The sequence below is a fragment of the Ruegeria sp. HKCCD7296 genome (assembly GCF_013110775.1).
GTDB lineage: Bacteria > Pseudomonadota > Alphaproteobacteria > Rhodobacterales > Rhodobacteraceae > Ruegeria.
The window spans coordinates 1-45,509 of sequence record NZ_WVRF01000024.1 but is presented as its reverse complement, the minus strand read 5'-3'; the positions used below and the strand labels follow the sequence as shown (position 1 = coordinate 45,509).

Genomic DNA, 45,509 nt, shown 5'->3' with positions numbered 1-45,509 from the left:
CGCGAAGGCGGCCGCACCGTCGGCGCCGGCGTTGTGTCGAAAATCATCGAGTAATTCGCGTCAGCGAATGATCAGACGGAAAGGGCGTCCTTCGGGCGCCCTTTTTCTTTTTCGGAAACGTCCACCGGGATGCTAAGCTCTTTCGTATTGAAATATTGCAATTCGAAAGAGGTCATAAGATGTACGTATCGGCACGTTCGCTCTGTCTTGTTGCGGCAATTGCTTTTTCATCTAGTCCGGCGTGGTCCCAACAAATCGCGGATCGCATTTACCTAGGCGGTCCAATCGTCACGATGCATGACGATGACCCCTCTGCCGAGGCGGTCGCGGTCAAAGACGGGCGCATTCTGGCTGTTGGATCGCTGTCTGACCTGTCTGTGCATCAAGGTGATGGAACGGAAACATTCGATTTGAACGGACGGGCGATGCTGCCGGGCTTCGTGGACAGCCACGGACATGTTGTCATGGGAGGATTGCAGGCGCTGTCAGCCAACCTTCTCGCGCCACCCGATGGCGAGGTCGTTGATATCGCAAGTCTGCAATCCACGCTGACTGACTGGGCCGAGGAGAATGCGCAGGCCGTTGAACAGGTCAAAATGATCATTGGCTTTGGCTACGACAATGCTCAACTGCAGGAATTGCGCCACCCTACACGGCAAGAACTGGACGTGGTGTCCGAAGACTTGCCTATCATCATCATTCATCAGTCCGGGCATCTGGGTGTCGCAAATTCCAAAGCTCTGGAGTTGGCAGGCATCACCGCCGCTTCTGAGGCACCACCCGGTGGTGTAATTCAGCGTGATGAAGCAGGAGAGCCAAACGGTGTTCTGGAAGAATACGCCTTCTTTTCGGTTCTCGTACCCATGTTGGGAAATCTGGGTGAGGACGGCTTGGCTGCCTTCGCCCGAGCTGGAACCGAACTTTGGGCAAAGTTTGGATATACGACCGGACAAGAAGGCCGTTCTTCTGGCGAAATTGTAGAAGTTCTTAGGAAAGTTGCGGCCGAAGACGGACTTCCAATCGACGTTGTAGCGTTTCCGGATGTTCTAGAGGCCAGGGAATTTATCGGTGCCAATACCTCAGAGGACTATGAAGACCGGGTTCGGGTCGGGGGCTGCAAGCTTACGATTGACGGCTCGCCTCAGGGTTTTACTGCGTTGCGGGATCGACCCTATTTTGATCCGGTTGGAAATTATGCTGCCGGGTATGCGGGATATGCAGCCATTACAATGGAGCAACTCCAAGATGCCGTGAACTGGTGTTACGAAAACGGCTTTCAGATTTTGGTGCATTCTAATGGTGAAGGGGCCTCTGACATGCTGATTGCCGCATTGGAAGAAGCGCAGATGAAGTATGGTGACCCCGGCAACCGTCCGGTTCTGGTGCACGGTCAGTTCTTACGAGAAGACCAGGTTGCCAGCTTCAAGCGCCTTGGCGTGTTCCCGTCCCTTTTCCCGATGCACACATTCTACTGGGGGGACTGGCACCGGGATCACACCGTCGGGCCGGTCAATGCCGACAACATCTCACCCACCGGGTGGCTGCGCGAACGGGACATGATGTTTGGTACGCATCATGATGCCCCGGTGGCCTTTCCAGACAGCATGCGGGTCCTTGCGGCAACGGTCACGCGTCGCACACGGTCGGGCGACATTTTGGGCCCGCATCAGAGGGTGGATGTCATGACCGCCCTGAAGGCCATGACGATTTGGCCCGCATGGCAACACTTTGAGGAAGATGAGAAGGGTTCGATCGAAGTGGGGAAGGTCGCCGACTTTGTGATCTTGTCCGACGATCCAACATCCGTCGACCCCGAGACGTTGGCCGAACTGGAGGTGCTTGTGACTGTCAAAGGGGATGAAGTTGTCTATGAAGCCCAAGAGGGTGTCAAAGAAGGCAATCTGCAGTTTTCACCTTTTTCGAATGACCCGGTGATTGCGCATGTTTTCTTGCATGCGATCTATCAGGGAATGAAGGTAGAAGAGCCGTGGCTTGTACGGAATTAGGCTAGGGGTTTAGATTTCGGTTGCTTGAAGCCCTGAAATAGTCATGCCTGACCAAAACGCGTCGTTCAGCGTTGAGCTGATCGCACCGATCGCAACGGAAATAGGCCTGCGCTTCGCGACCCGCGGAGGCGACCGCACCGTCGGCGCTTGCGTTGTCTCGAAAATCATCGAGTAAGGCGCGCTTGCCGCAACTCGGTTGAACTAAAGAAGGCCGTCCCATATCGGGGCGGCCTTTTCTTGCAACAGCTTATAAATCAGGCTTTTGCGTTCAGTCCGTGGACACTGGGACAGCCTTGGGGAAAGTCCACGTTCCATCAAGGATTTCGGGACCAGGTTGGTACAGGCGCACTGCATAGTTCCACCCATCTGTCAACGGGATGCAGTTTACGCGTCCGTCACCGCATCCGCCAAGATGAACAGTCATGCTGCCGTCATCGTTTTCCGCGCCTGAAACAGAGTTTACATTGTAGACGCCGGTTTCGTTTTCCTCAAAAAAGCCATCCGCGTTGTAGACGCTGATGGACCAAAAGGCGTCCACCGGGACCGCAGCCGGGATATCGATTTTATATTCACCAACAGGGCGATTGGGGTCAATCGACAGATAGAAGGCGGATTCTTCCGGCAATCCCCCCCAGCCAAAAGCAGCGCCCAGAAAGTGGCGGATGGGGTCCACTTCACTTTTGGGACCAAACGTGGCCCGGCTATCAGGAATAAACCGGCTGAGCGATAGCGCAGCTTGCAATACGCCATCAAAACTTTTCTCGTCATAATTAGGCGAGATAAAGGGTTTTGCGGACTTTGCCTCTAAAGTGATTTTGTCTTGCAAAGCAGAAACTTCCGCGATGTCATCGGGATCGCTGGCATCCACTAGAAGCCTCACAATCATCACGACAAAAGGGGTGTCGAACGTGTCAAAATCCAATTCATAGGTTCCAGCGCCCAGAAACACCTTGTTCATATAGTGATCCTGATTGACGATCTGGGCCGAGATGTAGCGGTTCACTCCGTCCGGTAAGGTGAGGGTTGCTCCTTCGGTGATGTCAATGACTGCCATACTGTAAAGGGTGTCCCGATTCATGCGGATCGTGGGTTGTTGGTCAATCGGGGTAGGTTCTCGAATGTGCAAAACTTTGTTGATACCGCCAGATAGTGCCACGTATTTCCCAAACTCGATATCCGTGGCGGCCCGTACAAAATTGTCGACCGTGACAGGAACATTGCGACTGTCAAAGAACTTTCTCAGGTCATTCGATGCGCCTTGTGCGGCAGAATCGTCAAAAGGCATTGTCAGTGCAGCGCCAAGGAGCACAGCAGTTGCAACATGCTTAAGCATCGTGATTCTCCTTTGGTAAAAATGGGTCGACCACTATCCCACGGGGGTGCCAGTTCAATTTGGTCTATGACTATCCGAGACAGAGTTTAATGATTGCGGCTTTCGTATGCATTGAGGTAAATCAAAGGCTGACCCGCGATGACGAGCAAGCGCCTCACTATCGGGTAGCTGCCTCGAGCAGTGTTGAAATTTCCCCCCTTGCCAAACCCCACCAATCCCACTAATACGCGCGAGTTCTCAATAAGAACATCAAGGCGGGATGATTCCCGCCTTTTGGGTTCGAAGAGGGTTGGCGATGCGCGTCTGTCCTCCTCTCAACCTCAACGCCTGATAAAAGGCTGTTAATATGCAAAGCCAAAACATCCGTATTCGGCTGAAGGCATTTGACTATCGCGTTCTGGATGCCAGCACGCAAGAGATCGTCAACACTGCCAAGCGGACCGGCGCGAACGTGCGCGGCCCGATCCCGCTGCCGAACAAGATTGAGAAGTTCACGGTTCTCCGTGGCCCTCACGTTGACAAGAAATCCCGCGACCAGTTCGAGATCCGCACGCACAAGCGTCTGCTCGACATCGTTGATCCGACCCCCCAGACCGTAGACGCGCTGATGAAGCTCGACCTCGCTGCTGGTGTGGACGTTGAGATCAAGCTGCAGTCGTAAGATCGGAGGGTATAGATTATGCGCTCTGGTATTATCGCAAAAAAAGTTGGCATGACCCGCCTGTTCATGGAAGACGGCAAGCAGATCCCTGTGACCGTTCTTCACCTGGACAACCTGCAGGTCGTTGCACAGCGTACCGCTGACAAAGACGGCTACACCGCCGTTCAGCTGGGCGCCGGTGCTGCCAAGGCAAAACGCACCTCGAAGGCCATGCGCGGCCACTACGCCGCTGCAAAGGTCGAGCCCAAGCGTAAGCTGGCCGAGTTCCGCGTCTCTGAAGATGGCCTGATCGAAGTGGGCGCCGAGATTTCGGCAGAACACTTCCTGGAAGGTCAGAAAGTTGACGTTTCGGGTACCTCGATCGGTAAAGGCTTTGCCGGTGCAATGAAGCGCCACAACTTTGGTGGTCTGCGCGCCTCGCACGGTGTTTCGATCAGCCACCGTTCGCACGGTTCGACCGGTCAGTGTCAGGATCCGGGCAAGGTGTTCAAAGGCAAGAAGATGGCCGGTCACATGGGTGCTGCCCGTGTAACCACCCAGAACCTGGAAGTTGTCAAAACCGACGCCGACCGGAACCTGGTCTTCATCAAAGGCGCCGTTCCCGGACCGAAATCGGGCTGGGTCACCGTCAAGGACGCCGTGAAGAAGAAAGCACCGGAAGGCCTGCCTTTCCCGGCTGCTGTGAAATCGGCTGCAACCGAAGCACCTGCGGAAGAAGCTCCCGCGGAAGGTGGTGAAGCATGAAACTTGATGTAATCAAACTGGACGGCGGCAAAGCCGGCGACATCGAGCTGAACGCCGATCTGTTCGGTCTCGAGCCGCGTTCGGACATCCTGCACCGTGTGGTCCGTTGGCAGCGTAACAACGCGCAGGCCGGCACCCACAAGGTCAAGACCCGCTCGGAAACCAGCTACTCGACCAAGAAGATCTATCGCCAGAAGGGCACCGGTGGCGCACGCCATGGTGACCGCAACGCGCCGATCTTCCGCAAGGGTGGTATCTACAAGGGCCCGACCCCTCGTTCGCACGGCCACGACCTGCCGAAGAAGTTCCGCAAGCTTGGCCTGCGCCACGCTCTGTCGGCAAAAGCCAAAGCAGGTGAACTGGTTGTGATCGAGAACGCCGAAGCCGAAGGCAAGACCGCTGCTCTGGCCAAACAGGTTGCAAACCTGGGCTGGAAACGTGCTCTGGTCATCGACGGCGCGACCGTGAACGAAGGGTTCCTGAAAGCGTCCAAGAACATCGAAGGTCTGGATATCCTGCCGTCGATGGGCGCAAACGTCTATGACATCCTCAAGCGTGACACCCTGGTGCTCACCAAAGCGGCTGTCGAAGCACTGGAGGCTCGTCTGAAATGAGCGCGAAGGCAGAACACTACGACGTGATCCGCAAGCCGATCATCACCGAAAAGTCGACCATGGCGTCCGAAAACGGCGCGGTTGTCTTTGAAGTGGCGATCGACAGCAACAAGCCGCAGATCAAAGAGGCCGTTGAGGCTCTGTTTGGTGTGAAGGTCAAGGCGGTGAACACCACCGTGACCAAAGGCAAGGTCAAGCGTTTCCGCGGCCAGCTGGGCCGTCGGAAAGACGTCAAAAAAGCATATGTGACCCTGGAAGAGGGCAACACAATCGATGTGAGCACCGGTCTTTGATCCGACGCTTACTGCGACTATTTACGGCCTCGGCGGTTCAACCCGCCGGGGCCGATTTCGTTTCGGACCCTGAAATTGAGCGGGCGCAGGTGCTGGAACGGATGCGGGTATTCAGCACCGAACCTTATTTCCAGATTGCTGACGAGCATTTGGGGCTTTTGTCTGTTTTCGATGATTTGAAATATGACCGGGCCGACGTAGACATGATCTCTCCGGCGATGCGTCGTCATGTGGTCGGCAAGCTTGGCCCATTGGGGTTCCGTCAGACCTCTGGTACGGTGCTTGAACACGCCGAGGCGGACATGCGCGTACACATCCCCAAATTCCACGCCTTGGGCGCGTCGCCGTTTGACATTGCGCGCTACACAGACAAGCGCCCGCAGGATTACTGCCTGCTGACCCCCACACAAGTTGCTTGCCAGTTCGTGGACCACTACGAGCTGGACGGTGCCGTGCAGCGGATCGAGTTGCTTGTTAAGAAACACCCGATCAACTTACTAAAACTGGCTGACTATCTGGAAGGGAAACCCAAGCACCGCGCGTTTCGCGAGGTATTAGGATACATCAAGCGTCAGCAGCGGTTGGCTGTGGAATCCGAACCTCTCTGCCGCAGGCGGTCTTTAGGGTAGGGGCCATGAGGTCGCTGAAGTTGTGGAGACACATTCCAGCCAGCTTATGAGGTGCCAGATGGCATTTGTGCTGCTTATGACAGTGCACCGGCTGCTCCTGTTGGGTGACAAACGACGCAGAGCCCGAATTTAGCGCCTTACAGCCGCTTTCGACCTTCTCGAGAGACCATGGGTCATCCGGCGCTGTCTGATCGCACTGTGGGCTTCTGGTTGAAACAGAAAAGGCGCCCTGTGGCGCCTTTGTGTTTTTGCTTCGGGTATCCGCGATTATGAGCAATAAACGTGCTTGTGCGCGATGTCCGCGATATCACAGCGACGGACGCCGATGTCATCCAGCTCGCGGTTGGTCAGGTTTTGCAGTTCGCGGTAAGTGCGCTGATACTCAGCCGCACGGGCGCGCGCGGTTTTCATCCGTTCGATCATGTTTGCAATCCGGGCGCTGAAGCCGAAGCCGGAGTGTGTCAGTGTAGCAGTTGTCATCTTCTTATTCCTTTCTCAAATCAGGGCGTATTCCCTGACGTTTCCTTTTTCGTGTTCCTTCATTGGACAAGCGTGAAATAGGGTTGAGAGGTATCGCTAACAACCGAGTTTTCGGTCTACCGGCTATGCGTTTTCGGTATGTCCAACGTCAATCCTTGCGCAGAACGGATAGGAATAGTTTCATCGTTTCTCATCCTTTTAACACAATGGATCAAAGCGACACGTCAGTTGGTGTTAAAGGCAAGAAAAAAACGCCCCCGACCAAAGTCAGAGGCGTTCTTGGAAATTCTCGAAGGCTTCGCGCTTAGCCGCGTTCTTCGACGATCTCTACCAGATGCGGGATCTTGCGGATCATACCACGAACCGAAGGAGTATCTTCCAGCTCACGGGTTTTGTGCATCTTGTTGAGGCCCAGGCCGATCAGGGTTGCGCGCTGTTCGGCGGGGCGGCGGATCGGTGAACCGACCTGCTTGACGACGATGGTTTTTGCCATGGGTCGCTCTCCTTATGCTTCTGCTTCAGCAGCAGCCGGTGCTTCGTCCCGCTTGGGCAGGATGTCGGCAACTTTTTTACCACGACGCGCGGCAACCGAACGCGGGCTCTGCTCTTTCTGCAGGCCGTTGATGGTGGCGCGGATCATGTTGTACGGGTTCTGCGAGCCCAGCGACTTGGACACAACGTCCTTAACGCCCAGCATTTCGAACACGGCACGCATCGGACCACCGGCGATGATACCAGTACCTTCAGGTGCGGTGCGCATAACCACTTTACCAGCGCCGTGACGGCCTTCGATGTCGTGGTGCAGGGTCCGACCTTCGCGCAGCTGCACGCGGATCATTTGACGCTTGGCTTGTTCGGTCGCCTTACGGATGGCCTCAGGTACTTCTTTCGCTTTACCTTTGCCAAAGCCGACGCGGCCTTTCTGATCGCCGACAACCACCAGAGCGGCGAAGCCAAAGCGCTTACCACCTTTTACGGTTTTCGACACGCGGTTGATTGCGACCAGACGATCTGCAAATTCCGGTGCTTCTTCACGGTCGCGGCCACGGCCCCGACGGTTTTCACGTTCTGCCATTTGGCATCCCTTTTCTCATGTGGCGCTTGTGACGCCGTTTGCTTCAATCCAAGTGAGCCCCGACTGTTGCCGAGGCCCCCGGATCATCGGGGCAGCCGCAAAGCTGCCCGCAAGTCTTAGATCTTCAGACCACCTTCACGCGCAGCGTCGGCAACTGCCTTCACTTTGCCGTGGAACAGGAAGCCACCACGATCGAAATAGGCCTCTTCGACGCCTGCCTTCTTGGCACGCTCGGCGATGGCTGCGCCCACTTTGGTGGCCGCTTCGACGTTGTTCTTGCCAACAACACCCAGATCTTTCTCCAGGGTCGAGGCCGAGGCCAGGGTCACGCCACGAACGTCGTCGATCAGCTGAACGCTGATGTTTTTGTTCGAACGGTGAACCGACAGGCGTACACGGCCGGCGTTGACTTTGCGAAGTTTGTTCCGAACGCGCAGGCGGCGCTTCAGAAACAGGGTTCTTTTGCTGTTTGCCATTGTTTGCGTCCTTACTTCTTCTTGCCTTCCTTGCGGAAGATGAACTCGCCCTTATAGCGGATGCCCTTGCCTTTGTACGGCTCGGGACGGCGCCACTCGCGGATTTTGGCCGCGGTTTCGCCCACCAACTGCTGGTCGATACCTTCCACAACGATTTCGGTCTGCTTCGGCGCGGTGATGGTGACACCTTCCGGAGCAGTGAAATCAACATCGTGGCTGTAGCCCAGGTTCAGTTTCAGGGTGTTGCCCTGCATCTGAGCCCGGTAACCGACACCCTGGATCTCCAGCTCTTTTTTGAAGCCTGTGGTCACACCGGTTACCAGGTTGGCAACCATGGTGCGGCTCATGCCCCACTGCTGGCGGGCACGCTTGGACATGCCACGGGGGTCGATCTTGACCACGTTGTCTTCAACCGACAGCGTTACGTCGTCGGTGGCGGTGAAGCTGCGGGTGCCTTTCGGACCTTTCACTTCGATGGTCTGGCCGGACACAGAGGCGGTAACGCCGCTGGGCAGCTCGACCGGTTTTTTACCAATACGAGACATTGCAGACCTCCTTAGAAGACGGTGCAGAGCACTTCGCCGCCAACATTGTTGGAGCGAGCGTTTGCGTCCGACATCACACCTTTCGGAGTGCTGACAATCGACACGCCCAGACCCTGACGGACCTGCGGGATGTCATTGACGCCCATGTAAACACGACGACCGGGCTTTGAGACCCGCTTCAGTTCGCGAATAACAGGGGTGCCTTCGTAGTACTTCAGGCTGATTTCGATGGCCGGATGACCGTTTTCGCCGGTCGTCTTTTCATAGCCACGGATGTAGCCTTCGTCCGCCAGCACATCCAGAACCCAACCGCGCAGCTTGGAAGCCGGGGTGGAAACGGTGGATTTGCCGCGCAGTTGCGCGTTGCGGATACGGGTGAGCATATCGCCGATAGGATCATTCATATCTATGTCTCCCTTACCAGCTCGATTTCACCATGCCGGGGATCTGACCAGCAGAACCCAGCTCGCGCAGCGCGATACGGCTGACCTTCAGCTTACGGTAGTAAGCGTGGGGACGACCGGTCAGCTGACAACGGTTGTGCAGACGGGTAGCCGAGCTGTTGCGCGGCAGTTTCGCCAGTTTCAGACGCGCCTTGAAGCGCTCTTCCATCGGGCGGCTCTCGTCATTCGCGATTTCTTTCAGCTCGGCACGCTTTGCGGCATATTTGGCCACCAGGCGTTCGCGCTTCTTCTCGCGTTCGATCATTGCTTTTTTAGCCATGTCTCAATCCTCCCGGCGCTTACGCGTTGAATGGCATGTTGAATGCTTTCAACAGGCTCTTCGCTTCAGCGTCGGTTTTCGCTGTGGTGGCAATTACGATATCCAAGCCCCAGACCTCGTCGACCTTGTCGAAGTCGATTTCCGGGAACACGATGTGCTCTTTCATGCCCATGGCAAAGTTGCCACGACCATCGAAAGACGGCTTAACACCGCGGAAGTCACGAACGCGCGGCAGCGCGATGGTGATCAGACGATCCAGGAATTCGTACATCCGGTCGCCGCGCAGGGTCACTTTTGCACCCAGCGGCATGTCTTCACGGACGCGGAAACCCGCGATCGACTTCTTCGCCTTTGTTGCAACGGCCTTTTGACCAGCAATCGCAGTCAGATCCTCGACAGCAGCTTTCGCTTTCTTCGAGTCTTTGACCGCCTCAGCACCACAACCGATGTTCAGAACGATTTTTTCCAGCTTGGGCAGCTGCATGTCGTTCTTATAGCCGAACTCTTCTTTCAGAGCGGCACGGATGGTTTCAACGTACTGAGCTTTCAGACGCGGGGTGTAGGTTGCGTTATCAAGCATCGATCACGTCCCCTGTGGTCTTGGCGAAGCGGACCTTCTTGTCACCTTCCATGCGGAAGCCAACGCGGGTTGCTTTGCCGTTCTTGTCCAGCAGCGCCAGGTTAGACAACTCGATCGGGTTTGCCTGAGGCAGGCGACCACCTTGCGAGGTTTGCGACTGACGGGTGTGGCGGATGGCGATGTTGATGCCATCGACAACAGCTTTACCGGCTTTCGGGTCAACCGAGGAAATGGTTCCCTCTTTGCCCTTATCCTTGCCGGCCAGCACGACGACCTTGTCGCCTTTGCGGAGTTTAGCAGCCATGATTACAGCACCTCCGGAGCCAGCGAGATGATTTTCATGAAGTTCTTGCCACGCAGTTCGCGAACAACGGGGCCAAAGATACGGGTACCTACGGGCTCGTTGTTGTTGTTCAGGATGACGGCGGCGTTGCGATCAAAACGGATCGCGGTGCCGTCTTCGCGACGGACTTCTTTGGCGGTGCGTACGACGACGGCCTTGCGGACGTCACCTTTCTTCACGCGGCCGCGCGGGATGGCTTCCTTCACCGAGACGACAATGATGTCGCCAACGGAGGCGTATTTACGCTTGGAACCACCCAGGACCTTGATGCACTGAACTCGGCGTGCGCCGGAGTTGTCAGCAACATCCAGATTGGTCTGCATCTGGATCATGTGGTTTCTCCCGACCTGTGGGGGCTGGTCTTGTTAAATCCCCCAGGGTTTCGACAAATGAAACATCCCGGAAGCTTATGCTTCCAGAACTTCCCAACGTTTCGTCTTCGATTTCGGCGCGCATTCGATGATGCGTACGGTGTCGCCGACCTTGAAGGCGTTCTTTTCGTCGTGAGCCCGGTATTTCTTGGACTTACGAACGGTTTTTTGCAGCAGCGGGTGCTTGAAGCGGCGTTCGACAGATACGGTTACGGTCTGTTCGTTGGCGTCGCTGGTCACGGTGCCTTGCAGGATACGCTTGGGCATCTGATTACTCCTCGGATGCCGCGGCAGCGGCCTTTTCGTTCAGAATGGTTTTGACGCGGGCAGCATTGCGGCGGGCCGCTTTGATACCAGCTGTATTTTCCAGCTGACCGGTTGCCTGTTGAAAGCGCAAGTTAAAGCTTTCTTTCTTCAGGTTGGCCAGTTCCTCGCGGAGCTGGTCCGGGGTCTTGTCACGCAGTTCTTGGGCGTTCATCGCCTTTTTCCTTTGCTCAAAACACCAGAAGGCCCCCTTGCAGGGTCACCTTGGACCTGGTGGATGAATGATAGACATGCGAATCCCCCGACTCGGCCGGGGGACTTGCAGGATGCCGCCGTATAAGGGTTTAGGGGGTGGGTGGCAAGGGAAAGTTTAGGGCGCACACTCCAACGGTGGATCGAGGCTTACAATACAATTGAAAGTCAGAAGTTTCAGTCTGAAAGGCTGATCGGCAAGCCATTAAAGCCTAGTACGAAGAACAACAGCAATAATTGGGGCCGCAATGTCGTCCACCACAACTCGAGTAAGTGAAAGTCTTCAGCCCGACCCTGTCAACGCTATCTGCTGGAGGGTTTGCATAGACGTGTAAGCTAGCTGTGCACATACGACGGGAAGCACCAGTAATTTGGCTGTCACTGGTTCTAGAAGCGGCACTTGCACATATCTCCGCACAGGTGGGTGCAGTGTTGTCGCAAGTACGTGGGATCGCAGTAACCCAAGCATCTTTAGGTGAAAGCGCCACACAAGTTGCTTGAGCTTGTATTTGCCCCAACAAGCTTGCCGGATCCCAAGAAGAAGCTACTGCATCGCTTGCGAGTTTTTCGAAATCTACTTCCTGAAATGGTCGTTCGTCTGCACTTTGTAAGCGGTCGTTTATCTCTTCAGCTCTGGCCGCTATTTCTTCCGCCCTTCGATGCTCAGCTTCTATAAATGCGACAACGGAGTCCGGGACTCTTGCTTCAAATTCGACCTCGACTGCTCGTGTCAGCGAGTTTCCAACCACACCTGCGAATTCGTCGCTCTCCAAGTATTCATTAACTGGAGTAGTAAGCGCGCTAGGTACAATCTCCGACAAAGCCTGGGGTACCGTAACTGGAAGAAGCTCCTGAACAACAACTTCAACCTTTTCTTCGATAGAAGCTGTCACCTGTCTACCAATCAATGAATTAATGCTAATGGCACCGCCAACCCCGAGCACTGCTGTGACGAGGCCAAGAACCGCAAGCGAACTATTTCGCGCCTTCTCAGACTTCGCATCCGAATAACTCCGCAGTTCAGACTTTATGTCTCCCAGTTCTTGTGAAAGCTCAGCCTTTGTTTTCTGGATTTCCAATGAAACTTTGGGGTCTATTTCCGCCATCTCTCGTTCCCAAATAACTATTTCTCAATGTCGCCATAGTAACAAAGAAATCACCGAACTCAAAAAATGCAGAAAGAGGAACCGATGGCTCACTCCCACTTGTAGTTGAAGCTGACGCTGATCCGTTCGTCCTCGGCCATGTTCATCGGCACCTCGTGGCGCAGCCAGCTTTCCCACAGTAGGACATCCCCCACCTGAGGCTTCATATAAATGAACGGCTGCAATTCCCGCCGACCACCTTTGAGACGCGTCGGCGCTGCCATCATGCGGCCTGAGCGCGGATCTTCCAGCTTCAACGCGCTCGCCCCTTCGGGCATCGCGACATAGGTCGTGCCCGAGATCACGCTGTGCGGGTGCAGGTGGCTGGAGTGCATACCACCTTCGGGCAGGATGTTGATCCAAAGATCCTCAAGCTTCAGCTCCCCTTCACCCAGATCAAACTCCAGATCCTTGGCAAAGGTCGCCACGTGTTGATCCAGCACTTTCACCAGATCGGCAAAAATCGGGAACCGCCAGGGCAGATCGGTCAACGAGGCATAGCTGGTGTAGCCGGGGTAGCCGTTTTCTTCGCACCAATCCTGTCCGGCCTCATCATCTTCCGCGATAACAAGGCAAGAGTTTTCAAGCTCCTCCGAGTCTATTTTGGGATCAAACTCGGACAAAGCTGCGCGATAGAGACGGGTAACGAAAAGTGATTCAATCTGTGCCATGCGTCCTGTCTTAGACCAGTGATGCGGGGAAGGCGATGGCGGAATTGCGAGGCTCTGCCTCGCGCTCCGAGGTATTTTTGGCCAGATGAAAAATGGATTCCTGCTTCATCTGGCTAAAACTACCCCGGGGGAGGCGTGGCTTGCCGCGGCGGGGGCAGCGCCCCCAACATAAAACCCCCGCCGGTGTCCCGACGGGGGGCAATCTTTTTGCGAACTGGGCCTTAGCCCCAATCGCTTACCAGTCTTCGCGAACCACGACGCGGGTCTTGATCGGCAGCTTCATCGCAGCCAGGCGCAGGGCCTCGCGGGCGATGTCGTCATTGACGCCGTCGATCTCGAACATCACGCGACCAGGCTTGACCTTGCAAACCCAGCGGTCCACCGAACCCTTACCTTTACCCATACGAACTTCGATCGGCTTTGCAGTGACCGGAGTGTCGGGGAAGATACGGATCCAGACACGACCCTGACGTTTCATGTGACGGGTCATGGCACGACGTGCAGCTTCGATCTGACGCGCGGTGACGCGTTCAGGCTGCAGAGCTTTCAGACCGTAAGTGCCAAAGTTCAGATCAGAGCCGCCTTTGGCTTCACCCTTGATCCGGCCTTTGTGCATCTTGCGGAATTTTGTACGCTTTGGTTGAAGCATCTCAATTCCCCCTTAGCGACGGCCGCCTGCACCGCGAGGTGCCGGACCATCCTGGAGTTCCTGTGCTTTACGGTCACGTGCCTGCGGATCGTGCTCCATGATCTCACCTTTGAAGATCCAGACCTTGATCCCGATGATCCCGTAAGGGGTCATCGCTTCGGCATGTGCGTAATCGATGTCGGCACGCAGGGTGTGCAGAGGCACGCGGCCTTCGCGGTACCACTCGGTCCGTGCGATTTCGGCACCACCCAGACGACCAGCGACGTTCACCCGGATACCCAGGGCGCCCATGCGCATGGCGTTCTGAACGGCACGTTTCATCGCGCGGCGGAACGAGACACGGCGTTCCAGCTGCTGAGCGATCGACTCGGCAACCAGTTGACCGTCGAGTTCCGGCTTGCGCACTTCGACGATGTTCAGGTGCAGTTCGCTGTCGGTCATCTTGGCCAGCTTCTTGCGCAAAACTTCGATGTCTGCACCCTTCTTGCCGATGATGACACCCGGACGTGCGGTGTGGATCGTGACGCGGCACTTCTTGTGCGGACGTTCGATGATCACACGTGCAACACCGGCCTGCTTGCACTCTTTGTTGATGAACTCACGGATCTTGATGTCTTCCAGCAGAAGATCACCGTAGTCCTTGGTATCAGCGTACCAGCGGCTGTCCCAGGTGCGGTTGACCTGAAGGCGCATGCCGATCGGATTGACTTTATGTCCCATTAGGCTTGCTCCTCAACTTGACGCACCTTGATGGTGATCTCCGAGAACGGCTTCATGATCTTGCCGAAACGGCCACGGGCGCGCGGACGACCGCGCTTCATGACCAGGTTCTTGCCAACCCATGCTTCGGCGACGATCAGTTCGTCAACGTCCAGGTTGTGGTTGTTTTCGGCATTCGCGATTGCGGACTGCAGGCACTTCTTGACGTCCTGCGCGACACGCTTGTTCGAGAAAGTCAGGTCGGTCAGAGCCTTCTCAACTTTCTTGCCGCGGATCATTTGCGCAACCAGGTTCAGTTTCTGCGGGCTGGTGCGAAGCATGCGCGTTTTCGCCATTGCTTCGTTTTCAGCCACGCGGCGGGGGTTCTTTTCCTTGCCCATGACTTACTTCCGCTTCGCTTTTTTGTCTGCGGCGTGGCCATAATAGGTACGGGTCGGCGAGTATTCACCGAACTTCTGACCAATCATGTCTTCCGAGACGTTGACGGGAATGTGCTTCTGGCCGTTGTACACACCAAAGGTCAGACCCACGAACTGGGGCAGAATGGTGGAACGACGCGACCAGATTTTGATGACTTCGTTGCGGCCCGACTCGCGCGCTGCTTCGGCTTTTTTCAGCACGTAAGCATCGACGAAAGGACCCTTCCAAACAGAGCGAGACATAGATTAACGTCCCTTCTTCTTGGCGTGCCGCGAGCGGATGATCAGCTTCTGGGACGCTTTGTTCTTGTTGCGGGTACGCTTACCCTTGGTGTCCTTACCCCACGGTGTAACCGGTGTACGGCCACCCGAGGTACGACCTTCACCACCACCGTGCGGGTGATCGATCGGGTTCATTGCAACACCACGAACCGACGGACGAACGCCTTTGTGGCGCATACGGCCGGCTTTACCGAGGTTTTGGTTGCTGTTGTCGGGGTTGGACACGGCACCAACGGTGGCCATGCATTCCTGACGGACCATGCGCAGCTCGCCCGAGCTCAGACGGATCTGAGCGTAGCCGCCATCGCGACCAACGAACTGAGCGTAAGTACCGGCCGCACGTGCGATCTGACCACCTTTGCCAGGCTTCATCTCAATGTTGTGGACGATGGTACCAATGGGCATGCCCGAGAACGGCATTGCGTTGCCCGGCTTGATGTCGGCCTTGGCGGATGCCACGACCTTGTCACCAACAGCCAGACGCTGCGGAGCCAGGATATATGCCTGCTCGCCGTCTTCGTATTTTACCAGTGCGATGAATGCGGTCCGGTTCGGGTCATATTCGATCCGCTCGACGGTTGCCGCGACATCAAATTTGTTCCGTTTGAAGTCAACGATCCGGTAGAGACGCTTTGCGCCACCGCCGCGGCGGCGTGAAGTGATCCGTCCGGTGTTGTTCCGGCCGCCCGATTTGGTCAAACCCTCAGTGAGAGACTTGACCGGACGTCCTTTCCAAAGCTCCGAACGGTCGATCAGCACCAGCCCGCGCTGGCCCGGCGTCGTCGGCTTGTACGACTTGAGTGCCATGCTTTCTGTCTTCCGTTTAGCAAGTGCAGGGGATTTCCCCGCTATGTGATAGGCCCCCGTAGGTGCCAAGGGTATAGGGCCCCGAAGGTCCCCGGTTACAAATATCAGAGGCCCCGGAACGAATCCGAGGCCGCAAGATTGGGAGCGTTTAGCAGTGTTGGGGGTGGGTGTCTATAGGGTGGAGCGCCTATTTTGGTTAACCGAGCAAAAAGCGCATTGCCCTCACTGTTTCAGGTTTCTTAACCAACCACTCACAATTTCTTGGCAAACTTTCGCCGGGACACATGCAATGTTCATCGACCAGAACACCTACCAGATAGCCTTCGATGCCTACCTGAGAAAAGGCACCCCAATTGAGCTTGCGCTTAAACAGGACAAATCGACGGGATTCTATATCTGGCGAACCCGCGGCGACAACAAAGTACGATCATCTCATGCCGCCCAGGATGGTAAGGTTTTTGCTTGGGGCAGCCCGCCCTCTACTGGTCATCCCGGTGAAGGATTTGGATGTCGGTGCAAAGCTGAACCATTTGTTCCAGCTGTAAGTGAATCGCTGAACGTGCAAATGGTAGGTGTGACCGACAGTGGCAGACCATGGACCAACCGCGATTTCATCAATCACTATCGGAACGGCAACGGGGTACCCGTCAGGGTGCGAGATATTGGCCACCTCCGAAAAGCCGTTAACGAATATTGGGGCACCGTCTCCAATCGACTGGTTGGCCAAATCGCAGATGCCGCTCGTATACAAACACCTGGTCAATTTTCCTATCCGTTCACGAATATCTATCAGATGCAGCACATTGTATTCAGTATTGGACACACGACAATCGAAGGGGAAGCAAAGGGTCAAGTCACTTTTCAGAAGAACGGTACCCTTCGCATAAGTGGTGATTGCGACTTTGAACTTGTCGACGAATTCGCCGATCCATTGGATATAGGAATTGAACTGCCGGGAGGCACCCCATATCCAGTCTTAGATAGCTGGTCAGCGCGAATGTCAGGCACAATCGTTGCGGACAGAAACAAAAGCTGGATTCGTTTCGATGGCTAATGTGAGTACAATCATCTCACGGTTGGCTACAGGTGCAAGATACCTCCTTCTGACACTCAGTGCGTTTTTTATCATTCTAGTGCTGGCATATTCGGCTCTGTTTCTGCGACACCGTATCGAAGAATATGGATCCTGTGTGCGCTTGCCTAACGGCGTGATCGTCTCCTATCAGGCTCTGTTTGACCTCTCTCGGCCGTTTGGAACTCCAGTTCCGGTTGTCCGGGACCCAGGCTTTCAAATTTTGTCAGTCGGCAACGATGAGAGACTCGTTTTCTCAAAGACAACTGTTTTTTGGGTCGATATCGATGAGCGTCAGGGCTCAGCGACCGGCCTTGTTTTCCAACCGGATGTCGGCCTCGTTACCCGCTCCGAGAACCGGGCTTTATACTCTGACATAATCGGCGAAGCCGGAGAATGGCTTGAACAAGGGGAACGGTTAAACAACACCAACGTTCTAGGTGTGCTTTACGCACTTAAGAATGACCCCGGGTACCAAGCGCCTTCTTGCCCAGTGCCTTTGGTCATCTGGTAAACACGAACAAAAAAAAACCGCTTTCGCAGGGGTTTTTATCTCTCTCACCAAAAACGGGTTCGATCAAAGCCCGTGGGCACGTCGATGCTGTAGCCTTCCTCTAGGGTTCACGTGTTTTCCCAGCTGTTCACCCAAGCACGGGACAAGGTCGAAGGCCGCCGCGCCAGCGACTGCCCGTCCCGGCGGGCTAGCGCTTTGGGGACGTTTGCGCCTCGCTATGAACTCGGATGTATCTGGCACCATAAAGCGCACTGATCAGGCGTGACAGCGCCATCCCACGGGCAGTTGCTGGCGCGGCTCATCGCTCCGCTGGAACAGTCAGGATCAGGGACGGGTTGCCCCTCACCCATACAATGCGCGGGCTTCGGCGAAGGACAGCAGGCGACGGCTTTGCTCATCCCACAGATGTAGCCGTGCGTTGGCGAGGCTTTCGCGGATGGTCATCCGGTTGCTGTTGGCCAGCTCATCATGATCGCGCAGCACTTCGGGCAGGCGATAAAAGGGAATACGGCTGTAGAGGTGATGCACGTGGTGGATGCCGATATTGGCGGTGAACCACTGCAAGACCGACGGCAATATATAATGAGAGCTTCCGTGCAGCGCCGCTTCGTGCAGCTGCCAGTTCTCATCCGACTCCCAATGTGTGTCCTCGAACTGGTGCTGCACGTAGAACAGCCATACTCCGGCGGCTGCGGCAATCAGGGTTGAGGGCAGGAAGATCAGCAGCATCGGCATCAGGCCGCCAAAATAATAGACCGTCAGTAATATGGCCAGAATGGCGACATTGGTGGCCATGGCGCTGACCCAGAACCTGACGCTGTCGGTCAGGCCCAAGGGTAGGCGGTTCTGAAACAGAAACAGATAGCCGGGGCCAAACACGAACAGGGTGATCGGATTCCGATAGACGCGATACCAGAACCGGTTCATTGGCGTTTTGGCTTGATACTCGGCCACAGTCAGGGTGTGGATATCGCCCATCCCGCGCTTGCCCAGATTGCCCGAGCTGTTGTGATGCGTGGAATGCGTGCGACGCCAGACATCATAAGGTGTCAGGGTCAGAACGCCGATTCCGCGCCCGATCCAGTCACTGACCGTCCGGTTCTTGAAGAACGCGCCGTGTCCGCAATCATGCTGGATGGCAAAAAGGCGCAGCAGAAAGGCCGCATTGAGCACGGAAATCGCAAAGGCCAGCCAATAGCTGACAGACAGCGACATCCAGGACAACGCCCAAAGCGCGAAGAAGGGAACAATGCTGACGCCCAACTCGAACGTGCTTCGCAGTTGGTCCGGTTCGCGATATTTGGCAAGCGTTGTTACCCAGTCACGTGCGGCGGTTGTCTCCGGCTTGTCCCGAAGCGAGTGAGAAGGGTGAGTCATGCGCCTGCCAGTCTGGTGTTTACAGGCATCCCGATAGACTACCACTCCGGTATGGCAAGGGGTTTCTGCCAAAGTTGGTGGAATTCGTGCTCAAATAACGGTTAGAAACCGGCGAGGTCGCCCTTTTGGGAGCAGTTTACAGTCTGGTTCGGGTACCTTTGACTGCGCCGCAGAGCGGACGGCAATCTACAGACTTGCCAAGCTTGGCCATCGGGCCTATACGCCTGCGGTGGCTTTCCGCCATGAGAATCAAAACCAAGAAATGCCGTGTTTGGCCCATCACGCTTCGGGGGTCATATCCGGCTTAGGAGAAGCGAAATGAAACTGAACGAATTGCGCGACAATCCAGGCGCCGCACCTAAACGCACTCGCGTTGGCCGTGGTCCGGGTTCTGGCAAAGGTAAAATGGGTGGTCGTGGTATCAAAGGCCAGAAATCCCGCTCGGGTGTGGCCATCAATGGCTACGAAGGCGGTCAGATGCCATTGTACCAGCGTCTGCCCAAGCGTGGCTTCAGCAAGCCGAACCGCAAGGCATTCGCCGTTGTTAACCTGGGCCTGATCCAGAAGTTTGTCGAAGCCGGCAAGCTGGACGCTTCGGCTGCGATCACCGAAGACGCTTTGGTTGCGTCCGGTCTGGTCCGCCGCAAGCTGGACGGTATCCGCGTTCTGGCCAAAGGCGAAATCAGCGCCAAAGTGAACCTGGAAGTAACCGGTGCTTCGAAGTCTGCCGTTGAGGCAGTTGAAAAAGCGGGCGGTTCACTGAAGGTCACAAAAGCTGCTGCGGCAGAGTAATCGCTTGTGAGCGGGCCAAGACCCGCTTACATAGACCTCAGAGTTTTCCAAGACGCCGTCCGAGCCGGAAAACGGTTCCGGGCGGCGTTTGCATAAGAGAGACCGATTTATGGTATCAGCAGCAGAACAAATGGCAGCCAATACAAGCTGGGCTGCTCTGGGCAAAGCCACCGATCTGCGCAACCGCATCCTGTTCACGCTGGGTTTGCTGATCGTCTATCGCCTAGGCACTTTTATTCCGGTGCCGGGGATTGACGGGCAGGCGCTGCGCGAGTTCATGGAGCAGGCGGGGCAAGGCATCGGCGGCATGGTTTCGATGTTCACCGGCGGTGCGCTGGGGCGGATGGGTATCTTTGCCCTCGGCATTATGCCCTATATCTCGGCCTCGATCATCGTGCAGCTGCTGACATCCATGGTTCCCGCGCTTGAACAACTCAAGAAAGAGGGCGAGCAGGGCCGCAAGAAGATCAACCAGTACACCCGGTTCGGTACCGTGGCCTTGGCCACTGTACAGGCCTATGGTCTGGCGGTTTCGCTTGAAGCTGGTGATTTGGCGACAGATCCGGGGCTGTTCTTCCGCATGTCGACCATGATTACTCTTGTTGGCGGCACCATGTTCCTGATGTGGCTGGGTGAACAGATCACCGCGCGCGGCATCGGCAATGGTATCTCGCTGATCATCTTTGTGGGCATCATTGCTGAGGTTCCGGCAGCACTGGCACAGTTCTTTGCTTCGGGTCGTTCGGGTGCAATCAGCCCCGCAGTGATCGTTGGGGTGATCGTGATGGTCATCGCCGTGATTACCTTCGTGGTGTTCATGGAGCGCGCGCTGCGCAAGGTTCACATCCAGTACCCGCGCCGTCAGGCCGGGATGAAAGTCTATGAGGGCGGATCCAGCCACCTTCCGGTCAAAGTCAACCCGGCAGGCGTGATCCCTGCAATCTTTGCCAGCTCGTTGCTGTTGCTGCCGGTGACAATCTCGACCTTCTCGGCGGGTGCCACAAACGGACCGATCATGTCGTGGATGCTGGCCAACTTTGGCCCCGGACAGCCGCTGTATCTGCTGTTCTTTGCGTCGATGATCGTGTTCTTTGCATATTTCTACACGTTCAACGTGGCGTTCAAACCCGATGATGTTGCGGACAATCTGAAAAAGCAAAACGGTTTTGTACCGGGTATCCGCCCGGGTAAGAAGACCGCCGAGTATCTGGAATACGTGGTCAACCGCGTGCTGGTTCTGGGTTCAGCCTATCTGGCAGCGGTTTGCCTGCTGCCCGAGATTCTGCGGAACCAGTTCGCCATCCCGTTCTATTTTGGCGGCACCTCTGTTCTGATTATCGTCTCTGTGACTATGGACACGATCCAACAGGTGCAGAGCCATTTGCTGGCGCATCAATACGAAGGGCTGATCGAAAAGTCACAACTGCGCGGTAAGAGCAAGAAACGCGGCAGGAAGGGACCCGCTCGTCGATGAACATCATTCTTCTTGGCCCTCCGGGCGCTGGTAAAGGGACGCAGGCGCGTCACCTGGTTGAAACACGCGGCATGGTGCAGCTGAGCACCGGCGACATGTTGCGCGAAGCCAAAACCTCGGGCACCGAGATGGGCCAGAAGGTTGCGGCGATCATGGATGCGGGCAAGCTGGTCACAGACGAAATCGTGATCGGCCTGATCGAAGAGAAGCTGACAACTGAAACCGGTGCTGGTTTCATTTTTGACGGCTTCCCGCGCACGCTGGCTCAGGCCGATGCCCTGTCGGCATTGCTGACCAAGCTGGGCCAGTCCTTGCACACAGTGATCGAGATGCGTGTGGATGACGAAGCCTTGGTGCAGCGGATCACTGCGCGTTCGACCTGTGGTGGTTGTGGTGAGGTTTATAACGATATCACCAAGCCGATCCCGGCCGACGGCAAATGTACCAATTGTGGCAAGGAAAACGATTTCCAGCGCCGCGCAGACGACAACGAAGACAGCCTGCGCACGCGCCTGATGGAATACTACAAAAAGACCTCGCCGCTGATCGGGTATTACTATGCCAAAGGCGATCTGCGCCCGGTCAATGGCCTGGCCGAGATCAAAGAAGTGACCGCCTCTATTGAGGCTATTCTCGGCTGACTTCAGGTTGGGGCTTGACGGCCCCACCAAAAGCCCATATCGACCCCCATCCCTAAAGGGAATCAAGTCTGCGTGAGGGATTCGCCCCAAACGCCCCGACCACCTCGAATAATGCTGGACCCTCTGGCGACACTGCCACGGTCAAGCGTTGTGAAAAAAGGTTCTGGAGTTACGGAACCGCAACGAAAAGGAAAGTTACACGTGGCACGTATTGCCGGCGTAAACATCCCGACTGCAAAGCGGGTACCAATCGCCCTCACATATATCACCGGTATCGGCAACACTTCGGCCAAAGCAATCTGCGAAGCCGTGGGCATTGAAGCGACTCGTCGCGTCAATGAACTGTCCGACGCCGAAGTTCTGGCCATCCGCGAACACATCGACGCCAACTACACCGTCGAAGGTGATTTGCGTCGTGAAGTTCAGATGAACGTCAAGCGCCTGATGGACCTGGGCTGCTATCGCGGTCTGCGTCACCGCCGCAACCTGCCGGTTCGCGGTCAGCGCACCCACACCAACGCTCGTACCCGCAAAGGCCCCGCAAAGGCCATCGCTGGTAAGAAGAAATAAGGGAGGGTCTGACTGATGGCACGTGATAAGACTCGCGTTAAACGCAAAGAGCGTAAGAACATCGCATCGGGCGTTGCCCATGTGAACTCGACCTTCAACAACACCAAGATCCTGATCTCGGACGTACAGGGCAACGCCATTTCGTGGTCGTCTGCCGGTACCATGGGTTTCAAAGGATCGCGGAAATCGACCCCCTACGCCGCTCAGATGGCTGCAGAAGATGCAGGCAAAAAGGCGCAGGAACATGGCGTCAAGACGCTGGAAGTCGAAGTTCAGGGCCCCGGTTCGGGTCGTGAATCGGCTCTGCGCGCGCTGGCTGCGGTGGGCTTCAACATCACGTCGATCCGCGACGTGACCCCGATTGCTCACAACGGCTGCCGTCCGCCGAAGCGTCGTCGCGTCTAAGCGATTTTGAATTGAGCTGGGGCTGTGTTTTTGCACGGCCCCAGCACGTCATTTTGAACCTCGGGCGTCTGCACCTTGTTGGTCATGGGGCGCGGACAGGAATGGAGGGATTACATGATCCACAAGAATTGGGCAGAATTGATCAAGCCGACTCAGCTGGAAGCCAAGCCGGGCAACGATCCCGCACGCCAGGCGACCCTGGTTGCCGAACCGCTGGAGCGTGGCTTTGGTCTGACCCTGGGCAACGCCCTGCGCCGCGTTCTGATGAGCTCGCTGCAAGGTGCGGCAATCACCAGCGTTCAGATCGACAACGTCCTGCACGAGTTTTCCTCGGTCGCAGGTGTTCGTGAAGACGTTACCGATATCATTCTGAACCTCAAGCAGGTTGCTCTTCGCATGGAAGTCGAAGGCCCTAAGCGCCTGTCGATCAATGCCAAAGGCCCGGCAATTGTCACTGCGGGTGACATCAGCGAAAGCGCTGGCATCGAGGTTCTGAACCGCGATCACGTCATCTGTCACCTGGATGATGGCGCCGATCTGTTCATGGAACTGACCGTCAACACCGGCAAAGGCTATGTTTCGGCTGAGAAGAACAAGCCCGAAGACGCACCTATCGGTCTGATCCCGATCGACGCGATCTATTCGCCGGTCAAAAAGGTCGCCTATGACGTTCAGCCGACCCGTGAAGGTCAGGTTCTGGACTATGACAAGCTGACCCTGAAGATCGAAACCGATGGTTCGATCACACCTGAAGACGCGTTGGCCTTTGCCGCTCGCATCCTGCAGGATCAGCTGTCGATCTTCGTCAACTTCGACGAGCCGGAATCGGCGAGCCGTCAGGACGAGGACGATGGTCTGGAGTTCAACCCGCTGCTGCTGAAGAAAGTGGACGAGCTGGAACTGTCGGTCCGTTCGGCAAACTGCCTGAAGAACGACAACATCGTTTACATCGGCGATCTGATCCAGAAAACCGAAGCCGAGATGCTGCGCACCCCGAACTTCGGCCGCAAGTCGCTGAACGAGATCAAAGAAGTGCTGTCCGGCATGGGTCTGCACCTCGGCATGGATGTCGAGGATTGGCCGCCCGACAACATCGAAGATTTGGCTAAGAAATTCGAAGACGCGTTCTAAGCGCGTCTTCCCAATGCCCGGCTTTCCGGGGACTGTCTGGGCGATGATGCCCCAAGGAGAGCCGGTGACACGCATCGCTGGCCAGACAAAGCAAAACGCGAAAGAAGGAACTAGAAAATGCGTCACGCACGTGGTTATCGCCGCCTGAACCGTACTCATGAGCACCGCAAGGCGCTGTTTGCGAACATGGCCGGCTCGCTCATCGAGCATGAGCAAATCAAGACAACTCTGCCCAAGGCAAAAGAACTGCGCCCGATCATCGAAAAGCTGGTCACTCTGGGCAAGCGCGGCGACCTGCACGCCCGCCGTCAGGCCGCATCTCAGCTGAAAGAAGACAAAGACGTCGCGAAGCTGTTCGAAGTTCTGGGCCCCCGCTATGCCGAGCGTCAGGGCGGTTATGTCCGCATCCTGAAAGCTGGCTTCCGCTATGGCGACATGGCCCCGATGGCGATCATCGAGTTTGTTGATCGTGACATCGACGCCAAAGGCGCAGCCGACAAAGCCCGCGTCGCCGCCGAAGAGGCTGCAGCCGAAGAATAAGAAAGCCCTGCTTTCGAATAATTGGCCCCTGCGTCCCGGACGCGGGGGCTTTTTGGTTTTTGGCTTTGGGCCAAATTCCGAGATTTGTTGCCAGAATCATGAACTTGGGCGATCCTCAAAGAAATTGAAGGATCACTATATGTTTAGATATCTGATTTTTGCGCCCCTGTTTTGCGCAAGCACTGCGCTTTTCGCGCAGGAAACCACAGATGAAACGACCGAGGCGGCGTCGCAAGAAACAACGGACCTTCTGACCGACGCAGAGCTGCAAACTCTGGTCGCGCCGGTTGCATTGTACCCGGATACTCTGCTCATCCAGATACTTGTCGCCTCGACCCAGCCGCTGGAGATTGTGAAGGCCGAGCGTTTTCTGATCGACAATGCAGACCGAGATCCGGCTGAGCTTGAGCCTGAAATCGAAGCGATGGGCTGGGACCCGTCCGTCAGCGTGCTTGCAACAGCGTTCCCCGAGATCGTTGGGCAAATGGCGACACATGTCGACTGGACCGAAACGATGGGAACAGCGATGTTGGCCCAATCTGACGATGTGATGGATGCCGTCCAGGTGATGCGGGATCAGGCAATCGATAGCGGTGCACTGGTGTCCGGCCCGGAACAAACCGTTGAGGTCGAAGAGGATGAAACCGTCGTCATCACACCGACCAACACGGAAACCGTTTACGTTCCGCAATATGATCCTGCCACGGTGTATACCGGGCCATCAACGGGTGACGTCGTTGGGGCCGCTCTGCTGACCTTTGGCACCGTGGCGTTGATTGACGAGATTTTCGACGATGACGATGATTGGTACGATTATTGGGGGTGCCGAAACTGCGGTGGATGGGGCGGTGGCCCGATCTACAGAAACCCGAATATCGACATAGACGTCGATGGTAACGTCAATATCGGTAACAACATTAATCGCAAAGATGTTGAATGGAAGCCTGATACGAACCGTCAGCAACAAGCGCGGAACAAAATCGCCGATCATAAACGCACTGGTGGCGGTGCCGGAACATTGCCCGTTGACCGGCCAAACGGCCGCACAGATGAGTTGCGCTCAAAGCTCAGCCGAGAATCCGGGGCTGCCGACATAAGTCGGGACGGCTCGGGCGCTGCGGCGTTGGCGGCCGGGGCGGGCGCCGGGGCGATTGCGGGTGGTGCACTGGCCAACCGCGGCAATGACAAGCAATTGCCCAAGGTCAATCGGGGGAATGTCGACACTGACAGAGCCGCCGCGAAACAGAAGGCTGTGGACAGAACCAAGCAACCCTCTGGTGCCGCCAAGAAGCCGGTTAAAAGCAACGCAAAGACCGCCAAGAAACCTCAGGCCCAAAGGGCTGCAGTTCAGCAGAAAAAACCTGCGGCCAAAGGGAAAGCCATGCAAAAAAAAGCGTCCGGCAAGAGAACCCACAGCGCGTCAAAACGCGGGCACGCAGCCAAGGGAAAGCGGAGGAGATAAGATGCGGAAACTCATAATTTCTTCTGCCATTCTTTTGATCACGGCGAGCACAGCGGCATCCGAGGGTGCCCGATACAATAGCCCGCAAGCGGCGTTGGATGCGTTTGTCGGTGCTCTGAAGTCGGATGATCGGGACCAGTTGCTGGACGTGTTTGGGGCTGAGGCCGAAGACTTGCTTGCAACCGGCGACCCCGAAGAAGACCGCGCCAGACGAGAGGAAGTGCTTGGCATGTATGCCGAGGGCTATCGTTTCCAGCCGGACGAGAACGGTGTTGTCGTCTTGCTGGGAGAAGGCAGCTGGCCCTTCCCGATCCCGATTTCTCGGGCCGGTGAGGAATGGCACTTTGACCTCGAAGCGGGCATCGAAGAGGTTTCGGCCCGCGAGATTGGCTTGAATGAGCTGGAAGTGATGGAATTGCTTGATGCTTATGTCGATCTTCAGGCCGCGTTCCGTTTGGCCGACCATAATGGCGACGGCGTGATGGAATTCGCGCGCAACATCATTTCCGATCCGGGTGTGAAAGATGGTCTGTTCTGGCCCGAGGAAGACAGCTTTGTCGGCGCGGCGCTCGCGCGGGCGGTGGCTTCTGGGTGGAGTGACGGAGAAGAGGACTACGAACCTGAACCCTTCCTGGGGTACTACTATACAATCCTTCAGGGGCAGGGACCCAATGCTCCGGGTGGTGCGTATTCGTACTTTGTTGGGGGTCATTTTGTAGCAGGTCATGCGCTGCTTGCCGTTCCTTCTAAGTATGGCGAGACCGGAATTCATTCGTTTCTTGTTGGTGAGAACGGTATCATTTTCGAGGCGGACTTGGGTCCTGACACGCTCGAACGCGCTGCGGATATCCAAGAGTATGACCCGGGCCCTGATTGGTCGCCAGCAGAGTAAAACCAAAAGCGTTTGCGAACGCGGACCAGATGGGTGTCGTATTTTAACAAGTTTCGGTGACTTCAGATGATGAACTGTGCTTTCTCACGCGTGAATATGGAAACAGCGTGATTGGAGGCAGCGATGACCGTGTTTTCTGAATTACCGGCACAAATCACCGGTCCATCTGTTTGGAACGGACGGGAAATGGCAGCGCGGCAGAATGAATGGCTGTTGCATCTGAGGCCAGAGGATGTCGCAGACCTTGAGCAAGCCGCGCGCCACTATCTAAGCCTGGGGCGGGATATTGGCGAAATCACCAAAACAGATTTTCCGCTGCACCAGTTCGATCGCCATTTAGAGACCCTAATGGACACCCTGATCAACGGTATTGGGTTCGAAGTGATCCGGGGCCTGCCGGTCGAGACCTATTCTCAGGAGATGGCCGCCGCGATCTTCTGCGGAGTGGGTGCCCATTTGGGATCGGCGCGATCCCAGAATGCACAGGGGCATATTCTGGGTCATGTCCGGGACATTGGGGCGGACGCAAATGACCCGAACACGCGGATCTATCAGACCCACGAGCGGCAGACCTTTCACACAGACAGTGCCGATATCGTGGGGCTTTTGTGTCTTCGGGACGCCAAAGAGGGCGGGGATTCACTGCTGGTCAGTGCCGAAGCCATCTACAACCGGATGCGCGCCGAATGCCCAGACCTGCTGGAGCGATTGTTCGACCCGATAGCAACCGACCGGCGCGGTGAAGTGCCGGAAGGCATGCAGCCCTTTATGACCATTCCGCCCTTCAACTGGCATGATGGCAAGCTGACCGTGTTCTATCAGCGGCAGTATATCGACAGTGCGCAGCGGTTTCCCGAAGCCATGCGCCTGACCCCAGAGCATGTCGCTGCTTTGGACAAGTTCGACTCTTTGTCGAACGACCCAGATCTATATCTGACCATGCGGTTGCAACCCGGCGATATGCAATTTGTCTACAACCATTCTCAGTTGCATGACCGGACGGGTTTTGTGGACTGGCCTGATCCGGTCGACCGTCGGCATCTTTTTCGCCTATGGCTCTCACCCGACGGAGACCGGGAGTTGCCTGACGTTTTCAAACAGCGCTACGGGTCGATCGAAGTGGGTAATCGGGGCGGGATCATTACAAAAGGGACCCGCCTGCACGCGCCGCTGGATTGAGCACGCCGGACAGGTGCTTGCATTAGCGCGCGCGTAGTCGCATATCCTACGCAGCTTTTGAGGTAGAGGTATCCATGCTTCGCGCGACACTTATCGCTTTGACCTGTGCAGTTTCCACATTTGCGACGGCTGAAACACGCGTGCCGCAGTCGCAGGCCGAGATTTCGCTGGGCTTTGCTCCTGTGGTGAAAAAAGCCTCTCCTGCGGTCGTGAATATCTATGCCAAGATCGTGCGGCAGGGGCGGTCCAGCCCGTTCTTTTCGGACCCGTTTTTTCAAGACTTCTTTGGCCGGGGCTTTGGCACGCCACAGCCGCGCGTTCAAAACTCGTTGGGTTCTGGTGTGATCCTGTCCGATGACGGCTATGTCGTGTCTAACTATCACGTGGTTGGATCCGCGACAGAGATCCGGGTCGTCACCACGGACCGACGCGAGTTTTCGGCCACAGTTGTACTGGGCCACGAAGAAAGCGACATCGCGATCGTGCGTTTGGAAGAGGCCGACAACCTGCCGTTCCTGAGCCTGCGGGATTCCGATCAGGTTGAAGTTGGCGAACTGGCCCTGGCCATTGGGAACCCCTTTGGTGTGGGGCAAACCGTGTCTTCGGGTATCATCTCGGGTCTGGCGCGCACGGGAACGGCAACGGGCAACGGTCGCGGGTATTTCATTCAGACGGATGCGGCGATCAACCCGGGCAATTCCGGCGGCGCATTGATCGACGTGAATGGCGATCTGATCGGGATCAACACGTCGATCCTGACACGGTCGGGCGGTTCCAACGGAATCGGTTTTGCAATCCCGGCAAATCTGGTGGCTGAGTTCCTGAAACAGGCGCAGCAAGGCAATGACAGCTTTGTCAGCCCTTGGGCGGGAATGTCGGGTCAGCACATGAGCGCGGATATCGCGGAATCTTTGGGGCTAGTTATCCCGCTGGGCGTTGTGATCTCGGACCTGCATGACCTCAGCCCGCTGCGCGAGGCGGGGCTGAAGGTGGGCGACGTCGTCACCCATGTGGACGGGGACGAGGTGAACTCCCCCGCTGAAATGAAGTTCCGCATGTCTATTGCAGGTGTGGGGGGAAGCTCGGTTCTGACGCGGCTGCGCGGCGACCAAAGCGATGAGGTCGAGGTGGCCTTGATCAAAGCACCTGAAACACCCGCTGCCGAAGAAACCGCGCTGGACGATACGACCGTTCTGCCGGGTTTGATCGTGTCCCGGATCAATCCGGCGGTGATCACCAAGCTGGGCCTGCCCCTGTCTCTGACCGGCGTTGTTGTTGTTGATCCGGGCCCTTATGGCGCGCGGGCCGGGTTACGACCTGGCGATGTAATCGAGACCATCAATGCGGTCGATATTCAGCGCCCCGGTGATGTCGAACGCGCAATGACAAACCCGGGACGCCGTGTGCAGATGGGGCTTCAACGCGAAGGCCGGTCCGTGTCCCTGCGATTCCGGCTGTAACGTATGAGCGATCTGTTCGATACCGGGCCAACCGAACCCGTCGATGCCCCGCGCCGCCCTTTGGCAGATCGATTGCGGCCCCAATCGCTGGGTGACGTCATCGGTCAGGAGCAGGTGCTGGGGCCTGAAGCCCCGCTGGGTGTGATGCTGGCGGCGGGCAGCCTGTCCAGCCTGATCTTTTGGGGTCCGCCCGGAGTAGGAAAGACGACCATAGCGCGGCTTTTGGCGCAGGAAACCGATCTGCATTTTGTCCAGATCAGTGCGATCTTCACGGGTGTGCCTGACCTGAAGAAGGTCTTCGAGGCCGCCAAGATTCGCCGACAGAACGGGCAGGGGACGCTGTTGTTCGTGGACGAGATCCACCGTTTCAACAAGGCGCAGCAAGACGGGTTTCTGCCCCATATGGAAGACGGCACCATCTTGTTGGTGGGCGCAACAACCGAGAACCCGTCATTTGAACTGAATGCAGCTGTGCTAAGCCGGTCGCAGGTTCTGGTACTGGAACGCCTCAGCCTTGCCGACCTTGAGCGCCTGACGCAGCGCGCCGAGAAAGAGCTGGACCGCGCATTGCCTTTGACCCCGGCTGCACGCGATGCGTTGCAGGAAATGGCAGACGGCGATGGGCGGGCGTTGCTGAACCTGATCGAACAGGTCTCGGCCTGGAAAGAGGACGCGCCGCTGGATCCCGATGCATTGTCGACGCGGCTGATGCGGCGGGCTGCGAAATACGACAAGTCGGGTGATGAGCATTACAACCTGATCTCGGCCCTGCATAAATCGGTACGTGGGTCTGACCCGGATGCTGCGCTGTACTGGTTCGCACGAATGCTAACCGGCGGCGAAGACCCGCGCTATCTGGCGCGTCGGATTACGCGGATGGCAGTTGAGGATATCGGTCTGGCGGACCCTCAGGCGCAGGCCATTTGCCTGCAATCGTGGGAAACGTATGAACGGCTGGGGTCTCCCGAAGGGGAATTGGCGCTGGCTCAAGCCTTGGTTTATTTGGCGCTGGCCCCAAAATCCAATGGGGCTTACGTGGGCTATAAAGCGGCCATGCGACTGGCCAAACAGTCCGGTAGCGAGCCACCGCCCAAGCATATCCTGAACGCACCCACTTCGCTGATGAAGGATCAGGGATATGGTGCGGGTTACTCTTATGACCATGACGCCGAGGATGGGTTTTCCGGTCAGAACTACTTCCCTGAAACGATGAAACGCCCGGACCTCTATCAGCCGGTCGAACGCGGGTTCGAACGAGAGCTGAAAAAGCGCCTCGATTACTTTGCCAAGCTTCGGACGCAGCGCAACAGTTAGTTACGCAGGGTTAGTATTGAACATGCCGCCGCGTCACAGGCGACAGGTTCGCAATTGAACGCTTCCCTTGGGTCAATACCAGCAAGGGAGGACGGGAAATGCCGGTTTCAATTGAAAAGACCCAAGACGTCTGGACCATCATCCATGACAGGCCGGATGCACGAAATGCCGTTGATACGGAACACGCTGTAGCTCTGGTTGACGCATTCCTGAGTTTTGAAGTCAGTTCTGCCAAAGCCGCTGTGTTCTGGGGCAAAGGTGGCAATTTCTGCGCGGGCTGGGATCTGAAACTCGCCGCCTCGCTGGCCGACCCTGAACTGCGTGAGGCGTATTTCGACAAACATACCTTTCCAATAGGTTCAGCCACTTCGACACTTGGGCCGATGGGACCGTCCCGGCTGGAGCTTTCGAAACCGGTCATCGGCGCGATTGAGGGTGCCGCCGTGGCCGGAGGCATGGAGCTTGCTCTTTGGTGCGATATCCGCGTGATGGCGGAAACGGCATATCTGGGTGTTTACTGCCGCCGCTGGGGGATTACGCTGATGGATGGCGGCTCGGTCCGGTTGCCGCGTTTGGTGGGGCAAGGCAAAGCGCTGGAGATCGCCTTGACAGGTCGGAAAGTCGAGGCCGAAGAATGTTATCGGATCGGGCTGGCAGAAAAGGTCGTCCCGCATGGTGAAGCGCGTTCTACAGCTGAAGAAACGGCCCATGAAATTGCACGTTTTCCGCAAGAGGCTGTGCGGGCTGACCGCCGTTCGATCATCGAAACGCGGGGTATGCCGGTGCGCGAGGCGCTCAAGGTGGAATGGGCCAACGGGTTGGAGGCGATCCGCCGTGAAGGAACCTCGGGCGCGGGGCGTTTCCGGGATGGTGCCGGGCGGCACGGGGATTTCTCGAACATCTGATCGCAACGACCAGATACCTTGACTCTTGGTGCATTGCGCGCGACAGACGCCCATGATTTCTGGGACACGGACAAAGGTGCAATCCGGGCGGCTCACCCGCGCGGTGCATGGGTTAATGGCATGAGTGGCGTACAGATGATTACAGTCGCTGAAGGGGATGGCGACCAGCGCGTTGACCGCTGGCTGCGCCGTCTTTTTCCGCATGTCAGTCAGGGCCGCATTGAAAAGATGTGCCGCAAGGGTGAGCTGCGTGTCGATGGCAGCCGCGCCAAAGCCTCGACCCGGCTTGAGGTCGGGCAAGTGGTGCGTGTGCCGCCTTTGCCTGACGCAGATCACAAACCGGCTGAGGTCAAACATCGTATCTCGGATGCCGATGCCAAGATGATCCAGTCCTGCGTGATCTACCGCGACGATCACATTCTGGCGCTCAACAAGCCGCAGGGCCTGCCGGTTCAGGGCGGCAGCGGGCAGACCCGGCATGTCGACAGCCTGTCCGAGGCGTTGCGGTTCGGCTATGACGAGAACCCGCGTCTGGTCCACCGCTTGGACAAAGATACGTCAGGTGTTCTGCTGATGGCCCGCACGCGTGAGGCCGCCAAGGGCCTGACGGCCGCTTTCCGTCACCGCGACACGCGCAAGATTTATTGGGCACTGGTGGCCGGTGTTCCGACTCCCTACCTGGGTGAGATCAAGACGGGCCTTGTCAAAGCACCGGGTCATGGCAAGCACGGCGAAGGCGAAAAGATGATCCCCGTGCATATGAACGAAATCGACAGCACACCAGGCGCCAAACGCGCGCACACGCATTACGCGACCCTCTACCGGGTGGCCGGCCGTGCCGCATGGGTTGCAATGGAGCCGATCACCGGGCGGACGCACCAGCTGCGGGCCCACATGGCGGCCATCGGGCATCCGATTATTGGCGATGGAAAATATGGCGGCTCGGGCCAGGAAAACCTTGGCGACGGCTGGGGCGCGCAACTGGGTGGGATCATTAGTAAAAAGCTTCACCTGCATGCCCGGCGACTGTCGTTTCAACACCCAATGACCCGTAAGCCTGTGACAGTCACGGCACCTTTGCCGGATCATATGAAGCACAGCTGGGATACGTTCGGGTGGACCGAGGATCTGGCTGCTGACGATCCGTTTGAGGATCTGCAATGAGCGCACCCTTACGGCTGGTTCTGTTTGATGTCGACGGCACGCTGGTCGACAGTCAGGGCAGTATCGTTCACTCCATGACAACCAGCTTTCAGGCTGCTTCGGTGCCTGTCCCGTCGCGCGACGCGATCCTTTCGATTGTGGGTCTGTCCTTGCCACACGCCATTGCGCGACTGGCACCGGATCAACCATCCTTGGTCCAGGGTGATCTGGTTGAAGGGTACAAAGAGGCTTACCACGCACATCGGCTGGACCTGGGTGCGGCCAGTTCGCCGCTTTATCCCGGCGCGCGTGAGGCGATTGAAGCGTTACACGCTGTGCCCGAAGTACTTTTAGGAGTAGCCACCGGCAAGTCACAGCGCGGTCTTGATGCGTTGATCGAGGCGCACGGGCTGGAGGCTTATTTTGTGACGCGTCAGGTTGCAGATCATCACCCGTCCAAGCCACACCCGTCCATGGTGCAGACCGCCTTGTCTGAAACCGGTGTTGATCCGGATTGCGCAGTGATGATTGGTGATACGAGCTTTGACATGGACATGGCTGCGGCGGCGGGTGTGCGTGGAATTGGGGTGACCTGGGGATACCATGATCGCTCGGCTTTGGCTTCGGCGACTTGCGTGATCGAGACATTTGACCAGTTGCCCACGGCGCTGGCTGGAATATGGAACTAGGAAATGAGCGACTGGAAACCAAAACGCTTCTGGAAAGACAGTGCCGTTGTCGAGGCCGACGGCGGGTTTGCGGTTGAATTGGACGGTCGACGTGTCAAAACGCCCGCCAAGAAAGGTTTGATCTTACCGACCCGCAGCATGGCCGAAGCGGTCGCGGTAGAATGGGATGCGCAGGAAAAAGAAGTTGATCCTGCGACAATGCCGTTCACACGTTCTGCCAATGCCGCAATCGACAAAGTGCGCGTTCAGCATGCAGAAGTGGCCGACATGCTGGCCGATTACGGCGATTCTGATCTGCTGTGTTACCGTGCCACGCACCCGCAAGAGCTGCAGAACCGCCAAAGGGACGAATGGGACCCGGCCTTGGATTGGGCCGAATCTACGTTGTCCGTTCGTCTGGTACCGGTCGCAGGGGTGCTGCACCAACCACAAGCGCGTCCGGCCTTGGAGACGCTGCGCGCACGGGTCCATGCGCTGAATGCGTTTCAACTGGCGGCCTTCCACGATCTTGTCAGCCTGTCAGGGTCGTTGATTCTTGGGTTCGCGGCAGCCTTGGATTGGCGCAATCCGGACGAGATATGGCGCATTTCGCGACTGGACGAAATCTGGCAGATCGAGCAATGGGGCCATGATGACGAGGCGCATGAGGTTGCTGAGGTCAAAAGGGCGGCGTTTCTACATGCAAAACGCTTCTTTGATATGTCGGTTTGAGCCATAATTCCTGATATTTGGGCAATTGTGCAAAGGGCTTGGGGGGTGAACCATCGATTTCGATGATCCGACCCTTGACGTTTGTTTATGAATACGCCCAAACTCAGTCCCACTAAAGGGGAGACACCTTTGGGGTAACCTATCCGGCATCCACTTGCCGGGCAGAGCCGTTTCTTATGAGACGGAAAATCAGGAAGAGGTAAAAATGAAAAAATCCGTAATCTTGGGCGCGGCGACGATTGCCGGTCTGGCTGCTGGTGCAGCTGCGGCGGGCACCATTGACGACGTCAAGGCGCGCGGCAAGTTGAATTGCGGCGTGACCACCGGTCTGGTTGGTTTTGCTGCACCCGACGCAAATGGTGAATGGCAAGGCTTTGACGTTTCGCTGTGCCGCGCTGTTGCTGCTGCCGTTCTGGGCGACGCAAACGCCGTTGAGTTTGTTCCGACCACCGGTAAAACACGCTTTACTGCGCTGGCATCCGGCGAAATCGACATGCTGGCCCGTAACACCACATGGACCTTCAGCCGCGACGTCGACCTGAAGTTCGAATTCACTGGTGTGAACTACTATGACGGTCAGGGCTTCATGGTTCCCAAGGCGCTGGGCGTCAGCTCGGCCAAGGAACTGGACGGCGCAACCGTTTGTATCCAGACCGGCACCACAACCGAGCTGAACCTGGCGGACTTCTTCCGCTCGAACAACATCAGCTATGAGCCGGTTCCGATCGAAACCAACGCCGAAGCGCAGCAACAATATCTGGCTGGTTCGTGTGACGTTTACACCACTGACGCATCGGGTCTGGCAGCGACGCGCGCCACGTTTGAAGCACCGGACGAGCACGTTCTGCTGCCCGAAATCATCTCGAAAGAGCCTCTGGGACCGCTGGTTCGCCACGGTGACCACGAGTGGGGCGACGTTGTCCGCTGGACTCTGAACGCGCTGGTCTCGGCAGAGGAACTGGGTGTGACCTCGGCCAATATCGATGAGCTGAGCGGTGGCACCGACAACCCGGAAATCAACCGCCTGCTGGGTACCGAAGGTACTCTGGGTGAGATGCTGGGCCTGGACGCTGACTGGGCTGCCAAAGCCATCAAAGCAGGTGGCAACTATGGTGAAGTATTCGCCAAGAACATCGGTGAAGAAACTCCGATTGGTCTGGCGCGCGGCTTGAACGCTCAGTGGACCGAAGGCGGCCTGCTGTATTCGCCGCCGTTCCGCTAAAATCTACGGAGATGGGCGCAGGGTATAACCTGCGCCCTCTTCACATCAAAGAGCTGCGGAAGCATTCAGAGCGGGAAAAACTCGCCAAGACAAAAAAACCGCACGCTACGGGGATTTCAAAATATGTCGACTATGACTGATCCACCGAAAGCTGACTTTCGGTTGTCCATGCTCATTAACGACACTCGCTATCGCTCCCTGACGTTTCAGGTGATCGCGGCGATCGTTATTGCGCTTTCCATCTGGTATCTCGGAAACAACCTGATCCAGAACCTTCGGGCCGCAGGGCTCAACATCTCTTACTCGTTTTTGGGCGACTCCTCCGGGTATGACATCAACCAGAGACTGATAGAATATGACAGCCAGTCCAGTCACGGGCGTGCGGCTGTTGTTGGTATTCTCAACACGCTGTTGGTTGCCTTTCTGGCATGTATTACGGCCACGGTGTTCGGCGTGATCGCCGGGGTTCTGCGGCTTTCGAACAACTGGCTCGTGTCGAAACTGATGGCGGTCTATGTCGAGATCTTCCGGAATATTCCGGTTCTGATCTGGATCATCATAATCTTCACCATCATGACGGCTGTACTGCCCGCGCCACGCGCGTTCCGGGGCGATGCCGCCACATCCAGTATGTTGTTCGACGCCTTTGCCTTTACCAACCGGGGTGTCTATATCCCGCGGCCCGAGTTCGCAAACGGGCTGTTTGGCGCAACCATTCTGAACTGGTTGCTGGTGATTGTCGTTTTGATCGGTTCGTGGTTCGCCTCGCACGAGATCGAAAAGCGGGCCACATTGAAACAGGAAGAGACCGGCGAACGTCCGAAGACATTCTTGGTCAAATTGGCTGTTTGGCTGGTGCCCTTTGCCTTGCTGATGCTCATCATGGGTTTGACCTGGGATATTCCCGCTCTGAAAGGCTTTAATTTCAGCGGTGGTATCAAGGTTGGCGGCCCGCTGATTGCATTGTGGTTCGCCCTGTCGATCTACACCGGTGCCTTCATTGCGGAAAACGTACGTGCGGGTATTCAGGCGATCAACAAAGGTCAGACCGAGGCCGCCGCCGCGCTGGGTTTGCGTCCCGGACGGATCATGAACCTTGTCGTTCTGCCCCAGGCACTGCGTGTCATCATACCGCCGCTTATTTCGCAATACCTGAACATCACCAAGAACTCGTCGCTGGCGATCGCTGTTGGTTATGCAGACATCACAGCCACGCTGGGCGGCATCACGCTGAACCAGACCGGTCGTGCGATCGAATGTGTGCTGCTGCTGATGCTCTTCTATCTGACAGCCTCGTTGCTGATTTCGATGGCGATGAACATCTACAACGCCTCCGTTAAGTTGAAGGAGCGCTGAGCCATGAGTGATCAAACAACAAACCCGATCGCCTTTGTGGCCGAAGGCACTATCCCGCCTTCACCGCCACCTGCAAATGAAGTCGGAGTGGTCAAGTGGCTACGCGAGAACCTCTTCTCGGGCGTGACAAACACCATCCTGACGGTGCTGTCGCTGGTGCTGATCTACATTCTGTTGAAAAACACGTTGCCGTGGATTTTGAACGGGGTGTGGAATGCCAACTCTCTGGCGGAATGTCGCGAGATCCTGGACGGCAAGACCGGCGCCTGTTTTGCGGTTCTGACGGAACGCTGGCCTCAGCTGATCTATGGCTTCAAGTACCCGGCCGACGCTTATTGGAGACCAAACCTGGCCTTTGTGCTGATGCTGGTTGCCCTTGCCCCGGTGTTGTTCTTTGACCTGCCACGCAAGATGCTGCTGTTCACTGCGGTTTACCCGTTTGTGGCCTTTTGGCTGATCTGGGGCGGCACGATCCTGGTTCCTCTGGTGGCGCTGGTTGGTTTCATTGCAGCAGGTGCCGTATTCCAGAAACTGGGCAACAACAGCTTTGCTGCCGGGTTCTTTGGGGCTATTGTGACTGCGTTGGTGATCTGGAATGTCGGCGGAGCTCTGATCCCGGAAAGTGCATCAGAGAATGCTTGGCTCACAGCTGTTCCCAGCCGTGATCTGGGTGGCTTCATGCTGAACATGATGCTGGGTGTGACCTGTGTGTCTCTGTCGGTGCCGCTGGGCATCGCGCTGGCCTTGGGTCGTCAGTCGAACATGCCGCTGATCAAGTGGGTTTGCGTTATCTTTATCGAATTCATCCGTGGCGTGCCTCTGATCACGCTGCTGTTCGTGGCTTCGGTGATGCTGGCGTATTTCTTCCCGCCTGACAGCACAGTCGACCTGTTCCTGCGTGTTGTGATCATGATCACCATGTTCTCAGCCGCCTATATCGCCGAGGTGATCCGTGGCGGTCTGGCGGCACTTCCGCGTGGACAGTACGAAGCAGCAGACAGTCTGGGTCTGGATTACCCGCAAGCGATGCGGCTGATCATCCTGCCGCAGGCTCTGAAGATTTCGATTCCCGGGATCGTGAACGTGGCCGTGGGCCTGTTCAAGGATACCACACTGGTTTCGGTCATCTCGATGTTCGATCTGGTGGGCATGATCCGGGGTCCCATTCTGGCGTCGACCGAATGGAACGGCGTCTATTGGGAGCTTCTGGGCTTTGCCGCGCTTCTGTTCTTCGTCGTCTGTTACGGCATTTCTCAATATTCTCAGTGGCTCGAGCGTCGCCTTGCCACAGATCATCGTTAAGGAGTTCAACACATGTCTGAACTTGCAGTAGAACGCGAAATCGACCGCTCGAAGATGCAGGTGAGCGACGAGGTCGCCATCGAAATCAACGGCATGAACAAGTGGTACGGATCATTCCACGTGCTGCGCGACATCAATCTGACCGTCAATCAGGGCGAGCGGATCGTTATCGCGGGTCCGTCGGGCTCGGGCAAATCCACGCTGATCCGCTGCCTGAATGCGCTGGAGGAACACCAGCAAGGCAAGATCGTTGTGGACGGGATCGAGCTGTCGAATGACCTGAAGAACATTGACAAGATCCGGTCCGAGGTTGGCATGGTGTTCCAGCACTTCAACCTGTTCCCGCACCTGACCATTCTGGAAAATTGCACACTGGCCCCGATCTGGGTACGCAAGACGCCCAAGAAAGAGGCCGAAGAACGCGCGATGCACTTCCTTGAGAAGGTGAAGATTCCCGATCAGGCGTTGAAGTACCCCGGTCAGCTGTCCGGTGGTCAGCAGCAGCGTGTGGCGATTGCCCGTTCGCTGTGCATGATGCCGCGGATCATGTTGTTCGATGAACCAACATCGGCGTTGGACCCCGAGATGATCAAAGAGGTGCTCGACACCATGATCGAACTGGCCGAGGAAGGTATGACCATGCTCTGTGTGACCCACGAGATGGGCTTTGCCCGTCAGGTCGCCAACCGCGTGATCTTTATGGACGCGGGCCAGATCGTGGAACAGAACGAGCCGGAAGAGTTCTTCAACAATCCGCAGAGCGAACGGACCAAACTGTTCCTCAGCCAGATTTTGGGGCACTAAACGGCCTTAAATTGAAGAAAGGGCGGGGTTTTGCCCCGCCTTTTTTTATTGCAGCAACTCGCGCGGAATGGCGAAGCCAAGGACTTTTCCGCGGTGCCATTGCACCTCGGTCCAACTGGTGATGTCAAATTCCATGACGGTCGTTGCGCAGGTCGGATAGTCCAGAAATCGCGGATGTGTCGGAGCTTCCCGCACCAGCTGGTGGGCAAGCTGCGCTATCCCAGGATTGTGCCCCAACATCAAAACGGTTTGCCCCTTTGCTTCGAATAACTGGCGTATCATCTGGTCAGGCCCCGCCAGGTAGAGCGCGTCGCGAAACTTTGCGCGCCGGGCCGTCATGGACATCCTATCCCAGGTTTCGCGGGTTCGGGTCGAGGTCGAGCTGAGAACCTCATCCGGCACCCAACCATGTGTACGCAGCCATTTGGCAATTGCGGAGGCTGACTTGCGTCCACGTTTGTTCAACGGGCGCGCATGATCATCCAAAATCGGGTTATCCCAGCTGGATTTGGCGTGGCGTGTCAGGATCAGCGTGCGGGTCATGACGTGTGGAACGACCTCATGTGATGGGCCGACTGTTCTGATGTACGCTCCGCTCCTGCACTGAGAGGGCATGCAAGGCGGGCAAGACATCCGCCGGTCATGCAGGTCTGTCCTTGGGTTGTGTCAAGGTGGCTGTGGCAGGCTGAGATGTTGTAGAATTCCTGAGCGTTCAGGGCACCGACCGGGCAGGCCTGCGTACATGGCGCGACGCAGGTAATGCAGGGAGATTGTCCGGGTGTGTCCGGGATACTGAATTCTTCGGCAAAGTGCAGTGCACCTCGATATGAGATCATCATGCCCACCGTGTCATGCACCAAAGCGCCCACCGGGCTGCTGAAGGTCCGTCCTGATTTCAGGGCCCAATCGATGAAAGGGGCATAAGGTGGCCCGCCAAAAGGAAAATAGGCCTCGGCATTAAATGTCTGGGCTATTTCGCCAATGATCCTAGCGGACCAGCGGTCAACCGGGTCCGGTGCCCCCCATTCTGGTGCGGCCTTCAAAACAGGCCAAAAGTCCCCTCCGGCGCCTAAAAGGACCAACGTACCGGATTCAAGCTGTTTGGCTTCCACCTTACGGGGACGCAGTGCTCCCATGACAATCAGTCCCTCACGATGAGCGACCTCAACGATGTGGTCATAGGATATCGCATTTGGGTCAGAGGAAGGCTGCGCAAGATTGGCCATGTTTCATCCTTCCTTGAACGGGTCAGTCCGGCCTTATAAGCGACCCGGCCCCGTGTTCTGTAAACAATTCTAGCAACACGGCATTCGGTGCGCGCCCGTCCAGGATCACCACGGCCCGGACGCCGCTGTGCAGCGCGTCCAGGGCCGTTTCAGTTTTGGGGATCATGCCGCCCGCGATCGTGCCTTCGCGGGTCATTTCGCGAATTTGTCCTGCCTTCAGTTCGGTCACAACATCTCCGGCGGCATTCTTGACGCCTGAGACATCGGTCAGCAGCAGCAGACGGTCGGCTTTCAGGGCCGAGGCAATTGCGCCCGCCGCCGTATCGCCATTGACGTTGAAGGTTTCACCATCGCGGCCGGCACCCAACGGGGCAATCACCGGGATCACATCATGAGAGAACAAGTCATGCAGAATCTTCGGGTTCATGTCAGAGGGGGTGCCCACATATCCCAGAGATGCGTCCGTCTGGTCGCAGACCATCAGGTTTGCATCCTTGCCAGACAGCCCCACGGCAGAACCCCCTTGATCGTTGATCGCCTGGACAATGCGCTTGTTCACAAGACCGGACAAAACCATCTCGACCACTTCGACGGTTGCTGTGTCTGTCACACGCTTGCCGTTCACGAATTCAGACTGGATATCCAGCTTGTCCAGCATCGCGTTGATCATCGGACCGCCACCATGAACGACAACTGGATTAACCCCAACCTGACGCATCAGAACCACGTCACGGGCGAAGCTTTCCATCGCCTCATCGCTGCCCATTGCGTGACCGCCCAGCTTGATGACGACAATGGCCCCGTCATAGCGCTGCAGATAGGGCAGAGCGCTGTTGAGTGTGGCTGCGGTGGCGATCCAGTCCCGGTTCATATCTCTTGTCTTCATGGCTAAAGTCCCTTTGGAGACCTGTGTTAGGGCCTTTGTCCGGCCCTGCCAAGTGTGAAGCTATTCCAGATGCGCAATGATGGACCGCAGGGTCGCGATACCGTCGCCTTTTTCGGAAGAGGTCAGCACGATTTCCGGGAACGCTGCGGGGTGCTTGGATAGGGCCGCACGTGTTTGGTCCAGCACCTTTTCGCGGTCCTTGGCCTTGACCTTGTCCGACTTGGTCAGAACGCATTGAAAGGTCACGGCGCTGGTGTCCAGCAGCTTCATGATCTCGGCATCGACTGGCTTCACGCCGTGGCGCGCATCGATCAGTACAAAGGCACGTCGCAGGGTCTGGCGACCACTGAGATACTGTTTCAGCAGCTTCTGCCATTTCTCCACCACTTTCAGCGGGGCGTTGGCGTATCCATAGCCGGGCAAGTCCACCAGATAGAGTTCGGGGCCTTGGGTGAAAAAATTGATCTCTTGCGTGCGCCCGGGCGTGTTCGAGGCGCGCGCCAAACCCTTGGTTCCGGTCAGCGCGTTGATCAGACTGGATTTGCCGACGTTCGACCGGCCTGCAAAACAGACCTCCAACCGATCAGGGGCGGGCAGGCCGTTCATGGCGACCACGCCTTTGACAAATTCAGAAGGGCCAGCAAACAGCTTGCGCCCGTGTTCTTTGGAAAGGTCATCCGGCTCTTCAGCCAGTGGAAACGGAAGCGATGTCATAGCACGCGCACCTCATCATTCAGGCGGACTTCACCACCCTGAATGACTTCGGCGTAAACACCGAAATCCTGATGGCCCCAATTGCTCAGCGCACCCAGAGTGTCTGCGTCACGTGCGCCAGTCTCTGGGTTCGCGGTGGTGGCCATGCAACGGGTAATGCGTTCGCGGATACGGAACACGGCCTGCCCAATGCGGACGTCGCGCCCCAACCAGTCAAACTCTTCCCACAAGGGCAGGCCGTCAAACCAGATGTTCCCGCGCCAGCGGACGGTGGACAGCGACTGGCCAAGCTTTTGCTCGACAGCGCGGTGTGATGCCATGTTGCACAGGCTGATGGATGGGAAATCACTGTCGGTCATCCCGCGTCCCGGAACCCGGACTATTCTGTCAGGTGCCGCGCGGTCGGCGGGTATCAGAGGTTTTACCCAATCCAGGAAAACCTCTTGTTCGGTATCCGGGGCAAATAGCAGATCAGGCCGGTCAGGATGGCGCAAAGTTACACGCTCGTCTTGGAGTTCGGCTGAGATCGCCGCCAGCTCGGGTGCTTTAGCGACCCGGGTGAAATTCGAACAAGGGGCCCAGTCCGAACCATCTGTCTTGGCCGCCTCATGAGCCACCGCCCAAACGCGATCCCCGGGCATGGTCTGCCCGGGGATGACTGTGACTTGGCTCAGCGTTTCTCGACCATGGCTTTTGATCGGGTGACGCCAGAGGTTTGAGACTGTGCCGCTCATTTGTTGTCCGTTTTTGGCGTCTTCTTGAAGCCGGACTTAATGTTCCCGAATACGTCCGGGGTATAGCCCTGACTGCGCATGATCAGATATTGCTGCGTGAACGTGATCGTGTTGTTCGCAATCCAGTAGACAACCAGACCGCTGGCGAAACCGCCCAGCATGAACATGAAGACCCAAGGCATCCAGGCAAAGATCATCGCTTGTGTAGCGTCGGTTGGTGCCGGGTTCAGCTTTTGCTGCAGCCACATCGAGATACCCAGCAACAGCGGCAGAATACCGATGAAGATCAGCGCCATGAAGCTTTCGGGCGCGGGTGCGGCCCAGGGCAGCCAGCCAAAGAAGTTGAAGATCGAGGTCGGATCCGGCGCGCTCAGATCCTGGAACGGGCCGAACCAGGGGGCCTGACGCAGTTCGATCGTGACAAAGATAACCTTATACAGCGAGAAGAAGATCGGGATCTGCAACAGGATCGGCAAACAGCCCGCAGCCGGGTTCACCTTTTCCTTCTTGTACAGTTCCATCATGCCTTGCTGCATCTTCTGCCGGTCGTCGCCGGCGGCCTCTTTCAGGGCCTCCATCTGCGGCTGCAGTTCTTTCATCTTCGCCATCGAGACGTAGGATTTGAACGCCAGCGGGAACAGAATCGCCTTGATGATCAGCGTCAGGCCGATAATCGACCAACCCATGTTGCCAATCAGCACGTTGATGTTGTGCAGAAGCCAGAAGATCGGTTTGGTCAGGAAGAAGAACCAGCCCCAATCAATGCTGTCGATGAACTTCTGAACGCCTTCTGACTGGTATTCCCGAATGGCCTCCCATTCTTTTGCACCGGCAAAAAGGCGTGTGGTGACCTGCTCGGTCGCGCCCGGCGCAACTGTCAGCGTCGGCAGAACCGTTTCTGTCTGATAGATTTTGCGGCGCGAGTCATACTTGGCGGCAGCTTTGAATGCGGAACCAGGCTCAGGGATCAGAGTGGTCATCCAATAATGATCGGTGAAACCGATCCAGCCATTTTCCTTTACCTGATATACCTCGGCCTGCGCACGCTCATTCGGGTCGATGTCGAAATCACGGACGTCGCCATAGTCCACCTCCGTCAGTGTCCCGTCGGCCATGCCGATGACGCCTTCATGGAGAATGAAGAAATTCTTCAAGCCAGGCAGATCACCGTCTTCGCCGATACCGTGGCGTGCCAGGATGCCGTAGGGGGCCATGCCGACCTCGGCTTCGGTGGCGTTTTCAACCGACTGTGTGACGCTGAACATATAGTTCTCATCAACCGAGATAGCGCGGCGGAAGGTCAAACCATTGCCGTTGTCCCAAACAAGCGTCACCGGACTGTCAACGCCAAGGGTCTCGCCCTGTTCAACGGACCAGATTGTGTTGGGTCCGGGAACGTCGGCACCGCTCAAGCCCGCGCCAGGGGCCCAACCGTATAGGGCATAATACGCGGACTCGGACCCCACCGGTGACATCAGTTCGACAATCGGAGAATCGTCGGCCAGCGAAACCTTATAGTCTTTCAGCGACAGCTCATCGATGCGACCACCGGCCAGCGACAGGCTACCGGTCAGGCGCGGGGTGTCGATATCGATCCGTGGCGCCTGGGCCTCGGGCTCAGCTTCTGTCGCAGCCGCAGTAGCTTCCCCCACAGCGCCTGTACCTGCAGCGCTGGGCGTCTGAACCTCATTGCCTTCAACATTGGAAATTTCAGCCTGTTCAGGAGCAGGTGTCGGTTCCGGCGGAGGGAACAGCACAAACCAGACCAGGATCACGAGAAAGCTGAGCGCAGTTGCGAGGATGAGATTCTTGTTCTGATCGTCCATAGGGGACAGCCACCTTGAGCAGTGAAAGACACCCGCAGGGTTCAACAGAGTGCGGGCCCAAAGGTCAAGCGGAATCGCCCTTCAATTCGTCACGTACCGGTCTTCTTTGGCTTGATTTGGGGTTCTTTAACCTGTTTCCCGCCCAATTTTGGGTACTCGGTTCAATTTGCTGCGATAGGACATGATCCAGTCCCTGGTTTTTTCGACTGGCATCGGCTTGCTGATACCAAAACCCTGAACATGGTCACATCCCAACTGGGCCATCAATGCATGCTCGCCTGGCGTTTCGACGCCTTCGGCCAGTGTTTCCAGATTCAAACGTTCAGCCATGGTCAGAATGGCGCTTGCCAGTTGCTGCTGGCTGGGGTCTTGATCGGCTTTTGCGACAAAAGACCGATCGATCTTTATGCGCGACACGTTGAATCGTTTTATGGATGCGATCGAGGCATGGCCGGTTCCAAAATCGTCCAAATCAATGCAACAGCCCATTGTAGCCAACCCGGTGACGTTGCGGGTTATGACGTCATCAGGTCGACGGGAAAAAACGGTCTCCAACACTTCGACTGCCAACCTGTCGGGTGTCAGGTCGAATTGATCCAACTCCCATTTTAGGCGGTCGATCAGGCCCGGATTGCGCAGCTCGTCCGAGGAAAAGTTGATGCCGATACGCGGCACATAAAGCTCTGCCTGATCCCAGTCGCGCATGGCAGAAAATGCGTAGTGCCGCATGGTCTGCCCCAGCCGACCCATAAGATCGGCATGTTCTGCAAACGGCAGAAAGACGTTGGGGCCCAGAACCCCCTTTTTAGGGAGCTCCCATCTGGCCAGTGCCTCAAAGCCAGTGACGCGCCCGGTGTCGGTGGATATCTGAGGTTGAAACCAAGGACGAATCTCACCGCTGTCCAGGGCAGTTTCAAACTCCTTGCGCAGATTGGAGCGGACCTGAGCCCGGCGGCGGGTTTCGGACGAAAAGGCGCGAATCGTGGATGGGCCATTCTGTTGCGCTTCAAGCAGGGCGTTATTCGCAGCATCGCGCCAGTTGTTCGGATTGGCCTTCGGAGCTGTAGATATAGGCGTAGATCGTCT

The 45,509-nt window shown here is 56.8% G+C and carries 56 protein-coding genes and 1 pseudogene; 29 read left to right on the top strand and 28 right to left on the bottom strand.

The genetic code is table 11. From position 1 onward, the window contains the following. Positions 1-179: 179 nt before the first annotated feature. The gene (locus GS632_RS21085; protein ID WP_171722423.1) at positions 180-2,006 is read left to right on the top strand and encodes an amidohydrolase; all 1,827 of its coding nucleotides are present in this window, start codon (positions 180-182) and stop codon (positions 2,004-2,006) included. 34 nt (positions 2,007-2,040) lie between these two features. Further along, positions 2,041-2,181: pseudogene (gene tuf, locus GS632_RS21080) on the top strand (elongation factor Tu); the annotation flags it as partial. 93 nt (positions 2,182-2,274) lie between these two features. On the opposite strand, the gene GS632_RS21075 reads toward tuf, so the two are convergent. Then, positions 2,275-3,339 (bottom strand): DUF1214 domain-containing protein, encoded by a 1,065-nt coding sequence (locus GS632_RS21075; protein WP_216601886.1) that lies wholly within the window; start codon positions 3,337-3,339, stop codon positions 2,275-2,277. A gap of 346 nt (positions 3,340-3,685) precedes the next feature. Here GS632_RS21075 and rpsJ point away from each other — a divergent pair, with 346 nt between their 5' ends. The 5 genes from rpsJ to GS632_RS21050 are packed head-to-tail and all read left to right on the top strand — an operon-like array spanning position 3,686 to position 6,280. After that, a complete protein-coding gene (rpsJ, locus tag GS632_RS21070; protein ID WP_008756422.1) occupies positions 3,686-4,000 on the top strand; it encodes a 30S ribosomal protein S10 in 315 nt (104 codons plus the stop codon). Between the two features lie 18 nt (positions 4,001-4,018). Next, on the top strand, positions 4,019-4,744 hold the full coding sequence (gene rplC / locus GS632_RS21065) for a 50S ribosomal protein L3 (RefSeq protein WP_170574972.1): 726 nt from the start codon (positions 4,019-4,021) through the stop codon (positions 4,742-4,744). After that, the gene (gene rplD / locus GS632_RS21060) at positions 4,741-5,358 is read left to right on the top strand and encodes a 50S ribosomal protein L4 (protein ID WP_171722424.1); all 618 of its coding nucleotides are present in this window, start codon (positions 4,741-4,743) and stop codon (positions 5,356-5,358) included. Before rplC ends, rplD begins: the two co-directional genes overlap by 4 nt. Continuing rightward, positions 5,355-5,651 (top strand): 50S ribosomal protein L23, encoded by a 297-nt coding sequence (locus GS632_RS21055; RefSeq protein ID WP_008757532.1) that lies wholly within the window; start codon positions 5,355-5,357, stop codon positions 5,649-5,651. The genes rplD and GS632_RS21055 overlap by 4 nt, the downstream gene beginning before the upstream one ends. Beyond that, positions 5,648-6,280 carry a hypothetical protein gene (locus GS632_RS21050; RefSeq protein ID WP_171722425.1) on the top strand — a complete coding sequence of 211 codons (633 nt, stop codon included), beginning with the start codon at positions 5,648-5,650 and terminating at the stop codon, positions 6,278-6,280. The genes GS632_RS21055 and GS632_RS21050 overlap by 4 nt, the downstream gene beginning before the upstream one ends. A 267-nt stretch (positions 6,281-6,547) precedes the next feature. Here the strand turns inward: GS632_RS21050 and GS632_RS21045 are convergent, their stop codons facing one another. From GS632_RS21045 to rplB, 19 genes are all read right to left on the bottom strand, one after another. Next, complete coding sequence (locus GS632_RS21045) at positions 6,548-6,760, bottom strand: DUF1127 domain-containing protein (protein WP_171181592.1); 213 nt, start codon at positions 6,758-6,760, stop codon at positions 6,548-6,550. Between the two features lie 304 nt (positions 6,761-7,064). Then, the gene (gene rpmD, locus GS632_RS21040; RefSeq protein WP_170613764.1) at positions 7,065-7,253 is read right to left on the bottom strand and encodes a 50S ribosomal protein L30; all 189 of its coding nucleotides are present in this window, start codon (positions 7,251-7,253) and stop codon (positions 7,065-7,067) included. Positions 7,254-7,265: 12 nt separating this feature from the next. After that, on the bottom strand, positions 7,266-7,835 hold the full coding sequence (gene rpsE, locus GS632_RS21035) for a 30S ribosomal protein S5 (protein ID WP_155148691.1): 570 nt from the start codon (positions 7,833-7,835) through the stop codon (positions 7,266-7,268). 116 nt (positions 7,836-7,951) lie between these two features. Next, positions 7,952-8,311, bottom strand: a complete 360-nt coding sequence (gene rplR / locus GS632_RS21030) for a 50S ribosomal protein L18 (protein WP_039523386.1) — start codon at positions 8,309-8,311, stop codon at positions 7,952-7,954. Positions 8,312-8,322: 11 nt separating this feature from the next. Further along, on the bottom strand, positions 8,323-8,856 hold the full coding sequence (gene rplF / locus GS632_RS21025; protein ID WP_170467582.1) for a 50S ribosomal protein L6: 534 nt from the start codon (positions 8,854-8,856) through the stop codon (positions 8,323-8,325). 11 nt (positions 8,857-8,867) lie between these two features. Beyond that, the gene (gene rpsH, locus GS632_RS21020) at positions 8,868-9,260 is read right to left on the bottom strand and encodes a 30S ribosomal protein S8 (RefSeq protein ID WP_171181595.1); all 393 of its coding nucleotides are present in this window, start codon (positions 9,258-9,260) and stop codon (positions 8,868-8,870) included. A 13-nt stretch (positions 9,261-9,273) separates the two neighbouring features. After that, on the bottom strand, positions 9,274-9,579 hold the full coding sequence (gene rpsN / locus GS632_RS21015) for a 30S ribosomal protein S14 (RefSeq protein WP_068340744.1): 306 nt from the start codon (positions 9,577-9,579) through the stop codon (positions 9,274-9,276). Between the two features lie 19 nt (positions 9,580-9,598). After that, the gene (gene rplE / locus GS632_RS21010; protein ID WP_171181607.1) at positions 9,599-10,159 is read right to left on the bottom strand and encodes a 50S ribosomal protein L5; all 561 of its coding nucleotides are present in this window, start codon (positions 10,157-10,159) and stop codon (positions 9,599-9,601) included. Beyond that, positions 10,152-10,463, bottom strand: coding sequence for a 50S ribosomal protein L24 (rplX, locus tag GS632_RS21005; RefSeq protein WP_171092002.1), 312 nt, complete (start codon positions 10,461-10,463; stop codon positions 10,152-10,154). The genes rplE and rplX overlap by 8 nt, the downstream gene beginning before the upstream one ends. 2 nt (positions 10,464-10,465) lie before the next feature. Then, positions 10,466-10,834, bottom strand: coding sequence for a 50S ribosomal protein L14 (gene rplN, locus GS632_RS21000; RefSeq protein WP_008757934.1), 369 nt, complete (start codon positions 10,832-10,834; stop codon positions 10,466-10,468). A gap of 75 nt (positions 10,835-10,909) precedes the next feature. After that, positions 10,910-11,140, bottom strand: a complete 231-nt coding sequence (gene rpsQ / locus GS632_RS20995; protein ID WP_171181609.1) for a 30S ribosomal protein S17 — start codon at positions 11,138-11,140, stop codon at positions 10,910-10,912. Positions 11,141-11,144: 4 nt separating this feature from the next. Beyond that, entirely contained in the window at positions 11,145-11,351 is a 207-nt protein-coding gene (rpmC, locus tag GS632_RS20990) for a 50S ribosomal protein L29 (RefSeq protein ID WP_010437082.1), read from the bottom strand. 250 nt (positions 11,352-11,601) lie between these two features. Further along, positions 11,602-12,495 (bottom strand): hypothetical protein, encoded by an 894-nt coding sequence (locus tag GS632_RS20985; protein ID WP_171722426.1) that lies wholly within the window; start codon positions 12,493-12,495, stop codon positions 11,602-11,604. An 89-nt stretch (positions 12,496-12,584) separates the two neighbouring features. Then, entirely contained in the window at positions 12,585-13,205 is a 621-nt protein-coding gene (locus tag GS632_RS20980) for a 2OG-Fe(II) oxygenase family protein (protein ID WP_171722427.1), read from the bottom strand. 235 nt (positions 13,206-13,440) lie between these two features. Further along, positions 13,441-13,854, bottom strand: coding sequence for a 50S ribosomal protein L16 (gene rplP, locus GS632_RS20975; RefSeq protein ID WP_117872242.1), 414 nt, complete (start codon positions 13,852-13,854; stop codon positions 13,441-13,443). Between the two features lie 12 nt (positions 13,855-13,866). Next, positions 13,867-14,574, bottom strand: coding sequence for a 30S ribosomal protein S3 (gene rpsC / locus GS632_RS20970; protein WP_171091997.1), 708 nt, complete (start codon positions 14,572-14,574; stop codon positions 13,867-13,869). Then, positions 14,574-14,954, bottom strand: coding sequence for a 50S ribosomal protein L22 (gene rplV / locus GS632_RS20965; RefSeq protein WP_039538267.1), 381 nt, complete (start codon positions 14,952-14,954; stop codon positions 14,574-14,576). Before rplV ends, rpsC begins: the two co-directional genes overlap by 1 nt. A 3-nt stretch (positions 14,955-14,957) precedes the next feature. Further along, complete coding sequence (rpsS, locus tag GS632_RS20960) at positions 14,958-15,236, bottom strand: 30S ribosomal protein S19 (protein WP_005980699.1); 279 nt, start codon at positions 15,234-15,236, stop codon at positions 14,958-14,960. 3 nt (positions 15,237-15,239) lie between these two features. Further along, positions 15,240-16,082 (bottom strand): 50S ribosomal protein L2, encoded by an 843-nt coding sequence (gene rplB / locus GS632_RS20955; RefSeq protein ID WP_008757664.1) that lies wholly within the window; start codon positions 16,080-16,082, stop codon positions 15,240-15,242. A gap of 289 nt (positions 16,083-16,371) precedes the next feature. On the opposite strand from rplB, the gene GS632_RS20950 reads away from it, so the two are divergent. Next, the gene (locus GS632_RS20950; RefSeq protein ID WP_171722428.1) at positions 16,372-17,136 is read left to right on the top strand and encodes a phage minor head protein; all 765 of its coding nucleotides are present in this window, start codon (positions 16,372-16,374) and stop codon (positions 17,134-17,136) included. Next, positions 17,129-17,668, top strand: coding sequence for a hypothetical protein (locus tag GS632_RS20945; RefSeq protein ID WP_171722429.1), 540 nt, complete (start codon positions 17,129-17,131; stop codon positions 17,666-17,668). The genes GS632_RS20950 and GS632_RS20945 overlap by 8 nt, the downstream gene beginning before the upstream one ends. Before the next feature lie 342 nt (positions 17,669-18,010). On the opposite strand, the gene GS632_RS20940 is transcribed toward GS632_RS20945, so the two are convergent. Then, positions 18,011-19,045, bottom strand: coding sequence for a fatty acid desaturase (locus tag GS632_RS20940; protein WP_171181618.1), 1,035 nt, complete (start codon positions 19,043-19,045; stop codon positions 18,011-18,013). 318 nt (positions 19,046-19,363) lie between these two features. Between GS632_RS20940 and rplO the strand changes: the two genes are divergently transcribed. The 20 genes from rplO (at position 19,364) to GS632_RS20840 (ending at position 39,037) form a co-directional block, all read left to right on the top strand. Further along, positions 19,364-19,837, top strand: coding sequence for a 50S ribosomal protein L15 (rplO, locus tag GS632_RS20935; protein WP_171091991.1), 474 nt, complete (start codon positions 19,364-19,366; stop codon positions 19,835-19,837). A gap of 109 nt (positions 19,838-19,946) precedes the next feature. Further along, positions 19,947-21,311 (top strand): preprotein translocase subunit SecY, encoded by a 1,365-nt coding sequence (gene secY, locus GS632_RS20930; protein WP_171181620.1) that lies wholly within the window; start codon positions 19,947-19,949, stop codon positions 21,309-21,311. Next, positions 21,308-21,952 carry an adenylate kinase gene (locus GS632_RS20925; RefSeq protein WP_171181622.1) on the top strand — a complete coding sequence of 215 codons (645 nt, stop codon included), beginning with the start codon at positions 21,308-21,310 and terminating at the stop codon, positions 21,950-21,952. The genes secY and GS632_RS20925 overlap by 4 nt, the downstream gene beginning before the upstream one ends. 201 nt (positions 21,953-22,153) lie before the next feature. Further along, on the top strand, positions 22,154-22,522 hold the full coding sequence (gene rpsM / locus GS632_RS20920) for a 30S ribosomal protein S13 (RefSeq protein ID WP_170328762.1): 369 nt from the start codon (positions 22,154-22,156) through the stop codon (positions 22,520-22,522). 15 nt (positions 22,523-22,537) lie between these two features. After that, positions 22,538-22,927, top strand: coding sequence for a 30S ribosomal protein S11 (gene rpsK / locus GS632_RS20915; protein WP_008757289.1), 390 nt, complete (start codon positions 22,538-22,540; stop codon positions 22,925-22,927). Between the two features lie 114 nt (positions 22,928-23,041). Further along, positions 23,042-24,058, top strand: a complete 1,017-nt coding sequence (locus tag GS632_RS20910; RefSeq protein ID WP_050605850.1) for a DNA-directed RNA polymerase subunit alpha — start codon at positions 23,042-23,044, stop codon at positions 24,056-24,058. Between the two features lie 117 nt (positions 24,059-24,175). Continuing rightward, positions 24,176-24,598 (top strand): 50S ribosomal protein L17, encoded by a 423-nt coding sequence (gene rplQ, locus GS632_RS20905; RefSeq protein ID WP_171238466.1) that lies wholly within the window; start codon positions 24,176-24,178, stop codon positions 24,596-24,598. Positions 24,599-24,737: 139 nt separating this feature from the next. Beyond that, the gene (locus tag GS632_RS20900) at positions 24,738-26,060 is read left to right on the top strand and encodes a DUF3300 domain-containing protein (protein ID WP_171619995.1); all 1,323 of its coding nucleotides are present in this window, start codon (positions 24,738-24,740) and stop codon (positions 26,058-26,060) included. Position 26,061: 1 nt separating this feature from the next. Next, positions 26,062-26,952: a DUF2950 family protein gene (locus tag GS632_RS20895; RefSeq protein ID WP_171722430.1), complete on the top strand. Its 891-nt coding sequence runs from the start codon at positions 26,062-26,064 to the stop codon at positions 26,950-26,952. A gap of 123 nt (positions 26,953-27,075) precedes the next feature. Then, complete coding sequence (locus GS632_RS20890) at positions 27,076-28,131, top strand: TauD/TfdA family dioxygenase (protein ID WP_171238463.1); 1,056 nt, start codon at positions 27,076-27,078, stop codon at positions 28,129-28,131. Between the two features lie 74 nt (positions 28,132-28,205). Beyond that, positions 28,206-29,591 (top strand): trypsin-like peptidase domain-containing protein, encoded by a 1,386-nt coding sequence (locus GS632_RS20885; protein ID WP_171238462.1) that lies wholly within the window; start codon positions 28,206-28,208, stop codon positions 29,589-29,591. A gap of 3 nt (positions 29,592-29,594) precedes the next feature. Beyond that, positions 29,595-30,905 (top strand): replication-associated recombination protein A, encoded by a 1,311-nt coding sequence (locus tag GS632_RS20880; RefSeq protein ID WP_171238461.1) that lies wholly within the window; start codon positions 29,595-29,597, stop codon positions 30,903-30,905. A gap of 98 nt (positions 30,906-31,003) precedes the next feature. Beyond that, entirely contained in the window at positions 31,004-31,810 is an 807-nt protein-coding gene (locus GS632_RS20875) for a crotonase/enoyl-CoA hydratase family protein (protein WP_171238460.1), read from the top strand. A gap of 120 nt (positions 31,811-31,930) precedes the next feature. Next, positions 31,931-32,974, top strand: coding sequence for an RluA family pseudouridine synthase (locus tag GS632_RS20870; protein WP_171238477.1), 1,044 nt, complete (start codon positions 31,931-31,933; stop codon positions 32,972-32,974). Further along, positions 32,971-33,642, top strand: coding sequence for an HAD-IA family hydrolase (locus tag GS632_RS20865; protein ID WP_171235896.1), 672 nt, complete (start codon positions 32,971-32,973; stop codon positions 33,640-33,642). The genes GS632_RS20870 and GS632_RS20865 overlap by 4 nt, the downstream gene beginning before the upstream one ends. A gap of 3 nt (positions 33,643-33,645) precedes the next feature. Further along, positions 33,646-34,353, top strand: a complete 708-nt coding sequence (locus GS632_RS20860; RefSeq protein WP_171235897.1) for an ATP12 family chaperone protein — start codon at positions 33,646-33,648, stop codon at positions 34,351-34,353. A 205-nt stretch (positions 34,354-34,558) separates the two neighbouring features. Then, positions 34,559-35,575 carry an amino acid ABC transporter substrate-binding protein gene (locus tag GS632_RS20855; protein WP_171181642.1) on the top strand — a complete coding sequence of 339 codons (1,017 nt, stop codon included), beginning with the start codon at positions 34,559-34,561 and terminating at the stop codon, positions 35,573-35,575. A 123-nt stretch (positions 35,576-35,698) separates the two neighbouring features. Continuing rightward, positions 35,699-36,931, top strand: coding sequence for an amino acid ABC transporter permease (locus GS632_RS20850; RefSeq protein ID WP_171181644.1), 1,233 nt, complete (start codon positions 35,699-35,701; stop codon positions 36,929-36,931). Positions 36,932-36,934: 3 nt separating this feature from the next. Then, positions 36,935-38,233 (top strand): amino acid ABC transporter permease, encoded by a 1,299-nt coding sequence (locus GS632_RS20845; protein ID WP_171181646.1) that lies wholly within the window; start codon positions 36,935-36,937, stop codon positions 38,231-38,233. A gap of 12 nt (positions 38,234-38,245) precedes the next feature. Further along, positions 38,246-39,037 carry an amino acid ABC transporter ATP-binding protein gene (locus tag GS632_RS20840; protein WP_280922860.1) on the top strand — a complete coding sequence of 264 codons (792 nt, stop codon included), beginning with the start codon at positions 38,246-38,248 and terminating at the stop codon, positions 39,035-39,037. 45 nt (positions 39,038-39,082) lie between these two features. Here GS632_RS20840 and GS632_RS20835 read toward each other — a convergent pair whose 3' ends face one another. From GS632_RS20835 to GS632_RS20805, 7 genes are all read right to left on the bottom strand, one after another. Next, positions 39,083-39,580, bottom strand: a complete 498-nt coding sequence (locus GS632_RS20835) for a histidine phosphatase family protein (RefSeq protein WP_171238459.1) — start codon at positions 39,578-39,580, stop codon at positions 39,083-39,085. Next, the gene (locus tag GS632_RS20830; protein ID WP_171238458.1) at positions 39,577-40,263 is read right to left on the bottom strand and encodes a ferredoxin; all 687 of its coding nucleotides are present in this window, start codon (positions 40,261-40,263) and stop codon (positions 39,577-39,579) included. Before GS632_RS20830 ends, GS632_RS20835 begins: the two co-directional genes overlap by 4 nt. Positions 40,264-40,285: 22 nt before the next feature. After that, positions 40,286-41,149 carry an acetylglutamate kinase gene (gene argB / locus GS632_RS20825; RefSeq protein WP_171181652.1) on the bottom strand — a complete coding sequence of 288 codons (864 nt, stop codon included), beginning with the start codon at positions 41,147-41,149 and terminating at the stop codon, positions 40,286-40,288. A 60-nt stretch (positions 41,150-41,209) separates the two neighbouring features. Then, the gene (gene yihA / locus GS632_RS20820) at positions 41,210-41,863 is read right to left on the bottom strand and encodes a ribosome biogenesis GTP-binding protein YihA/YsxC (RefSeq protein WP_171238457.1); all 654 of its coding nucleotides are present in this window, start codon (positions 41,861-41,863) and stop codon (positions 41,210-41,212) included. Next, positions 41,860-42,597 carry an MOSC domain-containing protein gene (locus tag GS632_RS20815; RefSeq protein ID WP_171238456.1) on the bottom strand — a complete coding sequence of 246 codons (738 nt, stop codon included), beginning with the start codon at positions 42,595-42,597 and terminating at the stop codon, positions 41,860-41,862. The genes yihA and GS632_RS20815 overlap by 4 nt, the downstream gene beginning before the upstream one ends. Beyond that, positions 42,594-44,423 carry a membrane protein insertase YidC gene (gene yidC, locus GS632_RS20810; protein ID WP_171238455.1) on the bottom strand — a complete coding sequence of 610 codons (1,830 nt, stop codon included), beginning with the start codon at positions 44,421-44,423 and terminating at the stop codon, positions 42,594-42,596. Before yidC ends, GS632_RS20815 begins: the two co-directional genes overlap by 4 nt. A 126-nt stretch (positions 44,424-44,549) precedes the next feature. Continuing rightward, positions 44,550-45,509 (bottom strand): EAL domain-containing protein (locus GS632_RS20805; RefSeq protein WP_171722431.1); only part of this gene is annotated, 960 nt, incomplete at its 5' end.

Coding starts and splice junctions, on each gene's coding strand:
- GS632_RS20945 (WP_171722429.1), top strand. CDS start 17,129: ATGGCTAATGTGAGTACAATCATCTCACGGTTGGCTACAGGTGCAAGA.
- argB (WP_171181652.1), bottom strand. CDS start 41,149: ATGAAGACAAGAGATATGAACCGGGACTGGATCGCCACCGCAGCCACA.
- GS632_RS20900 (WP_171619995.1), top strand. CDS start 24,738: ATGTTTAGATATCTGATTTTTGCGCCCCTGTTTTGCGCAAGCACTGCG.
- rpsQ (WP_171181609.1), bottom strand. CDS start 11,140: ATGCCCAAGCGTATCCTGCAAGGCACCGTGACCAGCGACGCCAACGAA.
- secY (WP_171181620.1), top strand. CDS start 19,947: ATGGTATCAGCAGCAGAACAAATGGCAGCCAATACAAGCTGGGCTGCT.
- yihA (WP_171238457.1), bottom strand. CDS start 41,863: ATGACATCGCTTCCGTTTCCACTGGCTGAAGAGCCGGATGACCTTTCC.
- rplC (WP_170574972.1), top strand. CDS start 4,019: ATGCGCTCTGGTATTATCGCAAAAAAAGTTGGCATGACCCGCCTGTTC.
- rplB (WP_008757664.1), bottom strand. CDS start 16,082: ATGGCACTCAAGTCGTACAAGCCGACGACGCCGGGCCAGCGCGGGCTG.
- GS632_RS20830 (WP_171238458.1), bottom strand. CDS start 40,263: ATGGCCAATCTTGCGCAGCCTTCCTCTGACCCAAATGCGATATCCTAT.
- yidC (WP_171238455.1), bottom strand. CDS start 44,423: ATGGACGATCAGAACAAGAATCTCATCCTCGCAACTGCGCTCAGCTTT.
- GS632_RS20875 (WP_171238460.1), top strand. CDS start 31,004: ATGCCGGTTTCAATTGAAAAGACCCAAGACGTCTGGACCATCATCCAT.
- rplF (WP_170467582.1), bottom strand. CDS start 8,856: ATGTCTCGTATTGGTAAAAAACCGGTCGAGCTGCCCAGCGGCGTTACC.
- GS632_RS20850 (WP_171181644.1), top strand. CDS start 35,699: ATGTCGACTATGACTGATCCACCGAAAGCTGACTTTCGGTTGTCCATG.
- GS632_RS20880 (WP_171238461.1), top strand. CDS start 29,595: ATGAGCGATCTGTTCGATACCGGGCCAACCGAACCCGTCGATGCCCCG.
- GS632_RS20985 (WP_171722426.1), bottom strand. CDS start 12,495: ATGGCGGAAATAGACCCCAAAGTTTCATTGGAAATCCAGAAAACAAAG.
- rpsH (WP_171181595.1), bottom strand. CDS start 9,260: ATGAATGATCCTATCGGCGATATGCTCACCCGTATCCGCAACGCGCAA.
- rpsE (WP_155148691.1), bottom strand. CDS start 7,835: ATGGCAGAACGTGAAAACCGTCGGGGCCGTGGCCGCGACCGTGAAGAA.
- rpsN (WP_068340744.1), bottom strand. CDS start 9,579: ATGGCTAAAAAAGCAATGATCGAACGCGAGAAGAAGCGCGAACGCCTG.
- GS632_RS20840 (WP_280922860.1), top strand. CDS start 38,246: ATGTCTGAACTTGCAGTAGAACGCGAAATCGACCGCTCGAAGATGCAG.
- GS632_RS20835 (WP_171238459.1), bottom strand. CDS start 39,580: ATGACCCGCACGCTGATCCTGACACGCCACGCCAAATCCAGCTGGGAT.
- GS632_RS20895 (WP_171722430.1), top strand. CDS start 26,062: ATGCGGAAACTCATAATTTCTTCTGCCATTCTTTTGATCACGGCGAGC.
- GS632_RS20870 (WP_171238477.1), top strand. CDS start 31,931: ATGAGTGGCGTACAGATGATTACAGTCGCTGAAGGGGATGGCGACCAG.
- rplD (WP_171722424.1), top strand. CDS start 4,741: ATGAAACTTGATGTAATCAAACTGGACGGCGGCAAAGCCGGCGACATC.
- GS632_RS21085 (WP_171722423.1), top strand. CDS start 180: ATGTACGTATCGGCACGTTCGCTCTGTCTTGTTGCGGCAATTGCTTTT.
- GS632_RS21055 (WP_008757532.1), top strand. CDS start 5,355: ATGAGCGCGAAGGCAGAACACTACGACGTGATCCGCAAGCCGATCATC.
- rplV (WP_039538267.1), bottom strand. CDS start 14,954: ATGGGCAAGGAAAAGAACCCCCGCCGCGTGGCTGAAAACGAAGCAATG.
- GS632_RS20855 (WP_171181642.1), top strand. CDS start 34,559: ATGAAAAAATCCGTAATCTTGGGCGCGGCGACGATTGCCGGTCTGGCT.
- GS632_RS20980 (WP_171722427.1), bottom strand. CDS start 13,205: ATGGCACAGATTGAATCACTTTTCGTTACCCGTCTCTATCGCGCAGCT.
- GS632_RS20910 (WP_050605850.1), top strand. CDS start 23,042: ATGATCCACAAGAATTGGGCAGAATTGATCAAGCCGACTCAGCTGGAA.
- rplR (WP_039523386.1), bottom strand. CDS start 8,311: ATGGCAAACAGCAAAAGAACCCTGTTTCTGAAGCGCCGCCTGCGCGTT.
- rplP (WP_117872242.1), bottom strand. CDS start 13,854: ATGCTTCAACCAAAGCGTACAAAATTCCGCAAGATGCACAAAGGCCGG.
- GS632_RS20890 (WP_171238463.1), top strand. CDS start 27,076: ATGACCGTGTTTTCTGAATTACCGGCACAAATCACCGGTCCATCTGTT.
- rplE (WP_171181607.1), bottom strand. CDS start 10,159: ATGCTTGATAACGCAACCTACACCCCGCGTCTGAAAGCTCAGTACGTT.
- GS632_RS20865 (WP_171235896.1), top strand. CDS start 32,971: ATGAGCGCACCCTTACGGCTGGTTCTGTTTGATGTCGACGGCACGCTG.
- rpsK (WP_008757289.1), top strand. CDS start 22,538: ATGGCACGTGATAAGACTCGCGTTAAACGCAAAGAGCGTAAGAACATC.
- rplX (WP_171092002.1), bottom strand. CDS start 10,463: ATGGCTGCTAAACTCCGCAAAGGCGACAAGGTCGTCGTGCTGGCCGGC.
- GS632_RS20950 (WP_171722428.1), top strand. CDS start 16,372: ATGTTCATCGACCAGAACACCTACCAGATAGCCTTCGATGCCTACCTG.
- rplQ (WP_171238466.1), top strand. CDS start 24,176: ATGCGTCACGCACGTGGTTATCGCCGCCTGAACCGTACTCATGAGCAC.
- GS632_RS20925 (WP_171181622.1), top strand. CDS start 21,308: ATGAACATCATTCTTCTTGGCCCTCCGGGCGCTGGTAAAGGGACGCAG.
- GS632_RS20860 (WP_171235897.1), top strand. CDS start 33,646: ATGAGCGACTGGAAACCAAAACGCTTCTGGAAAGACAGTGCCGTTGTC.
- GS632_RS20815 (WP_171238456.1), bottom strand. CDS start 42,597: ATGAGCGGCACAGTCTCAAACCTCTGGCGTCACCCGATCAAAAGCCAT.
- GS632_RS20940 (WP_171181618.1), bottom strand. CDS start 19,045: ATGACTCACCCTTCTCACTCGCTTCGGGACAAGCCGGAGACAACCGCC.
- rpsJ (WP_008756422.1), top strand. CDS start 3,686: ATGCAAAGCCAAAACATCCGTATTCGGCTGAAGGCATTTGACTATCGC.
- GS632_RS21075 (WP_216601886.1), bottom strand. CDS start 3,339: ATGCTTAAGCATGTTGCAACTGCTGTGCTCCTTGGCGCTGCACTGACA.
- rplO (WP_171091991.1), top strand. CDS start 19,364: ATGAAACTGAACGAATTGCGCGACAATCCAGGCGCCGCACCTAAACGC.
- rpsS (WP_005980699.1), bottom strand. CDS start 15,236: ATGTCTCGCTCTGTTTGGAAGGGTCCTTTCGTCGATGCTTACGTGCTG.
- rplN (WP_008757934.1), bottom strand. CDS start 10,834: ATGATCCAGATGCAGACCAATCTGGATGTTGCTGACAACTCCGGCGCA.
- rpmD (WP_170613764.1), bottom strand. CDS start 7,253: ATGGCAAAAACCATCGTCGTCAAGCAGGTCGGTTCACCGATCCGCCGC.
- GS632_RS20885 (WP_171238462.1), top strand. CDS start 28,206: ATGCTTCGCGCGACACTTATCGCTTTGACCTGTGCAGTTTCCACATTT.
- rpmC (WP_010437082.1), bottom strand. CDS start 11,351: ATGAACGCCCAAGAACTGCGTGACAAGACCCCGGACCAGCTCCGCGAG.
- GS632_RS21045 (WP_171181592.1), bottom strand. CDS start 6,760: ATGACAACTGCTACACTGACACACTCCGGCTTCGGCTTCAGCGCCCGG.
- GS632_RS20845 (WP_171181646.1), top strand. CDS start 36,935: ATGAGTGATCAAACAACAAACCCGATCGCCTTTGTGGCCGAAGGCACT.
- rpsC (WP_171091997.1), bottom strand. CDS start 14,574: ATGGGACATAAAGTCAATCCGATCGGCATGCGCCTTCAGGTCAACCGC.